Source organism: Arthrobacter sp. PAMC25564 (assembly GCF_004798705.1).
In the GTDB taxonomy this organism is placed as follows: Bacteria; Actinomycetota; Actinomycetes; order Actinomycetales; family Micrococcaceae; genus Arthrobacter.
Genome location: NZ_CP039290.1, coordinates 1,320,046 through 1,377,716, shown reverse-complemented (window position 1 = coordinate 1,377,716; position 57,671 = coordinate 1,320,046). Strand labels below are relative to the sequence as shown.

At 63.0% G+C, this 57,671-nt stretch carries 48 protein-coding genes and 2 pseudogenes (2 of these 50 only partly in view); 18 read left to right on the top strand and 32 right to left on the bottom strand.

The features are described from left to right. A protein-coding gene (locus tag E5206_RS06250) for an MFS transporter (protein ID WP_136321741.1) crosses the window boundary here: on the bottom strand, window positions 1–313 show its 5' end (the start). It extends 902 nt beyond the left edge of the window; 313 of the gene's 1,215 nt are visible here — the first part of the coding sequence; its start codon is at window positions 311–313; the stop codon falls past the left edge of the window. A gap of 236 nt (window positions 314–549) precedes the next feature. Here E5206_RS06250 and E5206_RS06245 point away from each other — a divergent pair, with 236 nt between their 5' ends. Both E5206_RS06245 and E5206_RS06240 read left to right on the top strand, forming a co-directional pair. Next, window positions 550–1,023, top strand: coding sequence for a hypothetical protein (locus E5206_RS06245; RefSeq protein WP_136321740.1), 474 nt, complete (start codon window positions 550–552; stop codon window positions 1,021–1,023). Window positions 1,024–1,114: 91 nt separating this feature from the next. Beyond that, complete coding sequence (locus tag E5206_RS06240) at window positions 1,115–2,533, top strand: hypothetical protein (protein ID WP_240689997.1); 1,419 nt, start codon at window positions 1,115–1,117, stop codon at window positions 2,531–2,533. A 287-nt stretch (window positions 2,534–2,820) separates the two neighbouring features. Here the strand turns inward: E5206_RS06240 and E5206_RS06235 are convergent, their stop codons facing one another. The 6 genes from E5206_RS06235 to E5206_RS06215 all read right to left on the bottom strand — a co-directional run bounded on the left by E5206_RS06235 (window position 2,821) and on the right by E5206_RS06215 (window position 7,169). Then, window positions 2,821–3,555 (bottom strand): GAF and ANTAR domain-containing protein, encoded by a 735-nt coding sequence (locus tag E5206_RS06235; protein ID WP_136321739.1) that lies wholly within the window; start codon window positions 3,553–3,555, stop codon window positions 2,821–2,823. Between the two features lie 8 nt (window positions 3,556–3,563). After that, window positions 3,564–4,874, bottom strand: a complete 1,311-nt coding sequence (locus E5206_RS06230) for a MinD/ParA family protein (protein WP_136321738.1) — start codon at window positions 4,872–4,874, stop codon at window positions 3,564–3,566. A gap of 126 nt (window positions 4,875–5,000) precedes the next feature. Beyond that, complete coding sequence (locus E5206_RS19195; protein ID WP_168709277.1) at window positions 5,001–5,144, bottom strand: hypothetical protein; 144 nt, start codon at window positions 5,142–5,144, stop codon at window positions 5,001–5,003. A 66-nt stretch (window positions 5,145–5,210) separates the two neighbouring features. Beyond that, the gene (locus E5206_RS06225) at window positions 5,211–5,639 is read right to left on the bottom strand and encodes a hypothetical protein (protein WP_136321737.1); all 429 of its coding nucleotides are present in this window, start codon (window positions 5,637–5,639) and stop codon (window positions 5,211–5,213) included. Then, window positions 5,632–6,657: a hypothetical protein gene (locus E5206_RS06220; protein WP_136321736.1), complete on the bottom strand. Its 1,026-nt coding sequence runs from the start codon at window positions 6,655–6,657 to the stop codon at window positions 5,632–5,634. Before E5206_RS06220 ends, E5206_RS06225 begins: the two co-directional genes overlap by 8 nt. Next, window positions 6,654–7,169: a hypothetical protein gene (locus tag E5206_RS06215; RefSeq protein WP_136321735.1), complete on the bottom strand. Its 516-nt coding sequence runs from the start codon at window positions 7,167–7,169 to the stop codon at window positions 6,654–6,656. The genes E5206_RS06220 and E5206_RS06215 overlap by 4 nt, the downstream gene beginning before the upstream one ends. 93 nt (window positions 7,170–7,262) lie before the next feature. On the opposite strand from E5206_RS06215, the gene E5206_RS06210 reads away from it, so the two are divergent. Next, window positions 7,263–7,463, top strand: a complete 201-nt coding sequence (locus E5206_RS06210; RefSeq protein ID WP_136321734.1) for a hypothetical protein — start codon at window positions 7,263–7,265, stop codon at window positions 7,461–7,463. Window positions 7,464–7,484: 21 nt separating this feature from the next. Here the strand turns inward: E5206_RS06210 and E5206_RS06205 are convergent, their stop codons facing one another. The 5 genes and pseudogenes from E5206_RS06205 to E5206_RS06180 form a co-directional block, all read right to left on the bottom strand. Further along, window positions 7,485–8,693 carry an acyltransferase gene (locus tag E5206_RS06205; RefSeq protein ID WP_136321733.1) on the bottom strand — a complete coding sequence of 403 codons (1,209 nt, stop codon included), beginning with the start codon at window positions 8,691–8,693 and terminating at the stop codon, window positions 7,485–7,487. Between the two features lie 97 nt (window positions 8,694–8,790). Then, window positions 8,791–9,606: an MBL fold metallo-hydrolase gene (locus tag E5206_RS06200; protein WP_136321732.1), complete on the bottom strand. Its 816-nt coding sequence runs from the start codon at window positions 9,604–9,606 to the stop codon at window positions 8,791–8,793. Window positions 9,607–10,109: 503 nt separating this feature from the next. Then, a complete protein-coding gene (locus E5206_RS06195; RefSeq protein WP_136321731.1) occupies window positions 10,110–10,334 on the bottom strand; it encodes a hypothetical protein in 225 nt (74 codons plus the stop codon). 2,366 nt (window positions 10,335–12,700) lie between these two features. Continuing rightward, a pseudogene (locus E5206_RS06185) lies at window positions 12,701–12,982 on the bottom strand (IS1380 family transposase); the annotation flags it as partial. 173 nt (window positions 12,983–13,155) lie between these two features. Then, window positions 13,156–14,979: a right-handed parallel beta-helix repeat-containing protein gene (locus tag E5206_RS06180; RefSeq protein ID WP_136321729.1), complete on the bottom strand. Its 1,824-nt coding sequence runs from the start codon at window positions 14,977–14,979 to the stop codon at window positions 13,156–13,158. 450 nt (window positions 14,980–15,429) lie between these two features. Between E5206_RS06180 and E5206_RS06175 the strand changes: the two genes are divergently transcribed. Both E5206_RS06175 and E5206_RS06170 read left to right on the top strand, forming a co-directional pair. Beyond that, window positions 15,430–16,554, top strand: a complete 1,125-nt coding sequence (locus E5206_RS06175; RefSeq protein WP_168709275.1) for a glycosyltransferase family 4 protein — start codon at window positions 15,430–15,432, stop codon at window positions 16,552–16,554. 289 nt (window positions 16,555–16,843) lie between these two features. After that, window positions 16,844–17,810 (top strand): annotated as a pseudogene (locus tag E5206_RS06170) (IS110 family transposase). Between the two features lie 248 nt (window positions 17,811–18,058). Here the strand turns inward: E5206_RS06170 and glmS are convergent. The 5 genes from glmS to E5206_RS06145 all read right to left on the bottom strand — a co-directional run bounded on the left by glmS (window position 18,059) and on the right by E5206_RS06145 (window position 25,363). Then, a complete protein-coding gene (gene glmS / locus E5206_RS06165) occupies window positions 18,059–19,951 on the bottom strand; it encodes a glutamine--fructose-6-phosphate transaminase (isomerizing) (RefSeq protein ID WP_136321727.1) in 1,893 nt (630 codons plus the stop codon). Window positions 19,952–20,043: 92 nt separating this feature from the next. Next, window positions 20,044–21,420: a phosphoglucosamine mutase gene (glmM, locus tag E5206_RS06160; protein WP_136321726.1), complete on the bottom strand. Its 1,377-nt coding sequence runs from the start codon at window positions 21,418–21,420 to the stop codon at window positions 20,044–20,046. A gap of 84 nt (window positions 21,421–21,504) precedes the next feature. Beyond that, a complete protein-coding gene (locus E5206_RS06155; RefSeq protein WP_136321725.1) occupies window positions 21,505–23,031 on the bottom strand; it encodes a dihydrolipoamide acetyltransferase family protein in 1,527 nt (508 codons plus the stop codon). 2 nt (window positions 23,032–23,033) lie between these two features. Then, on the bottom strand, window positions 23,034–24,119 hold the full coding sequence (locus E5206_RS06150) for an alpha-ketoacid dehydrogenase subunit beta (RefSeq protein ID WP_136321724.1): 1,086 nt from the start codon (window positions 24,117–24,119) through the stop codon (window positions 23,034–23,036). Further along, window positions 24,116–25,363, bottom strand: coding sequence for a thiamine pyrophosphate-dependent dehydrogenase E1 component subunit alpha (locus tag E5206_RS06145; RefSeq protein WP_136321723.1), 1,248 nt, complete (start codon window positions 25,361–25,363; stop codon window positions 24,116–24,118). Before E5206_RS06145 ends, E5206_RS06150 begins: the two co-directional genes overlap by 4 nt. Before the next feature lie 159 nt (window positions 25,364–25,522). Here E5206_RS06145 and E5206_RS06140 point away from each other — a divergent pair, with 159 nt between their 5' ends. Continuing rightward, window positions 25,523–25,987, top strand: a complete 465-nt coding sequence (locus E5206_RS06140; protein WP_136321722.1) for an Lrp/AsnC family transcriptional regulator — start codon at window positions 25,523–25,525, stop codon at window positions 25,985–25,987. A 123-nt stretch (window positions 25,988–26,110) separates the two neighbouring features. On the opposite strand, the gene E5206_RS06135 is transcribed toward E5206_RS06140, so the two are convergent. Both E5206_RS06135 and E5206_RS06130 read right to left on the bottom strand, forming a co-directional pair. Continuing rightward, complete coding sequence (locus tag E5206_RS06135) at window positions 26,111–27,247, bottom strand: polysaccharide deacetylase family protein (RefSeq protein WP_168709274.1); 1,137 nt, start codon at window positions 27,245–27,247, stop codon at window positions 26,111–26,113. A gap of 815 nt (window positions 27,248–28,062) precedes the next feature. Then, a complete protein-coding gene (locus tag E5206_RS06130; RefSeq protein ID WP_346763467.1) occupies window positions 28,063–29,457 on the bottom strand; it encodes a sugar transferase in 1,395 nt (464 codons plus the stop codon). Between the two features lie 345 nt (window positions 29,458–29,802). Between E5206_RS06130 and E5206_RS06125 the strand changes: the two genes are divergently transcribed. From E5206_RS06125 to E5206_RS06085, 9 genes are all read left to right on the top strand, one after another. After that, window positions 29,803–30,747 carry a glycosyltransferase gene (locus E5206_RS06125; protein WP_136321719.1) on the top strand — a complete coding sequence of 315 codons (945 nt, stop codon included), beginning with the start codon at window positions 29,803–29,805 and terminating at the stop codon, window positions 30,745–30,747. Between the two features lie 58 nt (window positions 30,748–30,805). Beyond that, window positions 30,806–31,954: a glycosyltransferase gene (locus E5206_RS06120; RefSeq protein WP_168709273.1), complete on the top strand. Its 1,149-nt coding sequence runs from the start codon at window positions 30,806–30,808 to the stop codon at window positions 31,952–31,954. Next, on the top strand, window positions 31,951–33,309 hold the full coding sequence (locus tag E5206_RS06115) for a hypothetical protein (RefSeq protein ID WP_136321717.1): 1,359 nt from the start codon (window positions 31,951–31,953) through the stop codon (window positions 33,307–33,309). Before E5206_RS06120 ends, E5206_RS06115 begins: the two co-directional genes overlap by 4 nt. Before the next feature lie 101 nt (window positions 33,310–33,410). Next, window positions 33,411–34,715, top strand: coding sequence for an oligosaccharide flippase family protein (locus E5206_RS06110; RefSeq protein WP_168709272.1), 1,305 nt, complete (start codon window positions 33,411–33,413; stop codon window positions 34,713–34,715). A gap of 267 nt (window positions 34,716–34,982) precedes the next feature. Beyond that, a complete protein-coding gene (locus tag E5206_RS06105; RefSeq protein ID WP_136321715.1) occupies window positions 34,983–36,443 on the top strand; it encodes a polysaccharide biosynthesis tyrosine autokinase in 1,461 nt (486 codons plus the stop codon). Window positions 36,444–36,550: 107 nt separating this feature from the next. After that, on the top strand, window positions 36,551–37,807 hold the full coding sequence (locus tag E5206_RS06100) for a nucleotide sugar dehydrogenase (RefSeq protein ID WP_136321714.1): 1,257 nt from the start codon (window positions 36,551–36,553) through the stop codon (window positions 37,805–37,807). 312 nt (window positions 37,808–38,119) lie between these two features. Continuing rightward, entirely contained in the window at window positions 38,120–39,985 is a 1,866-nt protein-coding gene (locus E5206_RS06095; protein WP_240689995.1) for a DUF4012 domain-containing protein, read from the top strand. A 164-nt stretch (window positions 39,986–40,149) separates the two neighbouring features. After that, window positions 40,150–40,776, top strand: a complete 627-nt coding sequence (locus tag E5206_RS06090; RefSeq protein WP_136321713.1) for an LPXTG cell wall anchor domain-containing protein — start codon at window positions 40,150–40,152, stop codon at window positions 40,774–40,776. A gap of 154 nt (window positions 40,777–40,930) precedes the next feature. Continuing rightward, window positions 40,931–41,317, top strand: a complete 387-nt coding sequence (locus tag E5206_RS06085) for a VanZ family protein (protein WP_136321712.1) — start codon at window positions 40,931–40,933, stop codon at window positions 41,315–41,317. Here E5206_RS06085 and galU read toward each other — a convergent pair. The 7 genes from galU to paaA form a co-directional block, all read right to left on the bottom strand. Then, window positions 41,314–42,204 (bottom strand): UTP--glucose-1-phosphate uridylyltransferase GalU, encoded by an 891-nt coding sequence (galU, locus tag E5206_RS06080; protein ID WP_136321711.1) that lies wholly within the window; start codon window positions 42,202–42,204, stop codon window positions 41,314–41,316. The two genes, E5206_RS06085 and galU, sit on opposite strands and share 4 nt — an antisense overlap. Before the next feature lie 64 nt (window positions 42,205–42,268). After that, window positions 42,269–43,048 carry an enoyl-CoA hydratase/isomerase family protein gene (locus E5206_RS06075; RefSeq protein WP_136321710.1) on the bottom strand — a complete coding sequence of 260 codons (780 nt, stop codon included), beginning with the start codon at window positions 43,046–43,048 and terminating at the stop codon, window positions 42,269–42,271. Window positions 43,049–43,096: 48 nt separating this feature from the next. Continuing rightward, the gene (gene paaE / locus E5206_RS06070) at window positions 43,097–44,323 is read right to left on the bottom strand and encodes a 1,2-phenylacetyl-CoA epoxidase subunit PaaE (RefSeq protein ID WP_136321709.1); all 1,227 of its coding nucleotides are present in this window, start codon (window positions 44,321–44,323) and stop codon (window positions 43,097–43,099) included. Window positions 44,324–44,338: 15 nt separating this feature from the next. Further along, window positions 44,339–44,875 carry a 1,2-phenylacetyl-CoA epoxidase subunit PaaD gene (gene paaD, locus E5206_RS06065; protein ID WP_136321708.1) on the bottom strand — a complete coding sequence of 179 codons (537 nt, stop codon included), beginning with the start codon at window positions 44,873–44,875 and terminating at the stop codon, window positions 44,339–44,341. A gap of 2 nt (window positions 44,876–44,877) precedes the next feature. Next, on the bottom strand, window positions 44,878–45,822 hold the full coding sequence (paaC, locus tag E5206_RS06060) for a 1,2-phenylacetyl-CoA epoxidase subunit PaaC (RefSeq protein WP_136321707.1): 945 nt from the start codon (window positions 45,820–45,822) through the stop codon (window positions 44,878–44,880). Next, window positions 45,819–46,124, bottom strand: coding sequence for a 1,2-phenylacetyl-CoA epoxidase subunit PaaB (gene paaB, locus E5206_RS06055; RefSeq protein ID WP_136321706.1), 306 nt, complete (start codon window positions 46,122–46,124; stop codon window positions 45,819–45,821). The genes paaC and paaB overlap by 4 nt, the downstream gene beginning before the upstream one ends. After that, window positions 46,121–47,152, bottom strand: a complete 1,032-nt coding sequence (gene paaA / locus E5206_RS06050; RefSeq protein WP_136321705.1) for a 1,2-phenylacetyl-CoA epoxidase subunit PaaA — start codon at window positions 47,150–47,152, stop codon at window positions 46,121–46,123. Before paaA ends, paaB begins: the two co-directional genes overlap by 4 nt. Before the next feature lie 175 nt (window positions 47,153–47,327). Between paaA and E5206_RS06045 the strand changes: the two genes are divergently transcribed. Beyond that, on the top strand, window positions 47,328–47,972 hold the full coding sequence (locus E5206_RS06045; protein ID WP_136321704.1) for a low molecular weight phosphatase family protein: 645 nt from the start codon (window positions 47,328–47,330) through the stop codon (window positions 47,970–47,972). A gap of 103 nt (window positions 47,973–48,075) precedes the next feature. On the opposite strand, the gene E5206_RS06040 is transcribed toward E5206_RS06045, so the two are convergent. Beyond that, window positions 48,076–49,266, bottom strand: coding sequence for a glutamate--cysteine ligase (locus E5206_RS06040; protein ID WP_136321703.1), 1,191 nt, complete (start codon window positions 49,264–49,266; stop codon window positions 48,076–48,078). Window positions 49,267–49,415: 149 nt separating this feature from the next. On the opposite strand from E5206_RS06040, the gene E5206_RS06035 reads away from it, so the two are divergent. Next, a complete protein-coding gene (locus tag E5206_RS06035; RefSeq protein WP_240689992.1) occupies window positions 49,416–50,486 on the top strand; it encodes an LCP family protein in 1,071 nt (356 codons plus the stop codon). 170 nt (window positions 50,487–50,656) lie between these two features. Here E5206_RS06035 and E5206_RS06030 read toward each other — a convergent pair whose 3' ends face one another. Then, the gene (locus E5206_RS06030; protein WP_346763466.1) at window positions 50,657–50,938 is read right to left on the bottom strand and encodes a hypothetical protein; all 282 of its coding nucleotides are present in this window, start codon (window positions 50,936–50,938) and stop codon (window positions 50,657–50,659) included. Between the two features lie 293 nt (window positions 50,939–51,231). Here E5206_RS06030 and E5206_RS06025 point away from each other — a divergent pair, with 293 nt between their 5' ends. Continuing rightward, window positions 51,232–53,460 (top strand): S9 family peptidase, encoded by a 2,229-nt coding sequence (locus E5206_RS06025; protein WP_136321702.1) that lies wholly within the window; start codon window positions 51,232–51,234, stop codon window positions 53,458–53,460. Window positions 53,461–53,569: 109 nt separating this feature from the next. On the opposite strand, the gene E5206_RS06020 is transcribed toward E5206_RS06025, so the two are convergent. The 4 genes in view from E5206_RS06020 to E5206_RS06005 are tightly spaced (at most 39 nt apart) and all read right to left on the bottom strand, a layout consistent with a single transcriptional unit that may run on beyond the window. After that, the gene (locus E5206_RS06020; RefSeq protein WP_136321701.1) at window positions 53,570–55,192 is read right to left on the bottom strand and encodes a 4-hydroxyphenylacetate 3-hydroxylase N-terminal domain-containing protein; all 1,623 of its coding nucleotides are present in this window, start codon (window positions 55,190–55,192) and stop codon (window positions 53,570–53,572) included. Between the two features lie 39 nt (window positions 55,193–55,231). Further along, window positions 55,232–55,801 (bottom strand): flavin reductase family protein, encoded by a 570-nt coding sequence (locus E5206_RS06015; RefSeq protein ID WP_136321700.1) that lies wholly within the window; start codon window positions 55,799–55,801, stop codon window positions 55,232–55,234. Between the two features lie 26 nt (window positions 55,802–55,827). Further along, a complete protein-coding gene (locus E5206_RS06010; protein ID WP_136321699.1) occupies window positions 55,828–56,769 on the bottom strand; it encodes an alpha/beta hydrolase in 942 nt (313 codons plus the stop codon). 38 nt (window positions 56,770–56,807) lie between these two features. Beyond that, on the bottom strand, window positions 56,808–57,671 hold the 3' portion of the coding sequence (locus E5206_RS06005) for an NAD(P)/FAD-dependent oxidoreductase (RefSeq protein WP_136321698.1). 807 nt of this gene lie beyond the right edge of the window; the window shows 864 of its 1,671 coding nt (coding positions 808–1,671); its start codon lies beyond the right edge, outside the window; its stop codon occupies window positions 56,808–56,810.

Below are 57,671 nucleotides of genomic sequence, written 5' to 3'. Positions count from 1 at the left end.
GTCCCGCCGGGAGCAGCGCGGACACGGCCGCGGCCGCCAGGGCGAGCGCGCTGGCGGCCGCGGCTCCGACGATCGCCCAGCGTTCGCCGAACTTGAGGGTGATCAGCGAGGCCGGCAGGTTGAAGAACCAGGAGCCCAGCCCGATCAGGGTGACGACCAACGCGGCGACGGCCACCGAAGCGCCAAGGTCCCGGGCGGAGAGGGCCACCACCGGCAGGATGGCGCCTTCCCCGATACTGAACAGCAGGGCGGGCCCGAACGCGGGGACGGCGATGCTGCGGAGGCTGAAGGGTGCGTGGCGTGTGGTGGTCATCCCCTTCATCCTAGGCAACTGTCACCTGACGGTGCACCGGGTTCCTCGGGGACGGCACGGCAGCCGGTGCGCTGAACACTCTTGAGTAAACCTTGGGTTTTCCTTGGGTTTTCCTTGGGCCGCACTTGATCTGGGCCCGCAAAACTCGATACATCGGGGCCTGAAAAGGCGCCAACGGTCTCTGCGGCTTCCGCATTATTGGTCTCGCGGACTACGCACCTACGAGGGGAATTGACATGACGAAGGTTATTGGACGTAGAAGGCGCATCGCGATCACCACGGCCGTACTGCTGGCCGTCGGAGGCGGAGCGGCATTCGCTTACTGGTCCGCCATGGGCAACGGAACGGGCGCCACTTCGGCCGGAACCAGCACTAGCTTCACGGTGACGACCACCGCAGCCACCGGCGGCCCGCTCACACCCGGCGGCCCCGCCCAGACCGTGGCCTTCACAGTCACCAACCCGGGCACCGGATCCCAGAATCTCGCGGCGGTCAGCGTCACAGTGGCCAAGTCCGATGGAACAACGTGGGACACGGTCTCCGGCTGCACCGCCGCCGATTTCACCGTGGGCACACCAACCTTCACGCCCGGCGAGATCGCTGCTTCGGGCATCAAGACGGGTACCGTCACGGTCTCCATGATCAATCGGGCGCAGAACCAGGACGCGTGCAAGAACGTCACGGTACCGCTGTACATCGCCGCAAGCTAACACCACACGGCTGATGCCCGGCTGGAATCTGCTAGTCTCGCGCCTAACTGCTGGCAGAAACATAAGGCACCAGCCCGTCAGAGAGCCCCAGATGCCAGGCACACGTGAGTCCAGCTCCGCCGGAACCCGCCACGGGTTCCGGCAGGAGCTGGACTTATTTGTGCGCCTGATCGGCCATGGAGCACTGGTCAGCATTGCGTTGGTTCTCCTCACGCTGATCGGCGCAACGGCCGCGACGGCCTACTGGCAGGCAACGGGAAGAGGCGTGGGAGCGGCCAGCGCCGGCACGCTGGCAGAACCCACAGGCGTCTCGGTGCCATCCACCAGCATGTCCAGCGTTCCCGTCACGTGGGCCGCCGCGGCCGGGGCAACCACACCCACCGGGTACTACGTCACCCGCGCCACCGGTGCCAGCACCCTGGCGGCCTGCGGCAGCAGCCCCGCCACACTCATAACTGGTACGTCCTGTACGGACACCGGGGTGCCCGACGGCGCCTACACGTACAAGGTCACCGCGGTCTACCGGTCCTGGACGGGGACCAGCGCCGCGAGCGGTACGGTCGCCGTTGCCACGGCCACCAAGACGGTGTTCACCGCGCAGCCAGGCAATGTCCCGGCGGGGGCGTCGATTGCGCCGGCCGTCACCGTGGCCGTACAGACCGCGTCCGGCGCGGCCGTGCCCGCCGCCGGCATCCAGGTGAGCGTCGCGATCGGCACCAACCCCGGCGCGGGAACCCTCTCCGGCACACTCACAGCGGCCACCAATTCCTCAGGGGTTGCCACCTTCAGCAACCTGTCCATCAATAGGGCCGGTGCCGGGTACACCCTCGCCGCGTCCAGCACCGGCCTGATCTCCGCCACCAGCACGGCCTTCAACGTTGCGGCCGTCGCCAGAAAACTTGCCTTCACCACCGGCGCCGTCACGGGCCAGGCCTCGGACAGCGCCACCCTGGGTTCCATCACAGTGCAACGCCAGGATGACACCGGTGCCCCTGTCACGGTGGGCACCACCACGCTGAACCTCGGCTCCACCGGAACGGGCGTTTTCGCCGCCACCTCCGGCGGTGCGGCTATCACACAGATAACAATTCCGTCCGGGACGTCCACCGCCACGTTCTTCTACGGCGACACCAAAATGGGCACGCCGTCGATCACCGTCAGCACAACAGGACTCACCGGCGCCTCGCAGTCCGCCACCATCACGGCCGCAGCCGCGAGTGCCCTCGCCTTTGGCCAGCAGCCAACTACCACCGGGAACGGCGCCACCATCACACCGGCGGTGACCGTCCTGGTGGTTGACCGTTTCGGCAACCAGACCGACGACTCCACGGCATCGGTATCAATGGAGGCTACCCAGCGCAACCTTAAGGGAACCAAATCCATCAAATCCATCCACGGTATGGCCACGTTCAGCGATCTTTCCATCAATGGAAAAACTACCGGGACCAGCCTGGTGGCGAGCAGCCCAGGGCTGACGTCGGCAACCAGCGTGCCCTTCAATGTGACCTGACCGGACGTCGGCAAATACGTTTAGACCGTCAAGGCATGAGCCCGAGGCGCCCGGCGACGTTGTCGATTCCGGCGGCGCGCCCGCGGAGGCCGTCCCCCAGGAATGCCCCTGGCCCTGGGCCGGCGGCACCATCCCGTCTCCATGCCTGCCCCGGCCCGACTGGCTCGCAGTAGTTGCCGTTTTGGGCGCTCAAAACGACAACAACTGCGAGCTAGTTGGGTGGGCGGGTGGGGCACGGTGGGCGGGGACGGGCGGTGGGCGGGGCTGGGAGGTCGCGGTGGGCAGCGTCACGCGTCGAAGTGGGTGCGGACTTCTCCGCCCGGCAGGTTATGCAGGATTCCGGCGGCGACGTCCCTCAGCTTCTGGTTCCGGTTGCTGGAGACCCTCGTCAGGATGGCCATGGCCTCGTCCTGGGAACAGCGGTTCTGGGCCATGATGACGCCGCAGGCCACGTCGATCGAGGTGCGGTGCTCCATGGCGGCCTGCAGGTCCTCCGCGCGGGACTGGGCCGTGCCGATCCGCACGGCCAGGCGCAGGGCCCGGCCGGCGAGGTCCGCGAAGCCCGCGGCCCAGGCAATGACGTCGTCGGTGAAGACCCCGGTGGCAGAGGCAAAGAAGTTCAGCGCGGCGGCCGCGTCCTCGCCGATTTCCAGCGGAACACCGAGGGTGCTGCGGCATCCGTTGGCGGCGAGCTGGAGCTGGTAGTCCGGCCAGCGAGCGTCCTTATCCACATCGGCGAGCAGGACCACGGACCGGGTCCGCAACGCCTCAAGGCAGGGGCCGTCGCCGATGCTTTGTTCGATCCGGTCCAGGGTGACGGCCCGCTGGCTGCTGCCCGCCACCGTCATGGACCGCTTCCGACGCCGGAGCGTCACCCCGCAGTCGATCTCCGCGCCGACGGAGTGGGTAAGCGTGGCCGCGGAGAATTCCGCGAGACGGTCAAGGAAGTCCTCGACGTTCCCGGTGCCCATGATGAGGTCCTGCAGCTGCAGGACGGCTTCATTCCCGGCATAGTTGACCATGCCTAAGCCTAAACGAACCCGTCCACGATCGCGGCGGCGATCTCCTTGTAGGCCCGCCGTGTTTCGGGGCGCAGCACGTCCAGGGTGACGAGGTCGCCGTCGGCCACTCCGCGGTCGTGGGGAACGGCGATCAGCTGCCGGCAGATGCCGGACAGGTGCTCCTCGATCGCGTCCTTGTCCACCCGGGAGGAGACCTCGTCCTTATCCGTGATGACCACGATCGCGTTGCGGGCCAGTTCCTCGTAGCCGTGGCTCGCCAGCCAGTGCAGGGTGCTGCGGGCGCGCTTGGCCCCGCTGACGGCATAGCCCGACGCGATGATCAGGTTGTCCGCAGACTGCAGGATCCCGCTCATGGCGTTGTGCGTGACGCCGGTTCCGCAGTCCGTCAGGGCCACGGAGTAGTAGCCGGAGACGAGTTTGCGGATCCGCAGGTATTCCTCGGCGGTCAGCGAGTCGGAGACCTCGGGGTCCTGTTCGCCGGCAATCAGGTGCAGCCGGCCGGCATGGTGCATGTACCGGGCCAGGTCCGTGAGCGAATCGACCGAGTCGATGTTCTTGAGCAGGTCCGTGATGGTGCGCGGGCTCTGCTGCTGGTAGAGGCCCTCGCCGAGGGCGCGCTCCACGAGGTCGCCGGAGTCGGGGTTCGCGTCGATCGCGCACGGCGGATCGCCGCGGTATTCGGCCAGGGTCAGTCCGACGCCGACGGTGGTGGACGTTTTGCCGATCCCGCCCTTGAGGCTCAGGACGGCGGTGTTGTAGCTGCCCTGGAGCTGGCGGGAGATGCGCCGCGCGAGCTCGTCCTCCTCGCGCTGCCGGGCGCCGGGCCCGAGGTTCAGGCTGCCGCCGGTCATCTTGTAGAGGGCGCCGCGGAAGCCGCCGCGGGGCCGGGGCTTCTGCTCGCGGACAAAGAGTCCCGGTGAGCTGATGAAGTCCGGGCCCGGGGTGGCCAGTGCCGCCGCGCGGCCGGCGGAGCGGGTGGAGCGTGCGGGCTGGGCCGGGACCGCGGGCGCCGTTTCGGGCAGGGCCGGGGCGGCGGCCAGGGCCGCCCGCGGCGGAAGCGGTGCTGTATCGGTGGAAGCGCTGTCAGTGGAAGCGCCGTCAATGGCCTGGGTCGCGTCCGCGGCGGCGGCGGCCTCGGCCCAGGATCCGCTGCGGACCGGAGCCACCGGCTGGTTGCCGACGTCGTTGGGCGTGATGATTGGCATGGTTCCCGTCCGGGGGTCGGAGTCATCGCCGCGGCGGTCACGCCGGCGTCGGAGTTCGGGCTGCTCTGCCTCGACGGCAGCGTCAGCAGAGGTGGTGTCGACCGGTTCTGGCATACGTGTTCCCCTAGGACTCACAGCGCAGGCCGCTGCAACGCTCGTTTGAATAGGTCCAAGGTCCAAGTCTAGGGGCAGGCGGCAGCCTCAACCGACGCGCCGGTGGCCCGGAGCCGGCGAGTCGGGTCACCGCTGCAGCGCGATCACGACGACGGCGGCCGTCACCACGGCGAGCGCGGCCAGCCCCGCGTACGCCAGTGCCTGGAAACGCCGTCTCCGGGATTCCCGTTTTGTATCCCTGGCGTGGTATCTGCCCATGTCAGTCCGCATATAGGGGATGGTACCTGCCCGATGTTTCGGGTAGGGACAGTCCAGCGGTTTATGTCGAAAATCGCCTCAGGGCCGGGACGGCCCGGTTTCGGCCTCGATCATTTCGCTGATGCGGCGCAGCGTGTCCGGTGACAGATCGGCGAGCTGGCGGGAGGCGAAACTGCGGACTTTTGCGGCGCGCATGGTCCGCAGCAGTTCGAGCTGGGAGGTGATCCGGTCCGGGAGCTCGCAATTCTCTTCCAGCAGGTAGGACCCATCCACCTGGAAGAACCTGGCCAGGTTGGCCAGGAGTCCGCGGTCACGCGGTTGCGGACCAGTACCGGCGCGCATGTACTGCCATCGCGCCCGGGACAAGGGCGTTCCGGCCCGGTCCATTGCCTCGGCGATGTCCAGGTAGCTGTATGGCTCCCCGCCCTCCGCCACCATGGTGTCCATCAACAGGTCCAGTTTGCGGGCCAGCGTCTGGCTGCTTGGAAGTCCTCCGGTGTCAGGCATGGTGCTCTCCTAAATCTGAATGGCCCGCCGCGGCGGGGCTTCCGGTCCTGGCTCCGGACGACGCCAGGCGGCTTTCGGCCTTTTTCAATTTCAAGGCGTCTTCGGCGGTCAGCCCGGTTCCTCGGCCGGCCAGGTTGGCGTCGTGGATTTCAATCAGCATCCGGTGCGCCCGCTGCTCGGCCGACGCCGACACACTGAGGGGTATCAGCTGCAGGTTTGCCGGCCCTACGGTCCGCTCCCAGACCGCACGTATCCACTGCCTGGCCTGCCGTCCGCGCCAGCGGGCCAGCCGGCTTGATACCGCGGGAATGGCAAGGCCGATGCCAATGCAGGCCGTGCCTGCCCCCCTGGCCGCGGCATACCAGGACGCCAGGGCGGCCGCCGCATGCGGGTCCCTTTGCACGTAGCTGAGCAGCAGCGCGCCAAGGTACAGGATGGCCATGGCTCCCCCGATGATGATGCCTGCGGCGACAACCCTGAAGCCGGTTTTCATGCCGCCGGTCATCCGCGGGACGTACCTGACGCAGGTACGGGCAAGGTGGGCGAACACCCAGAGGAGATAGAGGATGAACGTCAGTTCAAAGAGCACGTAGGCGGTGGTGACCTCCTGCACGCCGGGCCTCCCATCCAGCAGCATGGGCAGGTATGCCCCGAGCCCGGCTCCGGCAAAGGTGGTAAGTTGCGCGGCCACTGCCACCACAAAAACGAGAAAGGGCTTCGCGTTGCTCGTTCGGCAAACGCCGTCCGGGACCGCGGCACTCGCCAGCGCCGAACCGATGAAAAACAAGGCCGTCAGCATCATGAGGTGGCTGGCCAGGCCCCCTACCAGGACAGTGGATGCCACGCCGGGACCGAATGTTGCGTAGGCCAGCATCAACACCGGGCGCATGTTCGCCAGGACAGCCAGCAGGGCAAAGAGGCAGCCGAAGAACACCGGATCCCGGCGGTTCTTCAGCAGGGAGGGGAATCGGACGGCAACAGCGACGCCAAGAACGGCCACGGCAACCAGTTGCATCATCCGAAGACCTCGTCGAACTTCTTCAACCGCTTAGAGGAGGGACCGGACAGGCGGATCCGCTCAGCCAGCAGATCGGCAAGGATTTCCGCGGACATTTCCGTGACGGAGCCCTGTCCGCTGCGTTGCAGCGCGCGCAGCACCGCGTTCCCGTCCAGCTGCGGGAAGATCCCCTGGAACTGCGCGGCCGGGAAGTCCTCCTGCTCATGGTTGAGGAGAATATGGCTGAATTCGTGCAGGATGATCTGGTCCCGGTGCAGGCCTTGCGCCGCTGACGCGTGGAAGATGAGCTCCATGTCGTCAAGGCCGAACCACAGCCCGCAAACGTCGCTGCCATTGAGGTCGCTCGTCTCCCGGATGACCACCCGACGCCCACGGAGCGTCTCCACGTACCGCCGGATGGTGTCCAGGCTGACCGTGTCCGGGAGGTCCAGCAGGGCATTCGCCGCAACGGCGATCCCCCGGGCTTCGTCGTAGTTGGCCGCCAGGGAACCCTCCGGCTCAGGATTGGACATGCCCAAACCTTACCTTTTTGTACAGGCCGATTTCACTTCGTAACAAAGCAGACTGCGGCATGATTATTGGACATGTCTAATTGTAGATTAGGCATGTCCAATACCCGGCTTGCAGTACCAGCCGGGCGGCACGATCCACTGGAGGAAGCGTTGAAGCACGGCTACACCATGGCAGACGAGGTCCGCAGGACCGCGCGCCGCCGCTTTTGGCGGATGGCTCAATACGTGGGGCTCGCCCTGTTGGCTGCCGCCGCAGGATCGGTCGCCTACCTCGCGCTGATCCGCCAACACTGAGGCCCGCAACCCGGAAGGTGTTCAGTCCTCGACTGTATTCACAGGGCCTGATGGTTTACCGGGAACTAGGAGATTTACCGCTGGCCTGTCGCGGCCCCAACCGGACGGCACCATTCGGAGGACAGCTGCGCGTGTCCAGTGGCGTGCCGGGGTTTCGAACCAGCGGAAGACGGCGATACTCAGGCCCACCGTGCCAGCCATGAGCAACCAGCCCGCCCCTTCGGGCGGGTCCGCAATCATGAAGATCATCATCAACGGCGCATGAATCATGTAGAGCGCGAAGCTTGCCTCGCCAAGAAGAATCATGGGCCGCCTCGCCAGGAAGCTGCGGCGGCCTGCAGGGTTCACGGCCAGGCCCAGGATAAGCACGGCAAAGAGCGGGCCCATCAAGACGTAGGCCGGGGCAACCGGCTGAAACAAGGACAGCAGCGTCAGCGGGACAAGAGCTGCCGCCAGCACGAGGCGGCGCCGTGAGCCCCGTGACAACCATTCCCGGCCGCCCCGGAGGAACACGATGGCCGCCGCTATGCCCACGAGGAATTCAAACAGGTGCAATACGGGGAACTGGTACACCAGCAAGCCCACTTGCTCTGCCGGGGCGAACGAAATGGCCGCCCGGATCGCCAGCATCTGGAAGATCCACGCCCCGATCAGGATGTAGGCGATGTGTTTGAACCTCAGCTTGCGAAGCTTCACGATCAGGAGGGGAAACAAAGCGTAGAACAACACCTCACAGCCGATGCTCCAAGCCGAGCCGTTCCACGGCTGGGTCACGGCGGCCACCGGGAACCACGCGGTTGTCATGGTCGCCTGAGCCAGGAAACTGGTTCCAAGGGCGAACGGGCTGGCTTCCTCCAGCGAGTACCAGTCCAGCAGGCGGCCCGAATCCGGGTGCGTGGCGGCGTAGCTGACACCAATGGCCCCGAGTCCGAGCGCGAGCAGCGTTACCGGATAGATTCGGGCGATCCGGCTGGCATAGAACCTGGTCCGCTCAGCGGAGCCGGACAGGCCCGGGTAGTTGTACGCCAGGATGAACCCGGACAACACGAAGAAAAGGGCTACCGCCGTTCGGCCGCCGTCGAGGAATTCGATCACGCCGGCGGGAACTGAAATCAGCCCTCTGTGGTTGAAATGCGATATCAAGACCGCTAGTGCAGCCAGGAACCGCAACCCGGTTAACGCAGGCAGTGTCGTATCACCACGGATGGGTGCAGCAGTATATCCCCGCATATTCCCCCAATAGAGACCGGATATCTGCCGCCATCCTACCCTTGCGTGGCAGCCCGGGAGCTTGCCCGTTAGGCGCGCCCAAGCGTCCCCGAACGGCTCAGTGCTGCGCCCGGGTCTCCTGCAGCCGCTTGATGAACCAGCGGGACTGTTCGGGTCCGTAGGGCAGCACCGGGATCGCCTTGGTCGCGTCGCTGGGCGTGTCGCGGATGGACTGGACGGCCTGCCGCACCGCGGTGGACATGGTGTTGGCCATGGTCTTGACGAACTGGTCCCCGCACGGCTCCCCGTGGCCGGGAATCAGGAACTCGTAGCGGTGCCGGAGGGCGGAGAGGTGCCGGAGGGCGTCGGCCCAATCTTCCGGGTAGGAATCCTCGAAGGACGGGTGCGAGCCCTGTTCCACGAGGTCCCCCGTGTAGAGGGTGGTGCCGGTCCCCACCAGGAGGTCGCCGTCGGTGTGTCCGCGGCCCAAATAGAACAGCGTGGCGCTCTGGCCGCCGAGGTCCACCAGGACCGGCTGGTCCTTGACGATGGCGTTCGGCACCACCAGTTCGACGTTCTCACCCTGCCCGGCCGCCATTTCCGGTTCCCCGGACTCCACGAGCCGGCGCTGTCCGTCACCGTTGTCCTCGATGGCGGCAGCGCAGTTCTCGTGGGCCCAGAACTCCGTGACGCCGTCGTCGGCGAAGACCGCATTGCCGAAGAAGTGGTCGTAGTGGGCGTGGGTGTTGACGACGACGAGCGGCAGCTGCGTCTTCTCCCGCACCGCATCGAGGATCTCGCGACCCTGCCGGGGTCCGCCGCCGGTGTCGATCACCATGGCGCGTTCGGTCCCCACCACCAGGCCGGTGTTCAGCAGGGATCCCTGGGTTGTCAGTACGTAGTTGTCCGGACCGACCTCGAGCCATCGTGACATTAAATCTCCGTAATTCCGGCGGTGCTGCTGCGTTGCTGCGATGTTCAGGCCTCGATTCTACCCACGGGGCCTCAACGCCGGAAGGAAGCACCCGCCGTCGAGGCCGCGAATCGGGCAGCGGTTCTCCTCGCCTGTCGGTGGTATACATCTGAACCTGGGTACCGAGACGGGCGAGGTCTCGGTACCAGGCGGCCTAGAACCCCTGTGCTCGCCTGACGTTCGTTGGTCTTCCAAACTTTGGCACTAATCTTGAGTTTTAGGCAGCGTTTTTCATCCGGGCATCGTAAATGTAGCCGTTGAAGTGGCGGTCGATGGCGGCCAGGACCGAGACCGAGGTGTCGACGTCCTGGAGCGCATCGGTTGCCCAGTTCACGGCACGGGCGGTCAGATTCGCCCGGGATCCTGCCGGCGGGTGCTCTTTCGTTGAACGTTGTCGTCGGGCAGCCCGGATCCGCGCATCGCCAGACACGCTTGGCCCACAGCAGCCGCACCGGGCGGCCGAATCAGGGGATGTCATGGAGCCGGACCTGCGGACGGCCCTGCCCGACGGCGACGACACCGCACTCAAGGCAGCCCGTGATGCCCTCGCCGGTCTCGACGCGCAGAAGGACGCCGGTCCCGGTTGCCGTGAAGGAGCTGACGGGGCTGACGGGGCTGACCTCGACATCGAACAGGGCATCTGCACGCTCGCACCAGCGCCCGCCCGCACAGGAAGTAGCTTTGGGCATATCAGGAACTCTTCTGAAATTGAAAGCTTCGTCGCTACCAATTCAAAGAGACCCTGGCCTCTTTCCCGCCGCACTATGCCGCGGCGCCAGCGTCAGACCGCCCTGACCATGCTTATCTGCGAAGGGCTGCAGCCTCTCATTCGGCGCCCTCGGCGGGTTGCCAATGAGAGGAGCGTCCAACGGGCTCATCCGCGAGTATCTGCCAAAGGCCATCGACCTGACCAGCCGCCAGCCCGTCCTCGACTCCATCGCAGAGGAGCTCACCGACCGCCCTTGGCTTCCTTGGGCTACTTCGCTCCGGGGGAAGTATTTACCAGGCTACTCAAGGAAGATGTCGCGAAGACGGGTTGACGCTGCCGAGTACAGTCACCAGAAACCAAGTAATTGAGCCACCCGAAGCAAAATAAATAAGGTACAAGATACCCGCTTTAATAGCAGTCGCATTTCTTAGGATCATTCTATTCAGGTAATGGAGGAACAATCTGTAAAGGTGGTTGTGATGGGCTCGCCGTTCAAAGGACTGATCAAGGGCCTACGAGGATCAGAGAGTCCGCGCACCGACAGTATTGTCCGCGCAGAATCCGCGACGGCAGATGTTAGTCTCACCGATCGTGGCAGACATACAGCTGAAACCGATCCAGCATGTGAAGGGGCCCCAGCCCCCCCTAGATTAAATCGAAGGGCACTGCTGTCTATGGGAACGGCGGTCGCCGCCGGCACTGGGGCCGTCGCGCTACTGTCAAGTAGTCCCGCGCAAGCCGTCACTCCATTACCAGGGCGCGTTGGGACAGTCGTCCCGGCCGCTGGAGTTGCGACGGCCGGATACACTCTGCGCAACCAAACTGCGCTGGCCCGTGGAGCAGTCGTGTTCACCCTTGATGACGGATATTCGGATGCCCTGAGTCTGTTGGATTTTCATGAGACCTTGGACCAACGGGTGGCATTAGCGATCACCTGTGGCTGGATAGGCCAGCCCGGGAAGATGACTGCCGAGCAGGTACTTGATGCATGCGTCAGGGGACACGAAATCGCCAACCATTCCACGAGCCACGCCGATTACGTGACCTTGACTCCTGACCAGCGCGCAACTGAGACGGACACTTGCTCGGATTGGATCCAAGGCCTAACCGGGCAACGCCCGTCTACGTTTGCCTACCCGTTCGGCTCGTGGAACGCCGCCTGCGACCAGGAGCTGTACTCCAGGTTTCGAAGTTGGGGCGTGACTCTTTCCCCGACTACAAATCTGCCGTCATGGACCAATTTGGGGGATAGTTTTCCTCGATTTTACCGGGTTGACATTGAAAATCCAGCAAATTTAAATCGAGCTATGGCCCTTGTCCGCAAGGCCGCAGCTTCGCCAATAATCGTTTCATTTTATTCTCACCAAATTGACAGACCTGGAATATCAACCGTGGACCAGTATAGGACTGTGGCGCAGTTGGCCTATGATCTTAGCGTACCCACGGTCCTACCTCGAGACGTATTTGGATCAGCCGGGATAATATCTGACCCATCCTTTGAAGAACCTGGAATCCCCACGTGGTTCGCTTCTAGCACAGGCACTGCTGCATCAAGCGATTCAGTTACTGCATTGTCTGACGCGGGAATGTTTGGCACGAAGGTGCTGGCACTGACAGCAACGAGCGGCTCTCAGGCGGTTCGTTCTCAGGCAATTCCGGTGACAGAATCTGTCATTTACCGACTCGCTGGCCGAATTCGCATTGCCAGCGGGAATCTGCTTAGTAGAGACATTGAATTGTCCATCAAATGGCGTAATGCTAACGAAGAGGCGATTTCAGAAACCTCCTTCTATCCAAATATGGGATCCACATGGTCCCGATTCGAAACCGATGTCACGGCACCAGCAAAATCGCGATTTGGATATTTGAACTGCATTCTAGCTCCGGGGAGTGCACGTTCGGGGACGGTGTACCTTGACCACATAGACATCCGCGTGGCTGGCCACGGATCTCTAGGTTAGCCCAAATTTTGTATGGTTCTGCGGGTTGAGGGGTCGTGGGCCCGGCGGTGTGGACGGTGGTCAGTTTGCCGGTCTTGGGCAAGGCTGACTGCCCCTGATGTCTCCGGGGTGGGTGCGGGATTCCACTTCTCCCATCGCTGTCGGGGCCTTTCCTGGTGCGGCGGGCGGTCCGTGCCCGTCTTATGTCAGGGCGGTGACCGGTGGCTTCGCGAGCCAGGAAATCGCCTCGACCAACGCGGCAACGAGGCTCTTATCGGGACTGGCCTGCGGGAGCAACAGACGTGTGCATCGTCCGTGGCGGGTGATTTTACCGGCCGTCGCGAGGAGCCGGTCGCGCCAGCGTTGCCGCCCCAGAACCTGGCCCGTCCCGAGTAGGGCAGGCCGGCAGTTGCAGCCATAAGGTGAGGTTCATGGCCAGGGCCGCGGTCTGCGCCCGGGCCTGGTTCGCGGCGAAGGAGGTGAAGGGCAGTTTGCCCAGGCCCGTGCTCTTCAACGTATTGATCCGGTTCTCGCACCGGCCGTGGGTCCTGTGCCGGACGTCCGGGGCCGGTTCGTGCCAGCGGGATAAATTACCCAGGAACGCGGTGATGCGGTGCCCTTCAATATCGAGGAGCGTCAGTATCCCGCAGGTATGCAGTGGCTCGGCGCGCAGGTAAAGGTTCGTGCCCAGGTTAATCTTCTTGTCAGCCGCACACGGTACGGAACCTCCGGGAGATAGGTAGCGCGGTTGCCGTCATGCAACGATTCCTTGTATTCACGGAGCGTTGTCCCGTGGCATTTTACGACGTCCTTCCCGTCGGAGAGCTTCTTTCCCCACTAACAAGACATAGGCGGTATCATTTACGTGCTCATCGTCCGCCCCAGCTCGCACCAGTTCGTGCCGTCATAGACGAACATGAACAGGTCGGTTTTGTTTGCGGCCGCGGAAAGGTTGGGCGCGGATCCGGCGAACTTGAAGTTCGCCGGCCAGATGATCGTCCTGCTCCCGGCGCCGTCCTGTGTCAGTGAAACCATAATTTCAATGCCAGTGTATGGCGCCCCGGCAACCGTCACGACACAGTTAGATGAGAGCGTGTAAAAGAACTTTGCCCCATGTCTGATATCAAGCGAAAGGGTGCTGCCCGACACCAAACCGCCAGCAATCGAAGCCCGCACGTGCACGCCGTAGTTGTTCTCAACAAGGCTGTTCCCCCCAGTCGTCACACCGGCAGTGAACCAGTCGCCGCTAGGCACCTGGTTGTCGGTGATGATGTTGTGGCCGTAGTCCCCCCTGTCATCTATCGCGGTAAGGACCGAGACGAGGCGGTAGGTCGCGCCAGTGACAGCGGTCGCAATGGTGTCCTTCAGCGCGATTTCCGATGGACTGATCAGGGCGGTGACCCGGGTGCGCAGCGCGGCACTGTCCGCACCGGCTCCGGGGATGTTCACCCACCGGCCAACATGGATCTGTTTGAACGGGGCATCGGTGGTGGCCACCAGCCTGGATTCGCCAGCCTTGGCTTCCCCGCCGGAGTAGCTGAGGGGGGATCCGGTTGCCCCGTCTGAGGCGATGACGTCGGAGAAAACGTTGGAGGTGATGACATTAAGGCCTGCAGAAGATCCCTCGGCCGCAACCTGGAAGCCGATGTTATCCCGGAAGCTGTTGCTGGTGATGGAGCAATTGCGCGCATTGACCAGTCGAATCCCAGCCGAGACGCCCTCGGCAGATGCCTGCGCGCCGTTCTGCCAAAAGTCGCAACCCGACACCGTCATCCGGTGGGCTCCCTTGTTGTAGATACCGTCAGTACCATTCGACTCGATGTAGCAGCAGATGAACCGGGTCGAGGATCCGTTGACGTACACGCCGGAGTCCTCTGAGCCCCAGATATGGCAGTTCACCACACCTACGCCGCCGTCGTTGAGGTACATCCCTTGCCGGCAGGACCCGATCCACACGCCGGTGAAGATCGTGTCGTACGTGTAGTAGCTGTTGTTTACGCCTATGCCGCCGCACCCGATGACGTATACATCTGAGACTTTGTTGGCGTGGCAGGTGGCGTCGGCGGACCCCACGAGGGTGATGCCGTCTTCGGCCATGCCGCCGACGAAGATTTCCCGCAACCATACCCGCGACCCACCCCTGACTCGGAGGCCCCCGCCAACCGCGTTTGTGCCGCCGGCCGGGTCGTACGTGTTGACTCCGTTGACGTGGCAGGCGTATTTGGAGTTTCCGGCGAACTGGATCTTCGAAACCGACGAGTAACCGCCCACGGTTAGGAGCCAGTTGGCTCCAGCGGAAGAGTCCGAGAAGGTGTTGCCCTCCTTCCACGCGATAATCGTTGCCATGCCTTCGCCCGCGATATGAATGTTCGGTGACGATGAGCAGTCAACGCCGTTGACGAAAGAGTAGCTACCTCTTTTGATAAAAATTGACCCCCCGCCTGAATAACTCTTCGGCAGCATATCGAATGCCGCTTTCAGCGCCAGATCGTCTGATGAGTAATTGCCCGTGTAGAAGTCGCAGTCCGGGGATTGCCCGACCACGATAACGAGGCCGGGCTTCGGCTTCTTAGTGCCCGTGTCGGAGGAGGTACACGCCGCGAGTGCACCCACGGTCGACATGGCTCCGACGGAGGCAAGGAAAGTCCGGCGGTTGCGCATCTGTGAGGATTCCGGGGTTGTCATCACTGTTCCATCTTGAGGGGGCTTTAGGGTGGGAGGCTCATCATCACGCAATTCCTCAATTATGCCGGGCGTGCTGGGCCTGGACTTACACGCCCCGTTTGTCAGCGGAGTGCAGCACGCAAAAAGCGCATGAGCCAGGCATTCGCCGTTCCTGCCATGAAGGCATGCTGGCCAGCAAATCCGCTGATTCGGTGCGCTTCAGCGCCCGTGAGAGTCGACGTGGTTCGCGGAGCCGCAATACTGATCGCGGCTTTGGCTTTGCCTCAGTTCTAACGGCGTATGGACGCGGTCCTCGTTCGATTGGATCGTTCCGGCGCTTGCGAAGTTCGGCTAACTCTTCCACAGGCAAGGGCTGACGAACACCCGCTCGAGTATTGTGCTTGTGGACCACCTCGATATTCGCGTCGCAGAACAGGGCGAATTTGTGTAAGCGTTGCTACAGTCAGGCACATGAGAATCGCTGTTTGCACACTAACTGGGGCACCAGATGATGTACGCGTTTGGTCCGGCACGCCAGCCCACTTCCTAGAGGGTTTGCGGGCCGTCCACGATGAAGTTGTTACCATTGGGCCGCTCGCGCCTACTGCCTACAAAGCACTAAACAAGTTTGCTGGGCTGACAGGGAAGCTGGGCCGGAAGGTTAACTGGGAGGTTGAGCCCGCCGCACTCCGGTTCTTCACCAAGGCATTTGACCGAGAGGTAGCGCGGGTCAAGCCGGATGTTGTGATTGTCTTGGGCTGGTACCCGCTCCGCTCGGCCAGTGGCATCCCGATCATCTATTGGGGGGACGCCACCATTGGGCAGCGCCTCAATCAGTCACCGCACTGGTCCGGACTGTCCGCCAGGACATCCAAGCAGGCGGAACCACTGGAAGCCGAAGCGTTGCGGGAACTGGCCGGGGTCATGATGCCATCAAGATGGGCGCTGGACGACACAAAGAGTCGGTATGGCATAACCCGCGCCTTCATTGCACCCTTCGGTTCGAACGTCAAAGACCCCGGTCACATCAGCCGGGTTGCGCCAGAAGGCGTCAGGCTCCTCACGATGGGCGTGAAGTGGCACCGGAAGGGCATGGACAAAGCCGTTGAAACGGTTGACGCGCTACAGGCGCGGGGCATCAGCGCTCACCTCGATGTGGTTGGGGTCAATCCCCCGTCGGCCGACTGGAACCGCGAGTATGTCACATACCACGGGTTCATGGCGAAGGCGACGGACGCGGACCGGGAGAAGCTGGGCGCAATGTACCGTAACGCTGACGTTTTCCTTCTCCCCACGCGGAATGACCCGTTCCCAATGGTTCTAGCCGAGGCCGCGGCCTACTCCCTGCCTGTGGTGGCCTCAACAGTCGGCGGTGTGCCTGACCGGGTAGAGTCCGGCATGGCCGGCATCCTACTTGACCCCGAGGCAACACCTGACGCCTACGCAGACGCCGTGAGGTCGGTCCTCAACCCAGACACCTATACAGCGATGAGCACCAGCGCACGCGCACGCTACGAGACTGACTTCACCTGGGAGAGTTGCGCGCGGCGGGTTATCAAAGCCTGCCGCGCCGTCCTGCCTGTTGGGGTTCAATAAGACCGGTTGAGTGCCCCGTTACCTTCTTATAGCCCCCTAACGAGCAAGAATCGGGGTTGTTGGCCTGTCGGCCCCCGCATGGTTTTGCCCCCAGTCGTTGATGATCCGGATGATGTTGTAATCGGGGTACGATAAGCGCCGTCCGATAGGCGCCAGAGGATCGCTGATGGGACAAGACCAGCCGCAGACTCCACAGCGGCAGGCCGACCGTAACGTGGATGCCGAACTCTGCCGCCACAGGACATGCCAGCACTGTCGCGATGGAATCAACTCCTGCAGGGTAGCAGTGATCAAGGACCACCATCTCGTCGATGTCTTCATCGGCGTCGACGTCGGCAAGAGCAGCCACTACGCGGTCGCCATCGACCGGAACGGAAAGAGACTCCTCGACAAGGCACTGGCCCAGGACTCGGCGAAACTGCGGGCCATCATCGGCGGCCTCGCCAGCCATGGGACCCTGGTCGTGGACCAGGCGGCGACCATAGCGCCCTGCCGGTCCCTGTGGCCCGGCCCGAGGGGACCTTGGTCTGCTACCTGCCAGGGCTGGCGATGCGCCGGATCGCGGACCTGCACCCCGGCGAAGCCAGATCGACGCGAGGGACGCAGCGATCATTGCCGAGGCAGCCCGGACCCAGCCGCACCCCCTGCGCTCGATCGCGGTAGAGGATGAACAGGCCGCGGAACTGTCCATGCTCTGCGGTTTCGACAACAATCTGGCCCAGCAGGCCACCGCCCCCTCGAACCGCATCCGCGGCCTGCTCATGCAGATCCACCCGTCGATGGCCGAAATGCTGCAGAAATACCCGACCCCGGACGCCCTGCGCCGAGCCGGCGAGACGCGGGTCGAAGCCCTCGTGGAGGCCCACCCTCTTCACCTTGTCCTGACCTCCATGCCGGCAATCGGAGTCAGGACGGAAGCACGGATCATCACCGAAGTCGTCGGCAAGGACTTCGCCACCGCCGGGCACCTGGCCTCCTACTCCGGATTCGCGCCCGTCACCTGGAGATCTGGCACGTCCATCCGCGGCGACCACCCCTCCAGGAAAGGCAACAAGATCCTCAAACGCGCCCTCTTCCTCTCGGCATTCGCCGCACTGAAAGACCCCGTGTCCCGTGCCTACTACGACCGGAAACCTGCCGAGGGCAAACGCCACAACCAGGCCCTCATCGCCGTCGCCCGCCGCCGCTGCGACGTCCTGTTCGCCATGCTCCGCGACATGGCCCTCTACGAGGCGCCCAACCCGCAGGCTGCCTGACATCCCCCGCATCCCCAGCCGGCCATCCCCTCCGCCGGTCGCTGCCGCCTGCGTGGAACCGGCGCTTCCGCAATCAAGAAAAAGCCACTCGACCGCTTGACAAAGAACACAGGGACACCCCTTGGGGCTTCGCGCCCAAAGCCCAGCTACACGCCGCGTTGAGAGGCCCGGCAGGGATCGGCTTGCTGAGTCGATTCACCGGCAGGGCCCGTTGGCTGGCAGTTTCCCAAGTCAATCGTTTATTGCGGTTATTCTACGGTCACGCTCTTGGCCAGGTTGCGTGGCTGGTCCACGTCAAATCCCTTGGCGGTGGCGAGCTCGGCGGCGAAAATCTGCAGGGGAACCACGGCAAGCAGGGGCGCGAGGAGCGTCGGCGTCGTGGGAATGTAGAAGACGTGCTCGGCGTAGGCCTTGACCGCTTCGTCGCCCTCTTCAGCGATCACGATGGTCTTGGCGCCGCGGGCCCGGACTTCCTGGATGTTGGAGACGACCTTCGCGTGCAGCGAATCCCGGCCGCGCGGCGACGGAACAATCACAAAGACGGGCTGGCCGTCCTCGATCAGCGCGATCGGACCGTGCTTGAGTTCCCCGGCGGCAAAGCCCTCGGCGTGGATGTAGGCGAGCTCCTTGAGCTTCAGGGCACCTTCCATGGCCACCGGGAAGCCGACGTGACGGCCCAGGAACAGCACGGACTTGGCGTTGGCCATCTCCCGGGCGAGTTCCTTGATCCGGCCCTCGTTGTCCAGGATGTGCTGGATCTTGGCCGGAATCTTGCCGAGGTCCGCGAGGACGTCCTTGATTTCGCCCTGGAACATGTTGCCGCGCAGCTGCGCCAGGTACAGGCCCAGGAGGTACGCGGCGGTGATCTGGGCGAGGAATGCCTTGGTCGAGGCCACCGCGATTTCCGGGCCAGCGTGTGTGTAGAGCACGGCGTCGGATTCACGCGGGATGGTGGAGCCGTTCGTGTTGCAGATGGAGATCGTCTTGGCGCCCTGCTCCTTGGCGTAGCGGACAGCCATCAGCGTGTCCATCGTCTCGCCGGACTGCGAGATGGAAACCACCAGGGTGTTCTCATCGACAATCGGGTCCCGGTAGCGGAATTCGTGCGAGAGCTCGACCTCGGTGGCAATCCGGCACCAGCGTTCGATCGCGTACTTCGCCACCTGGCCGGCGTAGGCCGACGTGCCGCAGGCGAGCACAATGATCTTGTTGATGTGTTTGAGCAGTTCCGGATCGATCCGCATCTCGTCCAGGGTCAGCTTGCCGTCGAGGTCCGAACGGCCCAGCAGGGTCTGTGCGACAGCATCGGGCTGGTCATGGATTTCCTTTTCCATGAAGGACGGGTAGCCACCCTTCTCCGCGGATGCCGGATCCCAGTCAACGTAGTATTCCTTGCCTTCGGCCGGAGCACCGAAGAAGTCGGTGATGTCCACGGTCTCGGCGGTGATGGTGACGATCTGGTCCTGGCCAAGTTCCACGGCCCGGCGGGTGTAGTCAATGAAGCCGGAAACGTCGGAGCCGAGGAAGTTCTCACCGTCGCCCAGGCCCACCACGAGGGGCGAGTTGCGGCGGGCGGCGACGACGACGTCGGGCTGGTCGGCGTGCACGGCCAGCAGGGTGAAGGCGCCTTCCAGCCGCTGGCAGGCGAGCTGCATTGCCCGGGTCAGGCCGCCGTTGGAGTTGTCGCCGTCCAGCTCGTTCCGGTAGATGTCGCCAAGGAGTGCCGCGGCGACTTCGGTGTCGGTTTCCGAGATGAATTTAACGCCTTTGTCGAGAAGCTCCAGCTTCAATTCCGCATAGTTCTCGATGATGCCGTTGTGTATCAGGGCCAGCCTGCCGTTGTCGGACAGGTGCGGGTGCGCGTTCTGGTCCGTCGGTCCACCGTGCGTTGCCCAGCGGGTGTGGCCGATTCCGGTTGCTGCTTCCGGCAGCGGACGGGCTTCGAGCTCGGCCACCAGGTTACTCAGCTTTCCCGACTTCTTGCGGGACGAAATGGCCCCGTCGGCTACGACCGCGATGCCCGCGGAGTCGTAGCCCCGGTACTCCAGGCGCCGCAATCCCTCCAGGACAACGTCCAGGGCGTTGTGTCCAGTATTTACCCGGCCAGCCGAGTGGCCCACATATCCAACGATTCCGCACATGGAACCCACGGTACATGCTGACTCAGGCAAAAAGAATTTACATAACCAGCTCAGGCAAATTTACGTGCGAATGCGGGGCTTTCCTCTTTGGCCTATGCCAGAACAGATAATGCCAGTGGTTTCTCCACCCGAGCGTGCAATAGCACCGCATCAGCTATTTGTTCGGCGATCCGTTGTGCCACGTCCAGTTCTGCTGCTTCGACCATGATCCTAACTACAGGCTCCGTTCCGGAGGGCCTGAGCAGCACCCGTCCGTTGTCTCCAAGGGTCGCCGTGGCGACTCGAACCGTGTCTTGAATGATGGCATCGGTTGCAGCCCGTAGTTTGTCGACGCCTTTGACGTTAATGAGCACCTGAGGCATCCGAGTCATAACGCTAGCCAGCTCGGACAATGATTTTCCGGAACGTGACATCTCTGCAGCAAGCTGAAGTCCTGTAAGTACACCGTCTCCCGTGGTGGCGAAGTCGGCGAAAATGACGTGCCCCGATTGCTCACCCCCCAAACTAAAGGAGCCTTCGCGCATCCCCTCCAGCACATAGCGATCACCAACAGCCGTCTCCTTTACAGAGATGCCTGCTTTTTCCATGCCGCGCTTGAGACCCAGGTTGCTCATGACGGTGGCGACCAAGGTATTGCCCGTGAGTTTTCCGGCGGATTCAAGGGCCACGGCCATGATCGCCATGATTTCGTCGCCATCGACAATCCGCCCGAGGTTGTCCACCGCGAGGCAGCGATCCGCGTCTCCGTCGTGTGCGATGCCCAAATCTGCTCGGTGCGCCATCACCGCAGCCTGGAGCTTTTCAAGGTGGGTGGAGCCGTAACCATCGTTGATGTTTAGCCCATCCGGATCGGCTCCGATAACGATGACATGAGCACCGGCATCCTTGAACACCCTGGGGGAACAAGTGCTGGCGGCCCCGTTCGCGCAGTCGAGCACCACGGTCAGACCGTCGATTCTGCATGGCAGAGAGGTCAGAAGATGCGCCACGTACCGATCTTCTGCGTCCGCAAAGCGCTGAATTCGACCCACGCCGGCACCGATCGGACGTGGAGAAAGCTGCGCCAGCTCGGCTTCGATTTGATATTCAAGAGCATCGCTCAGCTTATGACCGCCAAATGCCAGAAACTTTATGCCGTTGTCGTCGGCTGGATTATGCGACGCGGAAATCATCACACCGAAATCCGCACTCAGATCCGCCACTAAGTAGGCTGCTGCAGGTGTTGGGATGACGCCCGCATCGAAAACGTCCACTCCTGCGCTGGCTAGACCCGCAGACATGGCAGCCGAGATGAATTCGCCACTGGCCCGTGGATCACGGGCGATTACCGCCTTGGGTCGCGTGCCCTCCGGAACATTTCGGTGCCCTAGAACGACGGCCGCGGCTTGCGCCAATTTCACGGACAGCTCCGCCGTGATAAGTCCATTAGCCAGACCACGTACGCCGTCGGTTCCAAAAAGTGAGCTCATGGAAGTCGATCCTAGCCCCGACGCTTGAAAGTCCTATGTTAATGCGAAGCTAACCCCCAGACGTAATTAATAAGGTGCTTGAAATCACATGTCGGCCAGCACGGACCCCGGGTTCTCGATCGCGTCGGCCACGTACCGCAGGAAGCCGCCGGCCGTTGCCCCGTCGCAGACGCGGTGGTCGAAGGTGAGCGTCAGTTCGGTGACCTTGCGGACGGCGAGCTCGCCCTTGACCACCCAGGGCATGTCGATGATCCGCCCGACGCCGAGGATGCCCACCTCGGGGTGGTTGATGATCGCGGCGGAGCCGTCCACCCCGAACACCCCGTAGTTGTTCAGGGTGAAGGTGCCGCTGCCGAGTTCCGCGGGGGTCGCCTTTCCTTCGCGGACGACGGCGGTGAGCCGGCGGATCTCCGCGTCCAGTTCGCGGGCGCTGAGCTTGTCCGCGTTCCGCACCGACGGCACCATGAGTCCGCGGTCGGTCTGGGCCGCGAAGCCGAGGTTGACGCCGTCGAACGCCACAATCTCCTGCATCGCCCCGCCGGCGGTATCTTCGGTGGTGACGATCCGGGTGTTCAGTTCCGGGAACTTCTTCAGCCCGGCGATGACGAAGCGGGCGATGAATGCCAGCAGGCCGGGGGCGTTGTGCGGATCAGACTTCTTCAGAGCGGCGCGCACCTCCACCAGCGCGGTGGCGTCCACGTCCACCCACACCGTTGCTTCAGGGATCTCGGAACGGCTGCGCGTCATGTTCGCGGCCACAGCCTTCCGCACACCGCGGACGGCCGTGCGCCCGGAAATGCCCAGGCCGGTGCGGGCGTCCACGTAGGCAGCGGTTTCGACAGGCGCAACCGCAAGACGCTGGACCTCGTCGGTCTCAGCCACCTGATTCGGCTTGATGACAGCCTCGACGTCGCGCCGCATAATGAGCCCGCTGGCTCCCGACCCTTGGAGTCCCCCCAAATCAACTCCATGGTCCCGCGCCATCCGCCGCACCAGCGGAGAGATCACGGCACCAAGCTTCCCGGGCACCCTGGTGCGCATCAGCAACAGATCGTCGGCAGCCTTCTCCGCCGCAGAAATCTGGTTGGCAGGCGAGACCACCGGATGCTTCGGCGCCCGAGACCGCCGCGCAACCCCATGCCCGCCCGGAGTCCCGTATCCGATGAGGACATTGCCGGATCCCGCCTTCTCCTCTTCGCGGTAAACCTCAGCGGCCGCAGATGACTCAACCGCAGACTCAGCCGGCGCGGATGATGCCGCCCCGGGAGTGGCATCGGGCCTTCCGGAGCCGGACGGCATGCTGCTTGCAGCAATGCCGTCCGGCGAAGGGGCGGGGGCGGCATCATCCGCGGCGGCCGCAACGGAGCCAAGAGGCGTCACAGAGATCAGCGGCTTGCCGACGTCGAGTATCTGGCCGGGCTCGCCGTGCAGCACGGCGACGGTGCCGGCGTACGGGGAGGGCACCTCCACCATGGACTTGGCGGTCTCCACCTCGGCGATGGGCTGGTCCACGCGGATCTCGTCGCCCACGGCCACGAGCCAGTGCACGAGTTCGGCTTCGGTGAGTCCTTCGCCGAGGTCCGGGAGGAGGAATACTTTGGTTTCGCTCATGGTCAGTTCTCCCACTGAAGGTCGTCGACGGCGTCGAGGATGCGGTCCACGCCGGGCAGGTAGTAGTGCTCGAGCTTCGGCGCCGGGTAGGGCACGTCGAAGCCGGTGACGCGGCGGATCGGCGCGGCGAGGTGGTGGAAGCAGCGCTCCTGGACCCGGGCCACGATCTCGGAGGCCACCGAGGCGAAGCCGTGGGCCTCGGCGATGACCACGGCGCGGCCGGTCTTGCGGACGGAGGCGCAGACGGTTTCGTCGTCGAACGGCACGATCGAGCGGACGTCGATCACTTCGAGCGAGCGTCCTTCCTCGGCGGCAGCGGCGGCTGCGGCGAGTGCCGTGGGGACGGAGGGTCCGTAGGCGATCAGGGTGGCGTCGGTGCCGGGGCGGGCGACGGCGGCCTGGCCCTCGGAGGAGATGCCGCGTTCGGTGTTCGCGGCGTGCTCAGCCCGCAGCGCGTCCAGGTCCACCTGGTCCTTGGACCAGTACAGCTTCTTGGGCTCCATGAACATGACCGGATCGTCGGAGTCGATGGCCTCGCGGAGCATCCGGTAGCCGTCCGCCACGGTGGCGGGGGTGAAGACTTTCAGGCCGGCGGTGTGGGCGTAGTAGGACTCGGAGGAGTCGCAGTGGTGTTCCACTCCGCCGATGCCGCCGGCGTAGGGGACGCGGATGACCATGGGCAGCTTCACGGCGCCCTTGGTGCGGTTGTGCATCTTGGCCACGTGGCTGACGATCTGTTCGAAGGCCGGGTAGGCGAAGGCGTCGAACTGCATTTCGATGACCGGGCGCATGCCGTTCATGGCCATGCCCACGGCCATGCCCACGATCCCGGACTCGGCCAGCGGGGTGTCGAAGCAGCGGTTCTCCCCGAAGGTTTTGGTGAGCCCGTCGGTGATGCGGAAGACCCCGCCGAGCAGGCCGACGTCCTCGCCGAAGACCAGGACCGAGGGGTCCGCGTGCATGGCGTCGGCCATGGCGGTGTTCAGGGCCTTGGCCAGGGTGATGGTCTGCGGGCCGGCCGTTTCAGCCGTGGCAGCGGCCCGGGCGGCGGCCCGGGCGGTGGCGGCGCTGACATCGGTGGGGCTCATTTCCCGGTCTCCGTTGCGGTGGATGCGGCGTCGCGGGCGAGTTCATCAGCGAGCATGGCGGACTGTTCCTTCAGCTGCAGTGTCGGGGTGGAAAAGACGTACTTGAAGAGGTCCTGCGGGTCCACCGGGATGTCCTCCCCCAGGCCCTCGCGCAGCTGTGTGGCGACGGCCTCCGCCTTCTCGGCGATCCGGGCGGCTATCCCGTCGTCGAGCAGTCCGCGGCCGGTGAGGTAGGTCTTCATCCGGCTCAGCGGGTCCTTGGCCACCCATTCGGCGACTTCGCTGTCCTGGCGGTAGCGGGTGGCGTCGTCGGCGTTGGTGTGGGCCTGCATGCGGTAGGTGTGGGCCTCGACGAGCAGCGGTCCGGAGCCTGCGCGGGCGAGCGTGACGGCCCGGTCCAGCACGGCGAGGAGCGCGACGACGTCGTTGCCGTCCACGCGTTCCCCGGCCATGCCGTAGCCCACTGCTTTGTGGGCGAGCGAGGGCGCGACGGACTGGTGCGCCAACGGGACGGAGATGGCGTACTGGTTGTTCTGGACGAAGAAGACCACGGGCAGGTGGAAGACGGCGGCGAAGTTCAGGGCCTCGTGGAAGTCGCCCTCGCTGGTGGCGCCGTCGCCGCACATGGCCAGGACGACGGTGTCTTCGCCGCGCAGCTTGGCGGCGTGGGCGACGCCGACGCCGTGGAGCAGCTGGGTGGTCAGCGGTGTGCACTGGATACCGACCTTGTGCTCGGCCGGGTCGTAGCCGCTGTGCCAGTCGCCGCGGAAGAGGGTCATGGTCTGGACAGGATCGACGCCGCGGGCCATCACGGCCACGGAGTCCCGGTAGGTGGGGAACATCCAGTCCCCCTCGGCGAGGCAGAGTGCGGCGGCGACCTGGCAGGCTTCCTGTCCGTGGCTGGAGGGGTAGACGGCCATCCGGCCCTGCCGGACCAGGGCGGAGTTCTGGTCATTGACGCGGCGGCCGATGACGAGCTGCTCGTAGGCGGCCAAGAGTTCCTCGTCGGCGGGGAGGGCGTACTCGTGGCCGGGCTGGGTGCCCTGCTCGGTATGCGGGGTCAGGGTGCCGTCCGGGCCCACCATCTCGATCTGGTGGCGGGCGGGGAGCATGTAATCCTCGGCCGTGATGCCGAACTTGCGCACGGCCTCGGTGGCTGCGTTTTCGGGTGCCTGCGCCGGCGCCTGGTCCGCCGCTGCCGCTTCCGGTTCGCGGTGCGCAGTGTGGTCTGCGGAGATCGTCATTGGTCCGTCCTTCTGTAGCCACTATTCCTTCCAAGTATGGCGCCGGACGATGTTTCGTATCCAGCCATCAATGGAATCGTGGAGAAGTACAGGGATCTGGCCTAGTGTGGAAGACAAATTGTAAGTGCGAGCTGGATTACCGGCGGGAGTTGTGGACGAATGGCAGATGCTGAGCCGGGGCAGGCGGCGGTGCCGCTGGATGATGTGGACCGGAACATCATTGCGGAGCTGACCAAGGACGGCCGGATGTCCGTGACGCAGGTGGCGGAAAACGTGCATATCTCGCGCGCGCATGCCTATACAAGGATCGCCCGGCTGACCGGCGAGGGTGTCCTGACTAAGTTCACGGTGCTGGTGGACCCGATAAAGGCCGGACTCAAGTCCTCCGCCTATGTGACGCTGAAGGTGCGCCAGCATTCCTGGCGTGAGCTGCGGGAGCTGCTGCGTGCCATCCCCGAGGTGCACCATATTGCCCTGGTGGGCGGTGACTTCGACGTGATCCTGCTGGTAAGGGCGGTGGACAACATCGACCTGCGCCGGGTGATCTTCGACCAGCTGCAGTCCATGCCCGGGGTGCTGGATACCCAGACGTTCTTGGTGTTTGAGGATGTGGATACGCGGTAGGCGACCTATTTACCGTGAGGCCTTAATCGATCGCCCCGCCCGCACAACCTTCTTCCTATTGGAAGTGGATGCGAGAAGCGCTGTGCTGGATGGTGTCGCCCTCCAGCACAGCGCATGGCCTCGCTAGCCGAGATCTGCCATCGCCTTTGGCGCGAACCATACGTGGTCAAATGCTACGCGACCACCGGCCGCCGGCCAGTCAAGGACCAGTCCCAGAAGCACGGTTGTGCTCGTGGCCGGCACTGTGAAGTCCACGGAATACTTCGCCCAAGCCACGTTTTCTGCCATGATCGACCCCGTCCTCACCTCCGACCCCGCAATGGTCGCCTGACCGTAGTCAAGGGCGACTACATTTCCATAGGAACTCTTCGCGCCCCATGTTGATCCTGATACCGCGCGCGCACGGAACGAATATGTGTACGTGGTCCCGGGCGTCACCTCAACAGCTTGGGCGACTGTGGAATAGGTCGAGACAGGGGCCGAAAGATGCAGTGATCGCTGGCCTGGCAATCCCATCTGCGGATTTTCTGTGACAATTTCAAGCTGCGCAGACCCGCTCTTGAACCATCTCCACGGGTAGGCGTCGGTGCCGCTGTTCTCAAATCCCGCATTGGCAACCATGCGATGCGAGCCGAACGCATCGGATGCGGTGATCAATTCTACGCCTAATGATTGCGCGAGATCCAACATTTCGGTGAGCTGTGCAATCGAAGGGTTGATTGAAGTGTCGAGATTATGGAAGAAGAAAGAAGCCACCACTGGACGGACTGATGCTTCTCTAATCATTGAAAGGCACTGCTGATGGTTGGTGCCGTCTATGCAGGTCCTGCGAATGAGCGTGGGTGCCTGGGCATATCGAGAATGAAGCGCCGTCTGGTTGTACTGAGCCGTGTCAAACGCCCTGTCATATCGAAGATACAAATCAAGGTCCGTCGTTAGATTCCTGCCGCCGGAAGCGGTACCGAACGGATAGGCAAATGACGTCACCGCGGTTCCTGTGAGGTTCTCAAGGTAGGACTTCGGCTGCTCAAGTTCGATAATACGTTGTGGCTGCGCGATAGCTGTCATGTTCGCATGCGTCTGAGAATGGGCCCCCACTTCGTGTCCGTTCGCCACCATGGCAAGGATATGCGTTTCGTTGATCTTTGAGGAGCCATTAAGGAGTCCAGGGGTAATGAAAAAGGTTCCTTTCTGACCCCTGGCGTCAAGAAGTTTCCGGACTACGTCCATGGCAAGATAACCATCGTCCATGGACAGCATTACCGCTCCCCTTCCGGACGACGATCGTGACGCAGGGCTTGCCGGAGTGACCGCCTGCGCGGGCGACGACGAAAACAGCGACAATCCACCTGCGCCTGCTGCTGCGACGGAACCCACACGAAGCAGAGTACGACGATTCACCGAAGCGCCGGCATCTCTCTCCCGTGCTGACGCGACGGGCGTGCCTAAGGTCTGGCCACTCTGCGGCTTGGAAGTAGGGGCAGAACTGCAGCCGGACGCTGGACCCGCCGGCTCCACAAGGGCATCTGGGCTATGGGCTTCGGCACCGATTGCACTACGTAGCGTTGAAAAGATTGAAAGCATTATTGTACCCCCCCACGAGGTTTCCCCTAGGAGGCTTCAATAGAATTCATCCACGGGGAACAAGTTATAAATTCATCGCTCTATTAAATACGAAGCTCTTCCTTCGGCTTTAAAAGATGCGCGAGTCCGCCATGTTTGGGAACCCTGAATTCATACAACTAGAAATTGCGGGGAGTGCACCCAGTAGTTGGTACTTGTTTTTCGATGGATATTCAGCCCCGGCCATCTGAGTAGGTACTCAGTTCTAAGGCGGCCGCGGACCAAGTAGTCCATATTTTTCCCATGGAACCCTGCTACTCGTCGTGAGAAGCAAAGCCTGAGGGCCACGAGGATGAGCATCGGAGCGGTTGGTCCACGCAGATGGGCCATGCATCTGCCGACGCCTCAATCACTGCGGAAGTCTCAGGGCAAAAGATTCGGCACCCGTTGCCGCAAAATTCGAATGTCGAAACCCTGCTCGCAGTGATATTTGCGCTGACGAATGCAAACGATCAGGCCGCGCCGGCACCCGCGAAAACTGCTTTGAACGTCTTGAAAAGGATCACAATGTCGCCCGTGAGAGACCAGTTTTCGACGTAATACAGATCCAACCGGATGCTTTCTTCCCATGAGAGATTGGAACGGCCGCTCACCTGCCACAGCCCACTCATCCCAGGACTCACATAAAGCCGCCGGTGTGCATCCGTGTCGTAGAGAGCCACCTCGCCGGCTCGCTGTGGCCGAGGGCCCACCAAGCTCATACTCCCCGAAATTACGTTGAAGAGCTGGGGCAACTCGTCCAAGGAGAATTTTCGAATCACTCTGCCAACATTCGTGATCCGTGGATCATTATGCACCTTGAACAGGGGTTCACCTGCTCGGCCCTGAGCTCGAAGCAATTCCTGCAGCTGTTGATCCGCGTTGTTGTTCATGGAACGGAACTTCAGCATCTTGAACGTTGTTCCTCTGATCCCGATCCGTTCTTGACCATAGAACACCGGGCCCGGACTCGAAAGCTTCACAAGGACGGCCACAATCAGAAATACCGGCGATAACACAGCCACGAGCACAGCACCGGCGAGCATGTCGAATGCGCGCTTCGCGACCCGTCGGCCACCCGTCAGTTTTGGAGTGGAGACATGGATAAGCGGGAGTCCTGCCACCGGGCGCGTGTGAATTCGCGGCCCGGCAACATCAGTGAGAGACGGAGCCAAGATCATGGATACGTGGGAAGCTGCCAACCGCCAACCCAACTCACGTAGTTTCCTGGGGCTCAGATCGCCCTCGGCTGCAATGGCAACAGTGTCTGACCCCGAGCCAGCTATGGCCACCATGATGTGTTCGATGTCACGGCCGATGCCGACCACTTCGACGCCCACATTATCTGAGGATCCTGGAGATGAACTCCGGGACGTCAAGAAAGCTCCTACGGGCAAGTAGCCCGCCTCGGGGTGCGCTTGAAGCGACCGGACGACATGTTCGGCGCTGGCTGTCCCACCGATCACGAGCACCCGTGAGGAGCTACGCCCCCGAACACGCTCCGAAGCCAGATGTTGCCGCAGTATCCACCGCCCCAAGATTAACCCCAAGAGGCCTGAGGGGAGCGCTATGCCCACATATCCGCGGGCAGTATCAAAGCGGGCTGAGTAGGAAACGATTGCAAGAATGCCAAACAGCCAGAGTGAACTGGCAAAAACCCGCTTGTACTCTTCCGGGCCGAAGCCCAGCACCTTTGCATCGCGGGTTCCCCACAGCCCAAGCATGATCCACCAGCCCAGGGCAAGGGCGATCGTTAGAACAACGTATACGCCGGTCCCCTTGCTGATCGGACCGTCTTCGATGCCGAATCTGAGAACCAGTGCGCCGACGGTGGCCCACACGACCACTAAGGCGTCGATGACCCTCAAGCGGCGGGCATAGCGAATACGCCATCCATCTGACTCCAACATTTCGGTATCCCCCGACCTAAGTACAAACTATCCCCGCCACGCAGAGCCCACTCGATACTACCGGCTGTCGGCGTTAGTGCTCGTTCAACTTGATAGCATGACATCACTCCGTCGCTAATGTGCCGTTTCGCTAGGCTTCGACGGGACAAAGAATCAGGTGACCCCCAGCACCAGTCGCACTAGGAACTACGATCACGCCGTGCCGTACTACCAACAGCTTTGGACAACACCTAGCTCGCGGGGTTGGTTCTCACTGAACGCCAACTGGCCCATAATACGGGCACTCCAAATGAAAGCGAATAAATGCCGTCATCGAAATCTGTCGACGTTTCAGTCGTTATACCGTCGGTTGGCAGACCGGAACTGAGAAGAGCAGTTGAGAGCGTGCTCGCCCAGAAATATGCGGGCAGGACGGAACTCATAGTCGTGTTCGACCTGGATGAGTCGATCGCCAACGTAGAAATGCTGGACTCCGCTGCAGGAGCCGATCGCATCCTCTTCACGGGCGGAGGAAAGCGCGGGGGATTCGCAAGGAATCTCGGAGTCCGCGCGGCTAACGGCCACTGGATCGCCTTCCTCGATGACGACGACACATGGTTCCCCGATAAATTGCGTTTGCAATTATCAGCAGCGGCTCGACAACCCACAGAGTCGCCAATAGTGATTGGGTCACGAGCTGTCCAGACTCTCACCGGTTCCACAGGAATCAGCAAGATAACAGGCGTTCCCCAAAGGCTCATCAGCGCTGACGAGGATATAGCGGCTTACCTATTTCGACGTCGAAGGGCTGGCTCGCGACGCGCCTCCTTCTTCGCTTCCACAGTCCTCGTGCCTAGGAGTCTGTGTCTGCGCGTCCCTTGGGATGAGACACTCTCGCGGCATCAGGACTGGGATTGGCTGGTCAGGGTCGGCGAGCAACCCGGCGTCAAATTCCATCAGGTCAACGAGGACCTTGTTGACATCTTTGTCGGAACTACCGGCTCAATCTCGGCCGGCAGCGACTGGACGACGTCGTTGGCCTGGGCAAGAACAGCACTGGTCGGCCTCGATCCGCAAACTCGAGTAGATTTCCTGGCGGGACAAACTCTCAGGTACGCGGTTCAGAAGAGAGATCTGGCGGGGATTCGCGCATCAGTGCGCGAGATGGCCAAGATACGTCGTCTTCCGAGCCCGTCGCCACTTCTCCTAGGAGTGTCAGGACTGCTACCCCGTAAGTCCCTGCAAAGCCTTATGCGCGTCTTTAAATGACTTCCCATTGACACGGCTACACCGAGTTTCCCAGCCATGCCTAGAGAGAGTCGATTTCGTGATTCCCCAAGAAAAACATCGCATCACCTTCGTTGTATCGGGCCTGTCTCCCACCTTAGGGTTGGAGCGAGTAACTCTCAGTCTGTTGGATGTACTTGATGCTGAGTTCGATATTCACGTTATCTGTATCGGAGGCTCTTATACGGACAAGAGTCTGCACAATAATGTCGAAGTGCTAGGAACGCCTTTAACGGGGCTGCAACGCATTAGAAGCGTGCCCCGCCTTTACGCCCGTTCACGGCATTCCGGGCTAGGAACCGTAGTTCTCGTGGGAGTATGGACGGCCATTCCATGGTTGATGATTGCGCCAAGACGCGCCGCGGGAACTATAGTTTGGGAACACACTCTCCTGCAAGAGAAGCTGGCCAAGTCGCGCCAGCTCCATCTCCTGAAGTTAATGTCGCGTTGGCTCTACCAGCGTGCGGATTGTGTAGTGGGAGTTAGCACCCCGGTCACCGATGATATCGCCGAATATGGCAATGTTCGCTGGCTCGAGACCATACCCAATTTGGTGGAGACTCCCACCAGGGTGGAGATTCAAGAGTCTCTCCGCACCAAAGTTACAGACCCCTATCGAATCGTTTGTGTCGGATCTCTCTCCAGCATTAAGTCTCAAGACCTCGCCATAAAAGCAATGGCACTTCTAGACGACAAGTATTCCCTGACCCTCATCGGTGCTGGTCCGAGAATGCAAGCGCTGAAGGACATGGCGACTGAACTAGGGGTTCAGGACAGGGTGCACTTCACAGGTCATCTCGCTCGGGACCAGGTCATGGAGAATCTCAGGGCTGCTGCCCTGTTGCTCCATTGTTCCGTGGCCGAGACGTTCGGTTTGGTCTACGTCGAAGCTGCCGACCTCGGCATACCCGTACTTTCAGTCTCCACGCGTGCTGCCAGGCAACTGATTCCCGCCTATGTGCCGGGCTGGCTCTGTGAGAACGACGCCGCGTCTATTGCGGCGACCATTCGACGCGTTGCCTCTTTGCCGAAACCCTCAGACGAAGCCTACGTCGGTGCAGCAAGTCGGAGAGCCCAGGAGTTCGGGGCAATCCGCGTACGTGATGCCTGGCGGGAAATATTGAAGCACGTAGGCGCCTTCACCAACCAAGAGCGGCAGCACATCCCCGCTGCGCAGGCAGAGAAATGACAACATTTGTAACTTATACCATAGCACTGCTAGCAGCGTCAGCATTATTCTGGCATTGTCAGATACTCAAAAAATCGGGCGCTGTGGCACGGGATCCCATATCTCTTCTTGGTCTAGTTGTAATTGTTTCGATCGGCCTTCTTCGTGAGACCAGGGCCATACCGGAGAGTCAAGCAGTGCAGTTGGGGCTGATTCTTCTGATGGTCGTTCTGGCATTTCAGCTCGTGATTCGTAGCATCCGAAAACGCCTGATGCATAAAATGTTCCTCTCGGCCTACCTACCCGCGGTAGTCTCCGCATTGCTGTTCATAATCAATGCGGTGATGAACCCCGATTTGTCGCTGTCACTACTTCTCGGCAGATCACTCGGAGTCATTTCATTGGCAGTCACCGGCCTGATCCTCAGCTTAAGTTCCCTGACACTGCGCGATCTCGCCGGTGTGATCGTTGTATCTGTCAGCTTCGTGTACACAATTGCACCGCTCACGGGAGATAACTGGCGTTCCTGCGACAAATTCAAATGTGGTCCGTTTGGTGCCATGTACATAGGTCCGTTCAGTTCAGAAAACACAGTGTCCATGCTCTGCGGCGTCGGTATTCTTTGCGGCTTGATCGGCTACTACTCCACCAGAAATTTTGCGGCATTCGGTCTATTTGCTCTGGCCCTTTACGCCACCGAGTCGCGAACGTCACAACTCGCAATCGCCGTGGCCCTCACCGCGTGGCCGCTTGCCGCAGCTTGCGCTCGGTTTATGCATAGAAATACGGACACTCTTCACCCAACACCTGGGCAATGGCGGCTCATAGTTGCGGTCTTCAGTACCGGCGTAGCGGGACTCTTCTGGGAAGGTTTTAAACTGTTGTTAGAGGCCCAACCAGCGGACTTTAGCAACCGAGGAACCGTATGGATCCTGGGACTCGCCGCGCTCGGCAAGGACTGGCTGACAGGCCTCGGGTTGGACAGGTGGTATATCTTCCAGTCGGTGGGGGCGGTTCCCGCGCACTTCCCCCACAGCGAGTACCTCTTCTTGTTATTTACTGGTGGCGCAGGAGCTGTTGTTGGCCTCTTCTGGATCTTCGTTCAGAGCATGAGAAGCGCCTCTGCGCATAAAGGCACATTTGCTTTTGCCGTGTCCTATGTCGTCTACCTAGCGGTCGTGGGGATGACAGAGCTGTACTGGAACCCGATCGCACTTGACGGCAACGCCTTGATAATTTTGCCGCTGATCTTCATCTTGGCACGAAAAGTCGTAAGCGATCTCCCCAATAGACAAGATCTGAGGCCGTCAAATAGCCCGAGGCTTCCGACGATCCGACGCCCGTATGAATTGCGTCGCCCCTCTGGTCGATTCTAGACCCTGACTACTCTGCTGGATGGGACTGCTGTGCCTTGAGGATCTTCTATCTGAGGCGCTGACTCCGGTGGCCTGACTTATGAACATTGAAATGAGAGATCGTGTCGTTAGATATTAGACTGCTGCGGAAGAATGTCTTCGCACTTTTGGCCGGACAAGTCTCGAAACTCGCTATACAGGCCGCCTACTTCGTTGTTCTCGCCCGCATGCTCGGCGCAACCGGCTACGGAGCGTTCGCCGCAGCCGTCGCCCTTGCCGCGTTAGTCTCACCATATTCCAGTCTCGGAACGAATACTTTGATGATAAAGAACGTGGCCCGTGATTCTTTGGATGCCTCACCCGAATGGAAGCGCGCGCTTCTCTACACAACTTCGGGGGGTCTCCTTTTCTCAATTCTTTTGGCTCTGTTCTCCGCTCAGATTGCACCACAGGGCGTGTCTTCACTCGCAATCCTACAGATTGCCCTGGCCGACCTAGTCGGGCTGAGACTGGTCGACCTCGTTGGATCGGTCTGGCAATCTTTGGGGCGGCATCGTGCGTTGGCCATTCTACCTTCGTTGGCCAATCTACTCCGTCTAATTGCTGCTCTATTGATGTGGCTTGTAGCGAGCCAGTCCTCGCTGGATACTTGGGCGACTGTCTATTTACTGGCAACACTGCCCTTGGGCATATTTGTGGTAATTCAAACAACCGTTAAACTCGGGTATTTTAAGGGCTCTGCAAGAATTAGCCTCGATGAACTAAAAGAAGGTTTTCTTTATTCAACGGCACTTGCCTCTCAGAACATCTACAACGATATAGACAAAGCCATGTTGGGCCGGCTGATCTCCGCTACGAGTGCTGGCGTTTACTCTGCCGCTTATAGGATTATTGACATGGCGTACGCCCCCATACGCAGCGTGTCCGCGGCGGCCTACCCCTTGTATTTTCGGGAGGGGCAGGACGGACTCAGATCAGCGCTGCGCCTGACGCGCAAGATCTCTCCTATGGTCCTCGGTTATGCGGTTGTCGGATCGATCGGCGTCGCCTTGGTGGCGCCGTTGGCGCCTCTGATCTTGGGAAGTGACTACGTCGAGGCCGTGGACTTCGTCAGGCTTATGGCTTGGCTCATCATTCTCCGGGCGCTTACGTTTCTGGCAGCTGATGCTCTTACGGGAAGTGGGCATCAAAGGTATCGAACCTTTGTCCAGGTGGCGGTGGCAGTTCTGAATGTCTTCCTAAACCTTTATCTGATTCCTTCATATGGCATTCTCGGCGCCGTCATTTCCACTTTGGCATGCGAAGCAATTTTGGGCATCTTGCTTTGGTGTTACATAGGCGTCGGCATGAAACTAAAACGAACCAGCGGCGGACGACGGGCAAAAAGGGGGAAGCGCGGACGCCGGAGAGAGACAGTCCACTCGTGACACTGGCTAGGTCTCTATCGCGAAGTTCAGGGAGAAGGGCCCGAGGCGCCGAGACGCCGGCGCCTCGGACGCCTTCCTTAATCGCTAAACGATCGACTCTCACGGACGAAGGCCCGCAGCTCTGCTTACTATTGGGGGGGGCGAGTCTCCCCCAGTACTCGCAAAGTATGTGTCCGTGGTTAGAATCCAAGTCAGAATCATCGTAGGATTCATGGGGGCTGTTTACTGCAGCAACTCACTCCTGCAGCACTCAGAAAGGCCACATTTATGGAACTGAGAGACTATCTCCGTATCCTCCGGCGAAATTGGATACTGATCGTTAGCCTCGCTCTCGTCGGTGTCATTGGAGGCGCGGCGTCTTCCTTGCTCATTCGGCCCACATACACCGCGGAAACTCAGCTATTCGTAGCCATCCAAAATTCCGGCACCGTTCAGGAGCTTCAGCAGGGTAACACTTTCAGTCAGGCCCGCGTCCAGTCTTACACCAAGACTGTTGACACTCCTGTGGTGCTCCAGCCTGTGATCGACACCCTCGGATTAGGCATGACTTCCAAGGAGCTCTCTGCCAAGGTGAAGGCCACATCGGATCTGAACACAGTGCTCATCACAATTTCAGCAAGCGACGGATCTCCCGTTCAAGCTGCGGCGATTGCTCAAGCCGTTGGCGATAGCCTGATCAAGGCAGTCGACGCGCTCGAGCGGTCAGACAAGACGAGTTCATCCCCCGTCAAACTGTCCATAGTCACACCTGCTGTGGCGCCGCGCGAAGCATCCGCTCCTAATACCCGACTCAATCTCGCTTTGGGACTGCTCGCGGGGCTGGTCTTTGGAGCCGGAACGACTCTCCTTCGCACGACTCTCGACAACAAGATTCGTGGCGAGGCGGACCTACGGAGAGTTACTAACGCGCCGATGTTGGGCGGTATTGCCTTCGATCGTGATGCAGTGAAGAAGCCACTCATAACGCAAGCACCGAATCAGAGCCCTCGAGCAGAGTCTTTCCGCCAGATTCGGACAAACATGCAGTTTGCCAACTTGGGACAGAAGTCCGGGGCGGTAATGGTGACGTCCTCGCTGCCAGGTGAAGGTAAAAGTACCACTGCGACGAATCTCGCCATCACGCTTGCACAGGCAGGTCAGTCCGTTGTTCTTGTGGATGCGGATCTCCGCCGTCCTATGATCGCTGAGTACCTTGGGTTGGAAGGTAGCGCCGGCCTCACCACTGCGCTTATAGGCAATGCTGACGTGCAGGACTTACTTCAGCCATGGGGGGACGACCAACTGTTTGTGCTGACCTCTGGCAACATTCCTCCGAACCCGAGCGAGCTCCTCGGATCGGACGCCATGCTTCGAATGGTTCGCCAGTTGGAGTCCACTTTCGACTCCGTCATCATAGACGCTCCTCCACTACTCCCGGTGACGGACGCTGCTGTCCTGTCACAACACCTGGGAGGCGTCATTCTCATAGTTGGCAGCCAAAGGGTCAGACAGGGAGATGTTGAGAAATCCCTTGGTGCCCTAGAACTGGTCGGTTCCAACGTTCTCGGCATCGTAATGAACATGCTTCCAAGCAAGGGGGCGGATGCATATGCATATAGTTACCAGAGCTATGGGAGCTACGATGCAGAAGCAAAACGTTCCCTCGACTCTGAAATCCCCACCGCGCATTCGAGGCCACCAACTCGCTTCCCCCGATCATCCTTCGAAGCCAATAGTCGGAGATCCTGAGGGCATCACTTCCGGACGGATGCCACACAACAGGGAAGTCACCAAACAGGAGTGGCTGCAATTTCATTCAGTATTCATGATCTTCATTAGGAACGGACGATAGAGAAATGACGAACGTAGTTATCGTGGGTCAAGGATATGTGGGATTGCCGCTGGCACAAGGGGCTGTGCATGCAGGACTTTCAGTTATCGGGTTTGATCTCAGCGTTCATACTGTTGAGAATCTAAATGCCGGGAAGTCACATATTGATGATCTCCATAACGACGACATCAAATCGATGCTTGCCGCCGGTTACAGAGCAAGCTCAGATCCTGCTGTCATCCAAACGGCGAACGTTGTCGTTATCTGTGTTCCGACGCCTCTGGGCGCTGCGGGCAGCCCTGACCTTACCGCAGTAAAAGCCGCGACGACGACGATCTCAAATAACCTTTCGGCCGGTGCGCTCGTTGTGCTTGAGTCCACAACATACCCAGGTACCACGAACGACTTGATCCGACCTATTCTCGAATCTCCGGGCCGTGTTTTGGACAGGGACTTCCACCTTGCGTTCTCACCCGAACGAATTGATCCTGGAAATGACACGTACGGGCTGAAGAACACTCCAAAGGTTGTCGGCGGCGTCTCGAAGAAATCAACGGACGTCGCAGCCGCTTTCTACGCACAGTTCGTTGACACTGTCGTAACAACCAAAGGTGCCAAAGAAGCTGAGACCGCCAAACTCTTAGAGAACACCTATCGTCACATTAACATTGCCCTGGTCAACGAAATGGCCCGGTTCTGCCACGAATTAGACATCGATCTTTGGAATGTTATCGAAGCCGCCAAGACTAAGCCCTTCGGTTTTCAGGCTTTCTATCCGGGGCCAGGCGTCGGCGGCCATTGCATTCCCATCGACCCAAACTACTTGAGCTATGAGGTCCGAAAGTCATTGGGTTACCCCTTCAAGTTTGTGGAGTTGGCCGAGGAAATCAATAACTCCATGCCCGCGTACGTTGTGGGGCGAGTCCAAGATATCCTCAACGGAGCCGAGCAAAGCCTCAAGGGATCGTCGGTTCTATTGCTAGGCGTTACATACAAAGCGAATATTGCCGACAAGCGCGAATCGCCGGCGACGCCAATCGCTCAGCTTCTCATAGCTAAGGGCGCTTCAGTGTCCTATCACGACCCGAACGTCGACAGTTGGAACGTGGCCGGCACGACACTACATGCTGCGGCCGACCTCCACGAGGCCGTACAATCGGCGGATATCGTCCTCCTACTACAGAATCACGCGCAATACGAGCCCGATGCTCTGAGCAATAAAGCGCACCTTTTCTTTGACACCCGCGGTGTGACAACAACTTCGTCAGCGATTCGGTTGTAGTACCGAATTCTCCTCGCTGAGTCGGGCTATATGGAATTGAGCGGGCCACGAGACGCTCCATGCGGGCGTCAGCTGCAAAATGCGTTTTGGGACTTTGGCACATAATCAAGCGCCGCTTCCCGCCCTGATGCAAACTGCGCGTGGCCGTCGTGACGCCACCCATGGGTGGATGTGGAGTCGATGACGCACTCTACGGGGTGCACCGCGGGCCCCATTCACCAACAGAATGCACCCCCGCAGTAGCTTCATCCCCACGCTCACTACCACGGTGAGCCACTTCCACCTGCGTCCGTCCGGAAGGAAACCAAGACCATGACAGGCAAAATGGATGAGTACACCCTGCCCAGTTCTCAGGTAGATGAGAATCCGGGCGGACCGGCACGGAAACACCTTCTGAGGCTGGCCGCGATAACAGGTCTCGTGGCCGTTGTCAGTACCGGATCCGTGGCATGGCTCGCCTCCAAAGCAACTACGGTCAAGACCGAACTTTCAGCTGCGACCAGTTTGCTGCCACAACTTGAGCACGAACTGATGAGCAATGAGGCCGGTGCCGTCAGGACAGTGGAAGAGCTCAAAGTCCATACAGGGGCGGCTCGGGAAGCGGCCAGCGACCCGCTTTGGAGTGCCGCGGCCCTGCTTCCATGGATCGGAGCTAACTTCCAGGCAGTGAACGACGCGGCAGTGTCCGCCGACGATGTGGCCCGGCTTGGTGCCGCCCCGTTGGTGAGTGCTTTCCAATCCCTAGATTGGAAGACACTGACTCCAACGAGCGCTGGCACTGATCTGGGCCAGCTTAAGTCTGCAGACCCCAAAGTTGCTTCAGCCGCGCAAGCGGTCAGGTCGTCGTCGGAACGTCTCAACGGCATCGACACCGCGCCGCTAATTCCGCAGGTATCTGAACCCCTGGTGAAGGCGCGAGATCGCCTCGTATTGCTCAGCAATGACTTGGATGCGGCTGCCAGCGCCGCCAGAATTGCCCCGGCGATGTTGGGCTCCGAACAGCCGCGCCAATACTTGCTTCTCGTACAGAACAATGCCGAGGGCCGAGCCACCGGAGGAATTCCCGGTGCTTTGGCAGTCGTGACTGCTAGCAATGGTAAGTTGACGCTCGGCTCTCAGACGAGTGCCACCGAAATGGGTGCCTTCGTTCCCTCTGTGTCAGTAGACCCCGAACAGGAACAAATTTATTCCAACCGCCTGGGCCAATACATGCAGGATGTAAACCTCACTCCCGACTTTCCCACGGCGGCTAGCACAGCCAATTCAATGTGGGAGAAGAGGAACGGGGGTCATCTAGATGGCGTCATCTCCATGGACCCCGTGGTGCTCGGTTATGTGCTGGATGCCACAGGCCCGATCCAAATCACAAGTCCTGAGCTCACGGCGTTAGCTCGGGGCAAACTGCCGAGCGAGCTCAGCGGCAAAAACGTCGTATCCACACTCCTTTCGGGCGTCTACGCACAAATCAAGGACCCTAAACTTCAAGATGCATACTTCGCCGACGTGGCAAGGGAGACCTTCGGGGCGCTTTCCACCGGCAAAGCGAGCGCTGGCGCTCTCCTCGAGGGAATCACCCGCGGAACAGCCGAAGGTCGGGTACGGCTTTGGTCAAGTGATCCCAGCGAGCAGTCAATCATTTCCAAATATCCGGTGAGCGGATCAGTTGCCGGACCCAGCGTCTCCCCCGCACAGTTCGGCGTCTACTTCAACGACGGCACCGGCGCAAAAATGGACTACTACGTCAAGCGGACCGTGCAGCTCGTGGAGGAATGCACCGGCGACGAGTACGGGCAGGTGAAAGTGCGCATCACCAGCACCAACACCGCCCCTGCCGACGCTGCGACGTCGCTACCCGCGTACGTCACCGGTGGCGGCAATTTCGGCGTTCCCGCCGGGACGGTGCAGACTAACGTCATTGCCTACGGCCCAATCCAGGCCAACGTGGAAACAGCCAGCGTGGACGGCAAAAAAGTTGGCTTTGCCGCCCACCGCCATGCCAACCGGCCGGTGGGAACGGTCACGGTCTCCCTGGCACCAGGCCAGAGCAGCACGGTGGAGTTGACCTTCGGCAAAATCGTCCAGCACACGGAACCCAACGTGGTTGTCACGCCCACAGTCCAAGCTGTCAAAGATGTGGTTTTGGCCGCACAGCCGGCCGCCTGCGTTCCCAGCAAATAGACGCCACGTTAACAGTATGTAAAGCGACTTGATTCACTTTGGTAACAGGCGTCACGGGGTGCTACCTTCTACTTGGGCATCAATTGAGATTTCACCCTCTGTCCGCTCGAGGGCCGGAAATCTCCACATCGCGTGACAATCGATTTACGGTCTCAGGGGGACACATGAAGAAAACACTTGCAGCACTCACACTTGCTGGCTCCATCGCTCTCATCGGCGCAGGTCCGTCGCTCGCAGCAGACAACTACCCGGCAGCGCCAGTGCAGGGCCAGGTTTCTGACGGAACTGTTGCGCCCGGCCAAACATTCACATTCTCCGGCCAAGGCTTTACGCCTGGCGAAAGCATCCAGGTCACCGCGACCCTGACGGGCACGCCGCAGGCAATCGGCGGCAGCTTCTCCGGCGGGGCTAGCATGGCCGTACCGGCCAAGATCACCCTGCCGCTGGCACCGCTTACCTTCACCACCACCGCCGACGCCAGCGGTAACTTCGCCCTCCCGCTTGGCCTCCCCGCGGACGGAACCTACACGCTGACGGCTGTGGGCCTGACCTCCGGCAAGACCGTCACCGCCACGGTGACGGTGGACGCTGCGGCTGCTGGCACGGGTACAGGCCTGGCCAACACCGGCGGCACCGCAGGCGGCACGGCTAACTCGGGACCTGCACTGGCCAACACCGGTGCGGACACCAGCCTGGTCCTGTGGTCCCTGGTGGGCGCAGGCGCACTGGCTGCCGGCATCACCTCGGTAGTTGTGGTCCGCCGCCGCGCCAAGGCTGACACCGCCGCGTAAGCACAGACAAGCATAAAAGAGGGTGGGTGGTTCTCCGGGAAACCGGAGAACCACCCACCCTTGTTTTTCCTGCAATAAGTCCCAAAGACCTAATCCTGAGGCCGCCTTGAAGCTACTGGAAACGCCACGGTCATGGCGTACCGTTCTTGCGATAATGCTGGTGCTACTCGCGCTGGTGGGCTTTTGGCCGACCCCTGTGGACCAGCCTGCGCAAGGAAGCATCGCCGGCGTCTTGACGTTCCTGCACGCTCACGGAATCGCCCTCTGGATCAACTACTCGTTCGTGGAAAGAACCGCGAACGTGGTGCTGTTTATCCCGTTCGGCATTGCTGCAGCCTTGGCTTACCCCGACAAACGGTGGTGGCAGGCTGCCGCCCTCGGCGCAGCCGTATCCGGCTGTATGGAGCTGGGCCAGCTGCTGTTTCTTCACAACCGGTTTTCAAGTCTTGTTGATGTTGTCACAAACACAGGAGGCTCTGTTATAGGCGTCCTGCTCGCCCGGGCGCTGGCCCACGCTATGGCCGGGCGGCCGCGAGCCTAGCTGACGAAGGCCTTCATCCAGGTCTTGAGCTCTTCGCCGAACTCCACCCGCTCGGAGGCGAGGGTGATCACGGCCTTCAGATAGCTGAGTTTATCTCCGGTGTCATAGCGGCGGCCCTTGAAGACAACCCCGTACACGCCAGCTCCTTCTCCGTCCGCAGCGGCCAGGGTCTGGAGGGCGTCGGTGAGCTGGATTTCCCCGCCGCGGCCCGGTTCCGTCTGCTCCAAGACGTCGAAGACCGAGGGGTGCAGCACGTACCGTCCGATGACGGCGAGGTTGGACGGAGCCTCGGCAACGGACGGCTTCTCCACCAGGCTGTTGACCCGGACGTAGTCCTCGCCCGCGATCGCGGTGATGTCCGCACAGCCATAGGCACTGATCTGGGACGGGTCCACCTCGATCAGGGCAATCACGGAGCCGCCGGTCTTCGCCTGCACGTCCATCATGGTGGTGAGCAGCTCGTCACGCTCGTCAATCAGGTCATCGCCCAGCAGCACGGCGAACGGCTCATCCCCCACGTGCTGGCGGGCGCACAGGACGGCGTGTCCCAGGCCTTTGGCCTCGCCCTGCCGGACGTAGTGCAGCGGCCCCAGGTCAGAGGCGTCCTGGACGGCGTTCAGCCGGGCCGTGTCCCCCTTCAGCTCCAGGGTGCGCTCCAGATGAGGCTCGCGGTCGAAGTGGTCCTCCAGGGCGCGCTTGTTGCGTCCCGTGATCATCAGCAGATCCGTGAGGCCTGCATCGACCGCTTCCTGGACCACGTACTGGATGGCGGGCTGGTCCACTACCGGCAGCATTTCCTTCGGCATTGCCTTGGTGGCGGGCAGGAAGCGAGTTCCCAGTCCGGCAGCAGGAATGACGGCTTTTCTTACGGATTTCCCCAAAGTCATAGGGGAACCCTACAAGTTGGCGGCCAAAAATAGAATAACCGTGACGATCTGCTGAGCTACGACGCTACCCCTTGAAGACCGGCTTGCGCTTCTCCTGGAAGGCGCGGAAACCCTCGCTGTAGTCCGCCGTCTTGCAGAGCCGGGCCTGCTCGGCGTTCTCCTCTTCCATGGACGCCCAGAGGCCCAGGCGCTGGTCCCGGATGTGCGCCACGAGTTCCTTGCTGGCATTGAACGCGCTGGTGGCACCGGCGGCGGCCTTCGTAACAATTTCCCGGGTGTTCGCCAAGAGTTCAGCCGCGGGCATCGCCCGGCTGAACATCCCCTGCGCCACGGCCTCCGCGCCGCTCATGAGCTCGGCCGTGTAGATCAGGTCCAGGGTCCGGTGCATGCCGAGGCGTTCAGTGAAGTACCAGTGCCCGCCGGAATCCAGGGTGGCCCCGAGGTTGGCGAAGGGCGAGCCGAACTTGGCGTTCTCCGCCACGTACACCACATCCGTGGCCAGCAGCAGGCCCAGCCCCACTCCGAGGCAGGCCCCCTGGGCGGCGGCGAAGGTGGGCGCCGGGAAGGCGCTCATCTTCTTCAGCAGCGGCTGCAGCAGCCCGCCCAGGTACGCCTGCACGTCGTCGGTCTCCGGTGTCACGCCGGCAATGTCACGGCCCGCACAAAAAGCCCGGCCCTCTCCCCTGAGCAGCAGAGCCCGCACCTCACCGCGCGAGGCGGCGTCAGCGGCGTCGTCGTACGCCTTTGACAGGTCCTTGAGCGCCTGCTCGTCAAGCGAGTTCAGCTTGTGCGGGGCGTCCAGGACGATCTCGGCGATGCCGCCGTCGATGGAGAGGGAAATCATGGGGCTCCTTCAGGGTGCGCGGTTCAGTTAGCGCGGTTCAGGCGCGGGTCAGACGTCGAAGTCGACGGTGACTTCCGGGGTGGTGGGGTGCGACTGGCAGGTCAGGACGTAGCCCTTGTCCAGCTCGTCCTGTTCCAGCGCGTAGTTCTCATCCATCGTGACGGCACCGGAGACCACCTTGGCGCGGCAGGTTCCGCAGACGCCGCCGGCGCAGGCGAAGGGCACGTCCGGGCGGACCCGCAGGGCCGCGTTGAGGATGGATTCGCGGGCGTGCGTGGGGCTGGCGACCTCGCCCTGGAGCCCGTCCAGCTTGAAGGTGATCTTGTACGTTTCCTTGGACTCGTCCGTGATCACCGGGCGGCCGATGTTGCCCTCGGGGCGGTCCGGCTTGCCGGAGGTGAACAGTTCAAAGCGGACGTGTTCGGGCTTTACGCCGCGGGCGGCGAGGGTGTCGCGGCACAGCTGCACCAGCTCGAACGGCCCGCACAGGAACCATTCGTCGATCTCGTCAGCGTGGATGGCGGTGCCCAGCAAGGCCTGGAGCTTCTCGGCGTCGATCCGGCCGCTCAGCAGCGGGGCGATCCGCTGTTCCCGGGAGAGCACGTGGTGCAGGGCCAGCCGGGCCGGGTACTTGTCCTTCAGGTCCGCGAGCTCCTCGAGGAACATCACGTCCATGGCGGCCTTGTTGGCGTAGATCAGGTCGAAGCGGGTGTCCGGGTGCGCCGCGAGCAGGGTGCGGGCGATGGCGATCACCGGGGTGATGCCGGAACCGGCCGCGATGGCCACGAAGGAGCCGGCCTCCCCCGCCAGGTCCTCGGGGCGGTTCATCGAGGTCATGACGTTCTGTTCGACGTCCTTGCCGTCCCTGCCGTGCTTGGAGACGAACGCGCCCATCGGGCTCATGACGTCCAGGGTGTCGCCGGCCTTGAGCTCGGCGTTGGCCCAGGTGGAGAACAGGCCGCCGAGGTCCTTCTTGATGGCCACCCGGATCTCGCTGCTGCCGTCCGCGAAGCTGCGCGGTTCGGCGCAGATGGAGTAGCTGCGGCGGATCTCCTTCGGCTCGCCCTGCTCATCCGGCAGGGTGGTGCGCAGGGCGACGTACTGGCCCGGGAGGTAGTCGTACTGTCCGGTGAGCTCGGCGGGGACGCCGAACTTCACCTCGATGGCGTCATCGGTCAGCCGGCGGACCTCCTCCACCGTCAGGGAGTGGAAGGACGCGCGACGGCGGCCGGCGGCTGTGGCCGATTCAGCGGCCGTCTGGCGGACAACAGTCATGGGAGCACCTGTTCCTTACAAAACTTTGAAGTAGTCGAACGGTTCCTTGCAGTCCTGGCAGACGTACAGCGCCTTGCAGGAGGTGGAACCGAAGCGGGTGAGTTCCTTGGTGTTCAACGATGAACACTGCGGGCATTTGACGGCGAGGCTCAGGCGGATGGGCCCGGCGTGCCGTACGGCATTGGAGTGGCCCGACGGCGGGGCGATGCCGTACTGCTCCAGCTTGGCCTTGCCGGCCTCGCTCATCCAGTCCGTGGTCCACGCCGGGGAGAGGACCAGTTCCACGTCCACGCTCGGGTAGCCTTCGCGCTGGAACGCCGTCTTGAGGTCGTCGCGGATGGCGTCCATGGCCGGGCACCCGGAGTAGGTGGGCGTGATGGTGACCCGGACGGCGGGCGCCGTCCCGGCGTCGTTATCCTCCAACAGTTCGACGTTGCGGAGGATCCCGAGGTCCGCGACCGTGAGGACGGGGATTTCCGGATCGCACACCGTGGCCGCGATGTCCCAGGCGTTCTGCTCGGGCGTCCTGGTGGCCGAGTCGGTCTCAGGCATGGTTACCAGCTTGCCCCGGGGTACTCGCGGGCGAGCACCTGCATTTCGGCGAGGAGGTAGCCGAGGTGCTCGGAGTGGAGCCCCTTGCGTCCGCCGCCGGGGGCGGGCTGGACGTTGGGAACCTCAAGTTCCGCCTCGGCGAGCACGGCTCCGGTCAGGCGGTCGAAGTCCGCGCGCAGGCTGGAAGGCTCGACGGCGGCGCCGGACCCGGCCAGGCGGGCGGTGAGCTCGTCGTCGCGGAACAGCTCGTCCACGTACGGCCAGATGACCTTGAAGCCGTGGATCATCTTCTCGCGGGACTCGTCCGTGCCGAGGGCCAGTCGCAGGACCCACTGGGCGCTGTGGTCGCGGTGGTAGTCGACTTCCTTGACGGCCTTGGCGGCGATGCCGGCCAGGGTGGCGTCGGTGGACCCGGTGAGCCGGCGGTACAGCTCGTACTGGTAGTAGCTGACCACGAACTGGCGGGCGATGGTGACGGCAAAGTCACCGTTGGGGATTTCGAAGATCTCGACCGAGCGGAACTCGGGCTCGCGGCGGAAGTAGGCGAGATCGTCCTCGCTGCGGCCGTCGAGGCCGCCGGCGTAGCTCAGGAAGGACCGGGCGTGGCCCAGCTGGTCCAGGGCGATGTTGCCCAGGGCGATGTCCTCTTCGAGCTCCGGGGCGCGGGAGATCCAGTGGCCCAGGCGCTGTGCGAGGATCAGGGCGTCGTCGCCCAGGCGCAGCGCGAACTCTGCGACGTCCTCGCTCGGCTTGGCGGTGCCGCGGCGCACGGCCAGGGCGATGTCCTCCGGGCGGAGGGCGTTGCCGGGCGTGATGCGGGTGGCGCTGGCCGTGGCCTCGCCGCTGCCGCTGGCAGCCTTGACGCCGACCGAGAGGTCGCCGTGGCCTGCTGTTTCTTCGGTTTCTTTGGTTTCTTTGGTTTCTTCGGTTTCGGGTGCGGTGCTCACAGGTGCTTCACGCCCTCACTCTTGGTGTAATACGTGGCGTGCCGGTAGTCCTTGCCCTGGGGCGATTCGAAGAACGCGCCCTTGGAGTCGGGATCGGAGGAGGCGATGGCGTCCGCCGGGACAACCCAGATGGAGACGCCCTCGTTGCGGCGGGTGTAGAGGTCACGGGCGTTGCGCAGGGCCATGGCGGCGTCCGGCGCGTGCAGGGAACCGGCGTGGACGTGGGAAAGGCCGCGGCTTGAGCGGACAAATACTTCCCAGATGGGCCAGACGTTTCCTGCGTGCGGTTCGGGGGTTGTCATGCTGCGGCTTCCTTTTCTGCTTGCTTGCGGTTCTGTTTTGCCGCGTACGCGGCGGCGGCTTCTCGAACCCAGGTGCCGTTGTTGTGGGCTTCGCGGCGCCGTTCCAGGCGCTGGGCGTTGCAGGGGCCGCGGCCGGCGAGGACTTCGTGGAATTCATCCCAGTCCAGGGGTCCGTGCTCCCATTTCTTGGTCTCTTCGTTGAAACGGATGTCCTTGTCCGGAAGCGTGAGCTCCAGGACCTTGACCTGCTCCATCATCATGCCGACGAAGCGGTTGCGCAGTTCGTCATTGCTGAAGCGCTTGATGTTCCAGGCCATGGACTGCTTGGAGTTGGGCGAATCGTCGTCCGGCGGGCCGAACATCATCAGGGCCGGGGCGTACCAGCGGTTCACGGCGTCCTGGGCCATCTTCTTCTGCTCCGGCGTGCCGTGGGAGAGTTCCAGCAGGATCTCGAAGCCCTGGCGCTGGTGGAAGGATTCTTCCTTGCAGACCCGGACCATGGCACGTCCGTAGGGGCCGAAGGAGGCGCGGCACAGCGGCACCTGGTTGGCGATAGCGGCGCCGTCGACCATCCAGCCGATGGCTCCCATGTCCGCCCAGGTGCGTGCAGGGTAGTTGAAGATGGAGGAGTACTTGGCCTTGCCCGCCATCAGGTCTTCATTCATCTTGTCGCGCGGCTGGCCGAGGGTCTCGGCGGCGGAGTAGAGGTACAGTCCGTGGCCGGCCTCGTCCTGGACCTTGGCCATCAGGATGGCCTTGCGCTTCAGGCTGGGGGCGCGGGAAATCCAGTTGGCCTCCGGCTGCATTCCGATGATCTCCGAGTGCGCGTGCTGCGAAATCTGGCGCAGCAGGGTCTTGCGGTATGCCGGGGGCATCCAGTCGCGGGGTTCGATCCGCGAGTCATCCGCCATGACTTTGTCGAAGTATGCCTGGCCTTCAGCGTCACGCCGGGCCGCATCTTCGGGGCTCATCTCGTGCTGTCCCGGCGTGGGCTCAGCGGGCACTGACTGCAGGGTCTGCGATGCCATGGTTGCTCCTATGCATTTCCGATAAATAATTACCGACCGTTCGTTCAGGATATGCGGAAGGCGGGAGATGCGTCAAGCACCGGGGTGCCGGGCTGCGGGTGCCGCGGGCCACGGGTGCTGCGGACCGCCGCGGCGGATGTCATGGCAGCGCCCAGCGCGGATAGACTCGAAGACTATGCCGCCGCCAAGAGCCCCGGGAACGGAAACGAGCAACGACCCCTCGTTGTTACCCATCCGGATCCTCACCGTCTGCACGGGGAACATCTGCCGCTCCCCCGTAGCCGAGCGCCTGCTCCAGGCCGGGCTGGACCAGGTGAAGCCGGGCGCCTTCCGCGTGCGCAGCGCCGGAACCCGGGCCATGGTGGGCGACCCGGTCCAGCCACTCTCAGCAGGAATCATCAGCACCTACGGCGGAACACCCGAAGGCTTCGCGGCACGCCAGCTGACTCCGGCGATCCTGCGCGACGCCGATCTGGTCCTCACCATGGCCGCCAGACACCGTGGCGAAGTCCTGCAGCTGGATCCTTCCCTGTTGAAGCGGACCTTCACCATCCGCGAGTTTGCCCGGATGCTGGAGGTCCTGGAAGAGAGGGACGGCGGCCGGGACGGCGATCCTTCGCCGGCGGCCGATCTGGCTGCCCTGTGGCGCGGACTGCCGGCCCGGGCTGCCTCCGTCCGGCACCTGGCGCTGGCCCCGGATGCTGCCGACAACGACGTCGTCGATCCCTACCGCCGCGGCGAAGACGCGTACCGGCAGATGGAGGACGAGCTCTCACCGGCCATCCTGACCATCCTGCGGTTCGCCCGCGTCCACAGCTGACAATCCCCCGGCTGGATCTGCCACTCGTTCGTCCCCACCGCCAAGGGCGGGCCCCCTGGAATGTCGCCCGTATCGTCATTTCAAGGGGCGACAGGTGCGGGCGTCAGCCGGAGATGGCCACTAAATCGCCGCTTGGGATGGCGGTTTCTGCGTCCCGGGTGAGGAGCCGTTCCCCGAGCGGGTCAAAATCGGCGGGTTCCTGATGGGTAAGGGCGGTGGCGTGGGCAACGACGTCGGAAAGTCTGCCGGTTCGTTCGAAGGCTTGCCGCTGCCGGGTGGCACCCGTGCCGTGGCGGAGGATCCGTTGCAGGGATTCCGCGGCGGAGGCTGCGTCCCCGGTCTCATCCAGGGCGTCGCCGATATGGTCCTGGAGTGCGTTGAGGACATTTCGTGCGGTGTCCGGCCTGTGCGTTACCGGATGGAGCAGGTCCCCGGCCACGCCGAACCTGCTGGCCCGCCAGGCACCCTGACGCAGGACGGCGGCGGGAACCATGTCCGGCGACCGTCCGGCTTCCCACTCCCGGGCGGCAGTCTCCACCAAAGCCCGCACCAACGCGGCAATCAGGGCGGCGTCCCGGGCATCCAGGCAAACATCGGATACCCGGACCTCCACGGTGGGGTGCCGGGCGGACAGGCGCGCATCAAAATCCGGGCTGGTGACGACCCCGGTGGCCGAAAGGTCCTCCACCAATGAATGGTATGCCCGTGCCGATCCGAAGACCTCCGTCGGCCCGGCGGAGGACCACCGGTTCCAGGCCTGGGTGCGGAAACTGGCGTAGCCGCTCTCCGCGCCGTTCCAGAACGGTGAATTCGAGCTCAAGGCTGTAAGCGTCGGCAGCCAGGGCCTGATCCGGTCCAGGACCGCGACTCCTTCCTCATCCGAGCCCACCGAAACATGGACATGGAATCCGCAGGTCAGCTGCTCCCGGGCCGTCAGGGCAAACTTTTCCAGCAGCGCGTCATAACGGTCGTTGCGGGTGTGACGCGGTGCGACCGGCACCGGAGACGTGGCGAGGGCTGCGATCCGCCCACCCGCCTTCCGGGCCAGGGCGTCGGCATAGTTGCGGCCGGCCCTTATCTCGGCGGCAAGGCCGCGCAGGCTGCTGTGCGGGCGGGTAATGACTTCAAGTTGTTCCTGCTGCAGCTCGACGGCCAGAACCGGGAGGGGTGACCGATGGCTCACCCTCGGGCGGCCGGGGTCATGGAGGCGCAGCAGTTCTGCGGCCAGGGGCAGGGGGCTGCCGTTGTCGGGATCCACGATCAGGAATTCTTCCTCAACACCAAAAGTACGCACGTGATAAGTGTGGGCCACGAAAACACCAGCAAAGGACCACACCCCGCAACCCGCTTGGACTATTGCGGCAGCCCTATGCGTGGCCGGTGCCCGGCCTCAGCGGCCAGGCGCCTCTTTGCCACGCCATCCGGCGGTGGTAGCGTCCGCTCATGGGAAACCCGCCGGGCCCGCCCGCGTCTGGACAGCAGCCATCCCCGGCGCCCGGGGACGGACGCCGCCGGCTGATCCTGGTGTCGGCGGTCGTGGCGGGCCTGCTGGTGCTCGCCGTCGTTGCCGCCGTGTACCTCCTCAACCGGCCGCAGCCCAAGACCGCCCCGCCGGCAGAAACAGCAGCTCCGGCGGCCACCGCAACGCCCACGCCGAGCGAAACGCCGGAACCTCCCGCCGTCGACCTCAACATCCTGCTGTTGGGCAGCGACAGCCGCGGCAATGCCCGCGAGCAGGAGGCCCAGGCCGTCGCGGGCACACCGGCCGACCAGCGCTCGGACGCGATCATGCTGGTCCACGTCCCCGCCGACCGGAAGAGGATCTACGGCATCTCCATCATGCGCGACCTCTGGGTGGACATTCCCGGCTACGGGCCGTCCAAGATCAACGCCGGGCTGGGACTCGGGGGCATCCCGCTGACGGTGCAGACCGTGGAATCCCTGCTCGGTGCGCACATCGACCACACCGTGATGATGGACTTCGAGGGCTTCAGCGGCCTGACCGACGCGCTCGGCGGGGTCGACGTCGACGTTAAGCTTCCGTTCACCTCGACGCTCCCGGGCGGGCACACGTTTCCCGCCGGCGTAAACCGGCTGGACGGCGCCGCGGCGCTGGATTTCGTCCGCGAGCGCTATGCGTTTCCCGACGGCGACTACCAGCGGGTGCGCGACCAGCAGGCGTTCCTGCGCGCGGTCCTCGTCAAAGCCCTGGCAGCCGGCATGCTCAGCAGCCCGGGCACCGTCCGCAATCTGGCGGCCTCCCTGCTCCCGTTCATGAGCGTGGACCAGGGCTTCAGCGCGGACGCCCTGGGTCACCTCGGCTCCAGCCTCCGGGGCCTGCACCCGGAGGACGCCGTGTTCTTCACCCTCCCCACGGCCGGGACCGGTACGAGCCCTGACGGGCAGTCCATTGTGCTGCCGGACAACGCCGCGATCGCTTCCATTGCGGCCGCGCTGGCCGGGGGCACGCTCGCGGACTATGTAGCCGCGAACGGCCTGGAGAGCGGGAACTGAGGCCGGGACCGAGGCTAAGGCCGCCTAACGGGGGCACTTTGACACGGACTCGCCGCATTCCGGCGCGGAATCGCCGGTTCCGGGCCTCAAAGCAGCCCCGGACGGCGCCGCCAGGACTACGCCGCGGGCCTACGCCGCCAGGACTACGCCGCGGGCCTACGCCGCCGGGCCTACGCTGCCAGGCGCAGGGCGCGGGCCCGGGCAACCGCCCGGGTGCCGGCACCGGCGTCGGCGTCGGCCTCGGCGGGAGCCACGATGCGGAGCCGGCATTCCGACTGCATCGGATCGATGGAGGCGGGCAGGTGATGGGATTCCGAACAGGCCTGCAGCTGTTCCATGGCCGCCGGTTCCACCAGGGCGTGGCTTACATCCACCACGAGGCGGAGGCCTTCCCTCAGGTGGTTCGCGCGCTTCACCACCACATACAGGGCCTGGAGGCTCTGGGCCGTCACGTGGCCTTGGGCTGCTACTTCAGCCTCTCCGCAATCTAGGTCAAGCCGGACAAGAACTCTGAGCTTGTCGTTCAAATGCTTCCCCTGTTCGTGCATTTTGATGCCTGGCCGCGACGCTGCGGCCTGTCCCAGCCTAGGGAGCAAATGTGACGCACGCAACACTTGGCGTCATATCGGGAAAGCCCACGTTATGAACGCAAGGACCGTTGAACCCCTCGCCGCCCTGCTATATGGGAAGAGGCCGGTAGCGAACGCGGGGCACCCGCCGCGGAATAGCTTTATATATTGAGTCCATGACCCAGACTCCAGCGCAGCCTTCCCCGCAGCCTCCCGTCGCCAAGAAGGTTCCCACCGTACGCACCCACCACGGCGACTCGTTCCAGGACAACTACGAGTGGCTCCGCGACAAGGACTCGCCGGAGGTGGTCGAACTGCTGAAGGCCGAAAACGTTTACCAGGAAGCGGTGACCGCCCACCAGGAGCCGCTGCGCGAGGCGATCTTCCAGGAAATCAAGGGCCGCACCCAGGAGACCGACCTCTCCGTGCCCAACCGCAAGGACGGCTGGTGGTATTACACCCGCTCGGTCGAGGGCAAGGAATACGGCATCCACTGCCGCGTCAAGGCCCAGGACACCGGGGACCGGGTCGCGGACTGGACTCCCCCCGCCGTCGAGGTCGGCGTCGAAATCCCCGGCGAGGAAATCCTGCTGGACGGCAACGTCGAGGCTGAGGGCAAGCCGTTCTTCGCCATCGGCGGCTCCGCCGTGACCATCGACGGGAACCTCTTCGCCTACGCCGTGGACAACGCCGGGGACGAGCGCTTCACGCTGCGCTTCAAGAACCTCCGGGGACCGGATGGGGGCAGCGAGCTGCTCCCGGACGTGATCGAGAACGTCTTCTACGGCGTCTCCTTCTCCCCCGACGGCACCCGGATCTTCTACACCGTGGTCGACGACGCCTGGCGCCCGTACCAGGTGAAGTCCCATGTGCTGGGCACGCCCGTCACCGAGGACGAGGTGATCTACCAGGAGGACGACGTCGCCATGTGGCTGGGCTTCGAGCTCTCCGCGGACCGGCGCCACCTGGTGCTGAGCATCGGCTGCTCCGAGTTCTCCGAAACCCGGCTGCTGCGCTTCGACGCGCCCGACGCCGGGCTGTCCACCGTGATCTCCCGCGATGAACGCATCCTGTACGACGCCGAGCCGTTCCTTTTGGCCGACGCTTCCGGAACACCTGCCGAGGCGATCCTGCTGACCCACAACAAGGACGCGATCAACTCCATGGTCTCGCTCGTGGATCCGGCCGAACTGGCCAAGCCGATCGCCGAGCAGCACTGGGCCACCGTCGTCGCGCATTCCGATGACGTCCGCGTCAACGGCGCCGGCGTCACCTCCACCCATCTTGTGGTCTCGGTCCGCAAGGACACGATCGAGCGGGTGCAGGTCCTGGCGCTGGCCGGGCTGGGCACGCCGGAGCAGGGCGCCCCCGTGGAGCCGGCGTTCGACGAGGAGCTGTACACGGCCGGCGTCGGGGGTTCCGACTACGAGGCCCCTGTGATCCGGATCGGCTACACGTCCTACTTCACGCCGTCCCGGGTGTACGACTTCGTGCTGCCCACGGCTGCTTCGCCGGCCGGTGAACTGTTGCTGCGCAAGGAGTCGCCGGTGCTGGGCGGCTACTCCGCCGCGGATTACGTTGCCACCCGCGAATGGGCGGTGGCCGCGGACGGCACCCGGATCCCGCTCTCCGTGCTGCGCCACGCCTCCGTTGCGCGGGACTCCACGGCGGCGGGACTCGTCTACGGCTACGGGTCCTACGAGATGAGCATGGATCCGGGCTTCGGCATCCCCCGGCTCTCCCTGCTGGACCGCGGCATCGTGTTCGTGATCGCCCACATCCGCGGCGGCGGGGAGCTGGGCCGGCACTGGTACGACGACGGCAAGAAGCTGCAAAAGAAGAACACCTTCACCGACTTCATCGCGGCCACGGACTGGCTGGCTGGCTCGGGGTGGGTTTCGCCGTCGCGGATCGCCGCGATGGGCGGTTCCGCGGGCGGACTGCTGATGGGCGCCGTCGCCAACCTCGCCCCGGAAAAGTACGCGGCGATCGTGGCCGCCGTGCCGTTCGTGGACGCCCTGACCACCATCCTGGACCCCGAACTGCCGCTCTCCGCGCTCGAGTGGGAGGAATGGGGAAACCCGATCACGGACCCGGAGGTGTACGCATACATGAAGTCGTACACGCCGTACGAGAACGTCCGCGCGGTGGCCTACCCGAAGATCGCGGCCGTCACATCGTTTAATGACACGCGGGTGCTCTACGTGGAGCCGGCCAAATGGGTGCAGGCCCTGCGGTCTGTATCGACCGGGCACGAGCCGATCGTGATGAAGATCGAGATGGAGGGCGGCCACGGCGGCGCCTCCGGCCGCTACGTGCAGTGGAAGGAACGGGCCTGGGACTACGCCTTCGTCGCCGATTCCCTGGGCGCGACCGAGCTGCTGCCGGGGGCCGGGGTGAAGTAACGGGGGGCGTAGGCGCGGGCGGATGGGCCCTGCCGCATCCACGAAACCCCGCCACTGAGCATGCTCAGTGGCGGGGTTTCGTGGGTTCGGGCGGGAGCTTCGCCGGGGCTCAGCTGCGCTTGAGGAAAAGGCTGACGTCGTCGTTGCTGATCAGGTCCGGGACGGTCCAGCCGTCCAGGTCGTACTCGGCCATGCACTCGTCCGCGAAGCCCTTCATGTAGTCCGTGGTGCCCTGCGCCTGCGCGGCGAAGAGGATCTCGGCCTTCACATTCTCGTGGTTGCCGGAGTAGTTCCGCTCGTAGAGCTCGTGCCGGCCGCCGAACTCGGTGCCGATCGAGTCCCAGAGCAGCTTCATCAGCTTCACCCGGTCCACGGCCTCGACGCCTTCGGAGCCGCGGATGTACTTGTCCAGGTACGGCCGGATCTCCGGGGTCTTGAAGTCCAGGGCTGAGGAGTTCAGGTAGATCAGGCCGGACGCGACGTCCTGCTCGATGATCTCCTTGATCCGCGGGTAGCCGATGGACATGAACATCCGGTAGGCCAGTCCGTAGTCGAGCTTGGGCAGCACGGTGCCGTTGGGGCCCTGGTCCGGGTTCAGGGTCATGCCGTCGATCAGCGCGTAGAACATGTTGCGCCAGCCGAGGACCTCGCCCACCCGGGTCTGGACGCCGCGGAAGTCCTGTGTTCCGGCGACTTCCAGGGCCTTCATCAGCAGCCCGGCGATGAAGTCCAGCTTGGTGGCGAGGCGGATCACGCCCTGGAAGGTGAAGCGGTTGATGAAGCCGGTCTGCGGGAAGAAGTTGTTGATCTTCTCCACGTCACCGTAGGCAAAGACGTTCTCCCACGGGATCAGGACCTTGTCGAAGATGAACACGGAGTCGTTCTCGTCCATCCGGCTCGAGAGCGGGTAGTCGAACGGGGTGCCCATCACGGCGGCCTGGTGGGCGTAGGAGGCACGGCTGATCAGCTTCACACCCGGCGCGTCCATCGGCACCGTGCAGATCAGCGCGAACTCCTTGCGCTTGATCGGCAGCCCGTAGTGCGCGATGAAGTTGTAGTTGGTGATCGCCGAGCCGGTCGCGACGACTTTCGCGCCGGAGACGATCAGGCCCGAGCCGGTTTCCTTCTCGACCTTCATGAACACGTCTCCGACCTGGTCCGCCGGGAGGTGGCGGTCCACCGGCGGGTTGATGATCGCGTGGTTCCAGTACAGGACCTTCTCCTGGGACTCCTTGTACCAGCGCTTGGCGTTCTCCTGGAACGGCGCGTAGAAGTCCGGCATGCCGCCCAGGGTGCCCAGGAAAGCGGCCTTGTAGTCGGGCGAGCGGCCCAGCCAGCCGTAGCTCATCCGCGCCCAGGTCTCGATCGCGGTCCGGTCCTTCTTGAGGTCCTCGACACTGTGCGGGGTGCGGAAGAAGGACATCGTCTTGCCGCCGGACCCGGTGTCCGTGGGCACCATCAGCTTGTCCTGCAGCTCCGGCTTGTGCATCGCGTCGTACAGCCGGGCGGCCATCCGGATCGAGTTCCGGAACGCCGGGTGGGTCGTGACGTCCTTGACCCGCTCCCCGTAAATCCAGACCTCGCGGTCGTCCTGCAGGGACTTGATGTACTCATCCCCGGTCATCGGCATCAACCGGTTCGCCGGCGTCGTCCGCTCACTCATCGACGGAACCGACGACGACGTGGGCGCCGAGTCTGCGGCGGGAACGGACTGGTCAACAATTTCGGTCATGATTGGTGCTCCTCTGTGAAAGGTCAGGCTGGTGAAAGGTCAGGCTTGAAGAAGGGATTTGAAGGACTCTGCTCCGGAGAACCACCCGGACTCCAGGGAGTCACCACAGTGCTGCCAGTGGCTGGAACCTGAGAGGGGCCCGATTTCGCGGAATTTCCCGCCGAAGAACAGCAGCGGTTCGCGGTTCGTCACCTCAAGCTTCTGGACTTCGCCGATGACGATGATGTGATCGCCGCCGTCGTAGATCGCCCAGGGCGTGCACTCCAGGGTTGCCTTGTTTTCCAGCAGGACCGGGACGTTTCCGTCCAGCGTCCAGGCCGGCTCGTAAGGCAGTGGTTTGCCGGCGAAGTGCCAGGCAACGTCCAACTGGTCCTGGGACAGGATGTTGATGGCGAAGGGGGCCCCGTCGAGGTACTGGGCCGCCCGCGAGGTGCGGGTGAGGGTCACCTGTGCCAGGGGCGGATCCAGGGACACTGCGGTGAAGGCGTTGACCGTGGCGCCATGGGGCACGCCGTCGCCGGACCGGCAGGTCACCACGGTGACACCGGTGGCGAACTGGCCGAAGGCGTTCCGGAGCTCGCGCGGGTCGACGGGGCCTGTGGGGGTCATCGGATCACTTTCCGGGAGGTCGATACTCACGCGGCGAACCGCTGGCGGAGGAACTTCACGACCGCTTCGTGGATCTCGTTGCTGCGCGGAACGGCGCCGGACATCCAGTACGTCCCGTGGATCAGGCCGTCCACGCGGAGCGTTTCCGTGGGGACGGCCGCCGCCGCGAGCTGGGCCGCGTAGGCTTCGGCCTCGTCCCGGGCCACCTCGAATTCGGTGCTGATGACCAGGGCCGGTGCGAGCCCCGCCAGCGAGGCTGCGCGGGACGGGGTGGCGCGGGGATTCTCCGCGTCCTCCGGGCCCGGCAGGTAGTGGGCCCAGAAGGCGTCCAGGTCGGCGGCGCTGATCACGAAGCCGTCCTTGAAATCGGCACGTGAGGCAAGCTCGGCGGTGGAGTCGATGACCGGGTAGACGAGGACCTGGGCGCTGAGCGCGGGCCGGCCTTCATCACGCCAGCGCTGTGCCGCGACGGCGGCGAGGTTACCGCCGGCGCTGTCCCCCATCACGGCGATCCGGGACGCGTCGCCGCCGTATTCGCCGATGCTGTCGGCGACCCACTGCAGGGCGGCGAAGGTGTCATCGGTGGCGGCCGGGAACGGGTGTTCCGGGGCGAGCCGGTAACTGGCCGCTACCACGATCACGCCGGCGTCAATGGCCAGCGCACGGTTGGGCTCTTCGGCGACCGCCAGGTCCCCGGCGATGAAGCCGCCACCGTGGAAATACACGACGACGGGCAGCGGCTTGTCGGATCCTGGCTTCCCGGACTCCGGGATGTAGATCCGGACCTTCTGGGGGCCGGCAGGGCCGGGGTATTCGGCGTCGACGACCTTGGACACCTCACGGTGGGGCTTCTGGAGCCCCGCGAACGATGCGACGGCGGCGCGTGCCTCGTCCACCGTCATCTTCTCGAACGGCGTGGAACCGCTGAGGGCGTCAATAATTCCTTGGGCTGCTGCGTCTACGGGCATGGGAATCTCCTTGGGAAAGAACGTGGCTGGGGCGGGTGTCAGGACACTTCGAGAAGGGACGGGGCTGTCTCCAGCACGAACCCCTCGTAGCCGCCCTCCACGACGTCGGCGCAGATCTTGCGGTAAGCGGGCGCGCCGCCGAGGTAAACCAGGCATTTGCGAGGCTTGCCGGGGATGTTGGCTCCCATGTACCAGGAGTCCGTTCCGGGCAGCAGCGTCGCCTGGGCCAGCTCGTTGGCGTGGGCCACCCACTTCTCCTCGGCTTCCTGCTCCGGCTCAATGGTGTGGAGGCCGTTTTCACGCACGTAGCTGATCGCATCCGTGGCGAAGTCCACGTGATCCTCAATGGCCAGCGGCATGTTGTAGAGGACGGACGGGCTCTGCGGGCCGGTGATGAGGAACAGGTTCGGGAAGGCGTTGACGGCGATGCCCAGGTAGGTGTGCGGGCCGTCGGCCCACTTGTCCTCGAGCCGCAGCCCGTTGCGGCCGACAATTCCCATGGCCAGCAGCGGGCCGGTCATGGCGTCGAAGCCCGTGGCCAGGATGAGCACGTCGAACTCGAACTCGCCGCTGGCGGTGACGACGCCCGTCCCGGTGATCCGGGCGATCGGCGCCGTCCGTACATCCACCAGGGTGACGTTGTCCTGGTTGTAGACCTCGTAGTAGTTCGTCTCCAGCGGGGGCCGCTTGGTGCCGTAGGCGTAGCCCTTCGGCGCCAGGAGTTCGGCGACGGCCGGGTCCTTGACCCGCCCGTGGATCCGCTCACGGATGTACTCCGAGATCGTGTCGTTGGCGTCCTTGTTGACCAGGATGTCCTGGTAGCTGTCGATAAAGAGCCGGAATCCGCCGCGGTCCCAGCGGTTGTCGAAGGTCTGGCGCCGCTCCTCGGTGGACACCGCCAG

Excerpts from the sequence above, each read along its gene's own strand:
- E5206_RS06245 (WP_136321740.1), top strand. The coding sequence starts at position 550 with ATGACGAAGGTTATTGGACGTAGAAGGCGCATCGCGATCACCACGGCC.
- E5206_RS06240 (WP_240689997.1), top strand. The coding sequence starts at position 1,115 with ATGCCAGGCACACGTGAGTCCAGCTCCGCCGGAACCCGCCACGGGTTC.
- E5206_RS06235 (WP_136321739.1), bottom strand. The coding sequence starts at position 3,555 with ATGGTCAACTATGCCGGGAATGAAGCCGTCCTGCAGCTGCAGGACCTC.
- E5206_RS06230 (WP_136321738.1), bottom strand. The coding sequence starts at position 4,874 with ATGCCAGAACCGGTCGACACCACCTCTGCTGACGCTGCCGTCGAGGCA.
- E5206_RS19195 (WP_168709277.1), bottom strand. The coding sequence starts at position 5,144 with ATGCGGACTGACATGGGCAGATACCACGCCAGGGATACAAAACGGGAA.
- E5206_RS06225 (WP_136321737.1), bottom strand. The coding sequence starts at position 5,639 with ATGCCTGACACCGGAGGACTTCCAAGCAGCCAGACGCTGGCCCGCAAA.
- E5206_RS06220 (WP_136321736.1), bottom strand. The coding sequence starts at position 6,657 with ATGATGCAACTGGTTGCCGTGGCCGTTCTTGGCGTCGCTGTTGCCGTC.
- E5206_RS06215 (WP_136321735.1), bottom strand. The coding sequence starts at position 7,169 with ATGTCCAATCCTGAGCCGGAGGGTTCCCTGGCGGCCAACTACGACGAA.
- E5206_RS06210 (WP_136321734.1), top strand. The coding sequence starts at position 7,263 with ATGTCCAATACCCGGCTTGCAGTACCAGCCGGGCGGCACGATCCACTG.
- E5206_RS06205 (WP_136321733.1), bottom strand. The coding sequence starts at position 8,693 with ATGCGGGGATATACTGCTGCACCCATCCGTGGTGATACGACACTGCCT.
- E5206_RS06200 (WP_136321732.1), bottom strand. The coding sequence starts at position 9,606 with ATGTCACGATGGCTCGAGGTCGGTCCGGACAACTACGTACTGACAACC.
- E5206_RS06195 (WP_136321731.1), bottom strand. The coding sequence starts at position 10,334 with ATGCCCAAAGCTACTTCCTGTGCGGGCGGGCGCTGGTGCGAGCGTGCA.
- E5206_RS06180 (WP_136321729.1), bottom strand. The coding sequence starts at position 14,979 with ATGACAACCCCGGAATCCTCACAGATGCGCAACCGCCGGACTTTCCTT.
- E5206_RS06175 (WP_168709275.1), top strand. The coding sequence starts at position 15,430 with ATGAGAATCGCTGTTTGCACACTAACTGGGGCACCAGATGATGTACGC.
- glmS (WP_136321727.1), bottom strand. The coding sequence starts at position 19,951 with ATGTGCGGAATCGTTGGATATGTGGGCCACTCGGCTGGCCGGGTAAAT.
- glmM (WP_136321726.1), bottom strand. The coding sequence starts at position 21,420 with ATGAGCTCACTTTTTGGAACCGACGGCGTACGTGGTCTGGCTAATGGA.
- E5206_RS06155 (WP_136321725.1), bottom strand. The coding sequence starts at position 23,031 with ATGAGCGAAACCAAAGTATTCCTCCTCCCGGACCTCGGCGAAGGACTC.
- E5206_RS06150 (WP_136321724.1), bottom strand. The coding sequence starts at position 24,119 with ATGAGCCCCACCGATGTCAGCGCCGCCACCGCCCGGGCCGCCGCCCGG.
- E5206_RS06145 (WP_136321723.1), bottom strand. The coding sequence starts at position 25,363 with ATGACGATCTCCGCAGACCACACTGCGCACCGCGAACCGGAAGCGGCA.
- E5206_RS06140 (WP_136321722.1), top strand. The coding sequence starts at position 25,523 with ATGGCAGATGCTGAGCCGGGGCAGGCGGCGGTGCCGCTGGATGATGTG.
- E5206_RS06135 (WP_168709274.1), bottom strand. The coding sequence starts at position 27,247 with ATGCTGTCCATGGACGATGGTTATCTTGCCATGGACGTAGTCCGGAAA.
- E5206_RS06125 (WP_136321719.1), top strand. The coding sequence starts at position 29,803 with ATGCCGTCATCGAAATCTGTCGACGTTTCAGTCGTTATACCGTCGGTT.
- E5206_RS06115 (WP_136321717.1), top strand. The coding sequence starts at position 31,951 with ATGACAACATTTGTAACTTATACCATAGCACTGCTAGCAGCGTCAGCA.
- E5206_RS06105 (WP_136321715.1), top strand. The coding sequence starts at position 34,983 with ATGGAACTGAGAGACTATCTCCGTATCCTCCGGCGAAATTGGATACTG.
- E5206_RS06100 (WP_136321714.1), top strand. The coding sequence starts at position 36,551 with ATGACGAACGTAGTTATCGTGGGTCAAGGATATGTGGGATTGCCGCTG.
- E5206_RS06095 (WP_240689995.1), top strand. The coding sequence starts at position 38,120 with ATGACAGGCAAAATGGATGAGTACACCCTGCCCAGTTCTCAGGTAGAT.
- E5206_RS06090 (WP_136321713.1), top strand. The coding sequence starts at position 40,150 with ATGAAGAAAACACTTGCAGCACTCACACTTGCTGGCTCCATCGCTCTC.
- E5206_RS06085 (WP_136321712.1), top strand. The coding sequence starts at position 40,931 with ATGCTGGTGCTACTCGCGCTGGTGGGCTTTTGGCCGACCCCTGTGGAC.
- galU (WP_136321711.1), bottom strand. The coding sequence starts at position 42,204 with ATGACTTTGGGGAAATCCGTAAGAAAAGCCGTCATTCCTGCTGCCGGA.
- E5206_RS06075 (WP_136321710.1), bottom strand. The coding sequence starts at position 43,048 with ATGATTTCCCTCTCCATCGACGGCGGCATCGCCGAGATCGTCCTGGAC.
- paaE (WP_136321709.1), bottom strand. The coding sequence starts at position 44,323 with ATGACTGTTGTCCGCCAGACGGCCGCTGAATCGGCCACAGCCGCCGGC.
- paaD (WP_136321708.1), bottom strand. The coding sequence starts at position 44,875 with ATGCCTGAGACCGACTCGGCCACCAGGACGCCCGAGCAGAACGCCTGG.
- paaB (WP_136321706.1), bottom strand. The coding sequence starts at position 46,124 with ATGACAACCCCCGAACCGCACGCAGGAAACGTCTGGCCCATCTGGGAA.
- paaA (WP_136321705.1), bottom strand. The coding sequence starts at position 47,152 with ATGGCATCGCAGACCCTGCAGTCAGTGCCCGCTGAGCCCACGCCGGGA.
- E5206_RS06045 (WP_136321704.1), top strand. The coding sequence starts at position 47,328 with ATGCCGCCGCCAAGAGCCCCGGGAACGGAAACGAGCAACGACCCCTCG.
- E5206_RS06035 (WP_240689992.1), top strand. The coding sequence starts at position 49,416 with ATGGGAAACCCGCCGGGCCCGCCCGCGTCTGGACAGCAGCCATCCCCG.
- E5206_RS06025 (WP_136321702.1), top strand. The coding sequence starts at position 51,232 with ATGACCCAGACTCCAGCGCAGCCTTCCCCGCAGCCTCCCGTCGCCAAG.
- E5206_RS06020 (WP_136321701.1), bottom strand. The coding sequence starts at position 55,192 with ATGACCGAAATTGTTGACCAGTCCGTTCCCGCCGCAGACTCGGCGCCC.
- E5206_RS06015 (WP_136321700.1), bottom strand. The coding sequence starts at position 55,801 with ATGACCCCCACAGGCCCCGTCGACCCGCGCGAGCTCCGGAACGCCTTC.
- E5206_RS06010 (WP_136321699.1), bottom strand. The coding sequence starts at position 56,769 with ATGCCCGTAGACGCAGCAGCCCAAGGAATTATTGACGCCCTCAGCGGT.